Annotated in this window: 49 protein-coding genes and 3 tRNA genes (1 of these 52 cut by a window edge); 15 read left to right on the top strand and 37 right to left on the bottom strand. The window is 72.0% G+C overall.

Annotation, left to right across the window (positions count from 1 at the left end; translation table 11 throughout):
• A protein-coding gene (gene hrcA, locus ESG85_RS16040; RefSeq protein ID WP_128979835.1) for a heat-inducible transcriptional repressor HrcA crosses the window boundary here: on the bottom strand, positions 1-555 show its 5' portion. The gene continues 465 nt to the left of window position 1, outside the view; only the first 555 of its 1020 coding nucleotides appear in the window; it begins with the start codon at positions 553-555; its stop codon lies beyond the left edge, outside the window.
• A gap of 147 nt (positions 556-702) precedes the next feature.
• Between hrcA and ESG85_RS16035 the strand changes: the two genes are divergently transcribed.
• Together ESG85_RS16035 and ESG85_RS16030 are read left to right on the top strand one after the other, a co-directional pair.
• Positions 703-1428 carry an MBL fold metallo-hydrolase gene (locus ESG85_RS16035; RefSeq protein ID WP_128979833.1) on the top strand — a complete coding sequence of 242 codons (726 nt, stop codon included), beginning with the start codon at positions 703-705 and terminating at the stop codon, positions 1426-1428.
• Between the two features lie 172 nt (positions 1429-1600).
• Entirely contained in the window at positions 1601-2404 is an 804-nt protein-coding gene (locus ESG85_RS16030; protein WP_128979831.1) for a DUF3097 domain-containing protein, read from the top strand.
• A gap of 389 nt (positions 2405-2793) precedes the next feature.
• Here ESG85_RS16030 and hemW read toward each other — a convergent pair whose 3' ends face one another.
• The 3 genes from hemW to lepA form a co-directional block, all read right to left on the bottom strand.
• Positions 2794-4026: a radical SAM family heme chaperone HemW gene (gene hemW, locus ESG85_RS16025; RefSeq protein WP_128979829.1), complete on the bottom strand. Its 1233-nt coding sequence runs from the start codon at positions 4024-4026 to the stop codon at positions 2794-2796.
• A 159-nt stretch (positions 4027-4185) separates the two neighbouring features.
• Complete coding sequence (locus ESG85_RS16020) at positions 4186-6063, bottom strand: AMP-dependent synthetase/ligase (protein ID WP_128979827.1); 1878 nt, start codon at positions 6061-6063, stop codon at positions 4186-4188.
• Between the two features lie 231 nt (positions 6064-6294).
• On the bottom strand, positions 6295-8166 hold the full coding sequence (lepA, locus tag ESG85_RS16015) for a translation elongation factor 4 (RefSeq protein WP_128979825.1): 1872 nt from the start codon (positions 8164-8166) through the stop codon (positions 6295-6297).
• Between the two features lie 184 nt (positions 8167-8350).
• Here lepA and rpsT point away from each other — a divergent pair, with 184 nt between their 5' ends.
• Positions 8351-8617, top strand: coding sequence for a 30S ribosomal protein S20 (gene rpsT, locus ESG85_RS16010; protein ID WP_030211082.1), 267 nt, complete (start codon positions 8351-8353; stop codon positions 8615-8617).
• Between the two features lie 382 nt (positions 8618-8999).
• On the opposite strand, the gene holA is transcribed toward rpsT, so the two are convergent.
• Positions 9000-9989, bottom strand: coding sequence for a DNA polymerase III subunit delta (gene holA / locus ESG85_RS16005; protein ID WP_128979823.1), 990 nt, complete (start codon positions 9987-9989; stop codon positions 9000-9002).
• A gap of 55 nt (positions 9990-10044) precedes the next feature.
• On the opposite strand from holA, the gene ESG85_RS16000 reads away from it, so the two are divergent.
• On the top strand, positions 10045-10290 hold the full coding sequence (locus ESG85_RS16000; RefSeq protein WP_128979821.1) for a hypothetical protein: 246 nt from the start codon (positions 10045-10047) through the stop codon (positions 10288-10290).
• A gap of 132 nt (positions 10291-10422) precedes the next feature.
• Here ESG85_RS16000 and ESG85_RS15995 read toward each other — a convergent pair whose 3' ends face one another.
• From ESG85_RS15995 to ESG85_RS15950, 10 genes are all read right to left on the bottom strand, one after another.
• On the bottom strand, positions 10423-11313 hold the full coding sequence (locus tag ESG85_RS15995) for a YceI family protein (protein WP_128980187.1): 891 nt from the start codon (positions 11311-11313) through the stop codon (positions 10423-10425).
• A gap of 143 nt (positions 11314-11456) precedes the next feature.
• A complete protein-coding gene (locus tag ESG85_RS15990) occupies positions 11457-12716 on the bottom strand; it encodes an MFS transporter (RefSeq protein ID WP_128979819.1) in 1260 nt (419 codons plus the stop codon).
• Positions 12717-12719: 3 nt separating this feature from the next.
• On the bottom strand, positions 12720-13316 hold the full coding sequence (locus ESG85_RS15985; protein ID WP_128979817.1) for a winged helix-turn-helix domain-containing protein: 597 nt from the start codon (positions 13314-13316) through the stop codon (positions 12720-12722).
• 56 nt (positions 13317-13372) lie between these two features.
• Entirely contained in the window at positions 13373-15835 is a 2463-nt protein-coding gene (locus tag ESG85_RS15980) for a ComEC/Rec2 family competence protein (protein WP_128979815.1), read from the bottom strand.
• Entirely contained in the window at positions 15832-16584 is a 753-nt protein-coding gene (locus tag ESG85_RS36760) for a ComEA family DNA-binding protein (RefSeq protein WP_309550228.1), read from the bottom strand. The genes ESG85_RS15980 and ESG85_RS36760 overlap by 4 nt, the downstream gene beginning before the upstream one ends.
• Positions 16585-17286: 702 nt before the next feature.
• Positions 17287-18132: a DegV family protein gene (locus ESG85_RS15970; protein WP_128979811.1), complete on the bottom strand. Its 846-nt coding sequence runs from the start codon at positions 18130-18132 to the stop codon at positions 17287-17289.
• Positions 18133-18389: 257 nt separating this feature from the next.
• Complete coding sequence (locus ESG85_RS15965; protein WP_128979809.1) at positions 18390-19112, bottom strand: hypothetical protein; 723 nt, start codon at positions 19110-19112, stop codon at positions 18390-18392.
• Positions 19113-19252: 140 nt separating this feature from the next.
• A complete protein-coding gene (gene leuS, locus ESG85_RS15960) occupies positions 19253-22123 on the bottom strand; it encodes a leucine--tRNA ligase (RefSeq protein WP_128979807.1) in 2871 nt (956 codons plus the stop codon).
• A 263-nt stretch (positions 22124-22386) separates the two neighbouring features.
• Positions 22387-22459: transfer RNA gene (locus tag ESG85_RS15955), tRNA-Ala, on the bottom strand.
• 69 nt (positions 22460-22528) lie between these two features.
• Positions 22529-22601: transfer RNA gene (locus ESG85_RS15950), tRNA-Ala, on the bottom strand.
• A gap of 122 nt (positions 22602-22723) precedes the next feature.
• On the opposite strand from ESG85_RS15950, the gene ESG85_RS15945 reads away from it, so the two are divergent.
• The gene (locus tag ESG85_RS15945; protein ID WP_128979805.1) at positions 22724-24091 is read left to right on the top strand and encodes a glycosyltransferase 87 family protein; all 1368 of its coding nucleotides are present in this window, start codon (positions 22724-22726) and stop codon (positions 24089-24091) included.
• On the opposite strand, the gene ESG85_RS15940 is transcribed toward ESG85_RS15945, so the two are convergent.
• On the bottom strand, positions 24070-24303 hold the full coding sequence (locus ESG85_RS15940; RefSeq protein WP_005317760.1) for a hypothetical protein: 234 nt from the start codon (positions 24301-24303) through the stop codon (positions 24070-24072). The genes ESG85_RS15945 and ESG85_RS15940 overlap by 22 nt on opposite strands.
• Positions 24304-24478: 175 nt before the next feature.
• Positions 24479-25912 (bottom strand): MFS transporter, encoded by a 1434-nt coding sequence (locus ESG85_RS15935; RefSeq protein WP_181019044.1) that lies wholly within the window; start codon positions 25910-25912, stop codon positions 24479-24481.
• Between the two features lie 101 nt (positions 25913-26013).
• On the opposite strand from ESG85_RS15935, the gene ESG85_RS15930 reads away from it, so the two are divergent.
• Positions 26014-26943, top strand: a complete 930-nt coding sequence (locus tag ESG85_RS15930) for a helix-turn-helix transcriptional regulator (protein ID WP_128979803.1) — start codon at positions 26014-26016, stop codon at positions 26941-26943.
• Here ESG85_RS15930 and ESG85_RS15925 read toward each other — a convergent pair.
• From ESG85_RS15925 to ESG85_RS15900, 7 genes are all read right to left on the bottom strand, one after another.
• A tRNA-Ala gene (locus ESG85_RS15925) sits at positions 26925-26997 on the bottom strand. The genes ESG85_RS15930 and ESG85_RS15925 overlap by 19 nt on opposite strands.
• A gap of 146 nt (positions 26998-27143) precedes the next feature.
• A complete protein-coding gene (locus ESG85_RS15920) occupies positions 27144-27797 on the bottom strand; it encodes a histidine phosphatase family protein (protein ID WP_128979801.1) in 654 nt (217 codons plus the stop codon).
• Positions 27794-28231, bottom strand: a complete 438-nt coding sequence (gene rsfS, locus ESG85_RS15915) for a ribosome silencing factor (RefSeq protein WP_128980182.1) — start codon at positions 28229-28231, stop codon at positions 27794-27796. The genes ESG85_RS15920 and rsfS overlap by 4 nt, the downstream gene beginning before the upstream one ends.
• A gap of 80 nt (positions 28232-28311) precedes the next feature.
• Positions 28312-30102: an LCP family protein gene (locus tag ESG85_RS15910; RefSeq protein WP_128979799.1), complete on the bottom strand. Its 1791-nt coding sequence runs from the start codon at positions 30100-30102 to the stop codon at positions 28312-28314.
• Between the two features lie 19 nt (positions 30103-30121).
• Positions 30122-30742 carry a nicotinate-nucleotide adenylyltransferase gene (nadD, locus tag ESG85_RS15905; RefSeq protein ID WP_128979797.1) on the bottom strand — a complete coding sequence of 207 codons (621 nt, stop codon included), beginning with the start codon at positions 30740-30742 and terminating at the stop codon, positions 30122-30124.
• Between the two features lie 52 nt (positions 30743-30794).
• Entirely contained in the window at positions 30795-30959 is a 165-nt protein-coding gene (locus tag ESG85_RS35005; RefSeq protein ID WP_164986253.1) for a hypothetical protein, read from the bottom strand.
• Positions 30960-31042: 83 nt separating this feature from the next.
• Entirely contained in the window at positions 31043-31279 is a 237-nt protein-coding gene (locus ESG85_RS15900) for a hypothetical protein (protein WP_128979795.1), read from the bottom strand.
• A gap of 127 nt (positions 31280-31406) precedes the next feature.
• Between ESG85_RS15900 and ESG85_RS15895 the strand changes: the two genes are divergently transcribed.
• Positions 31407-32573: a M48 family metallopeptidase gene (locus ESG85_RS15895; RefSeq protein ID WP_128979793.1), complete on the top strand. Its 1167-nt coding sequence runs from the start codon at positions 31407-31409 to the stop codon at positions 32571-32573.
• Here the strand turns inward: ESG85_RS15895 and ESG85_RS15890 are convergent.
• From ESG85_RS15890 to rfbA, 8 genes are all read right to left on the bottom strand, one after another.
• Positions 32558-33637: an SCO2583 family membrane protein gene (locus tag ESG85_RS15890; RefSeq protein WP_128979791.1), complete on the bottom strand. Its 1080-nt coding sequence runs from the start codon at positions 33635-33637 to the stop codon at positions 32558-32560. The genes ESG85_RS15895 and ESG85_RS15890 overlap by 16 nt on opposite strands.
• 100 nt (positions 33638-33737) lie before the next feature.
• On the bottom strand, positions 33738-34325 hold the full coding sequence (locus ESG85_RS15885) for an SCO2584 family spore wall biosynthesis protein (protein WP_128979789.1): 588 nt from the start codon (positions 34323-34325) through the stop codon (positions 33738-33740).
• Between the two features lie 89 nt (positions 34326-34414).
• A complete protein-coding gene (locus tag ESG85_RS15880) occupies positions 34415-35698 on the bottom strand; it encodes a glutamate-5-semialdehyde dehydrogenase (protein WP_128979787.1) in 1284 nt (427 codons plus the stop codon).
• A gap of 120 nt (positions 35699-35818) precedes the next feature.
• The gene (locus tag ESG85_RS15875) at positions 35819-36307 is read right to left on the bottom strand and encodes a hypothetical protein (RefSeq protein ID WP_128979785.1); all 489 of its coding nucleotides are present in this window, start codon (positions 36305-36307) and stop codon (positions 35819-35821) included.
• Between the two features lie 358 nt (positions 36308-36665).
• Complete coding sequence (gene proB / locus ESG85_RS15870; RefSeq protein WP_181019043.1) at positions 36666-37787, bottom strand: glutamate 5-kinase; 1122 nt, start codon at positions 37785-37787, stop codon at positions 36666-36668.
• Positions 37788-37864: 77 nt separating this feature from the next.
• Entirely contained in the window at positions 37865-38887 is a 1023-nt protein-coding gene (gene galE / locus ESG85_RS15865) for a UDP-glucose 4-epimerase GalE (protein ID WP_128979783.1), read from the bottom strand.
• 101 nt (positions 38888-38988) lie between these two features.
• Positions 38989-39594, bottom strand: a complete 606-nt coding sequence (gene rfbC / locus ESG85_RS15860) for a dTDP-4-dehydrorhamnose 3,5-epimerase (RefSeq protein ID WP_128979781.1) — start codon at positions 39592-39594, stop codon at positions 38989-38991.
• Between the two features lie 27 nt (positions 39595-39621).
• A complete protein-coding gene (rfbA, locus tag ESG85_RS15855; protein ID WP_128979779.1) occupies positions 39622-40500 on the bottom strand; it encodes a glucose-1-phosphate thymidylyltransferase RfbA in 879 nt (292 codons plus the stop codon).
• A gap of 150 nt (positions 40501-40650) precedes the next feature.
• Between rfbA and rfbB the strand changes: the two genes are divergently transcribed.
• The 8 genes from rfbB to ESG85_RS15815 all read left to right on the top strand — a co-directional run bounded on the left by rfbB (position 40651) and on the right by ESG85_RS15815 (position 49956).
• A complete protein-coding gene (rfbB, locus tag ESG85_RS15850) occupies positions 40651-41637 on the top strand; it encodes a dTDP-glucose 4,6-dehydratase (protein WP_128979777.1) in 987 nt (328 codons plus the stop codon).
• Positions 41637-42557, top strand: coding sequence for a dTDP-4-dehydrorhamnose reductase (gene rfbD / locus ESG85_RS15845; RefSeq protein WP_128979775.1), 921 nt, complete (start codon positions 41637-41639; stop codon positions 42555-42557). Before rfbB ends, rfbD begins: the two co-directional genes overlap by 1 nt.
• On the top strand, positions 42554-43822 hold the full coding sequence (locus tag ESG85_RS15840) for a polysaccharide biosynthesis protein (RefSeq protein ID WP_128979773.1): 1269 nt from the start codon (positions 42554-42556) through the stop codon (positions 43820-43822). The genes rfbD and ESG85_RS15840 overlap by 4 nt, the downstream gene beginning before the upstream one ends.
• A gap of 148 nt (positions 43823-43970) precedes the next feature.
• Entirely contained in the window at positions 43971-44363 is a 393-nt protein-coding gene (locus ESG85_RS15835; RefSeq protein WP_246095067.1) for a DUF2304 domain-containing protein, read from the top strand.
• Positions 44360-45094, top strand: coding sequence for a glycosyltransferase family 2 protein (locus tag ESG85_RS15830; RefSeq protein ID WP_128979769.1), 735 nt, complete (start codon positions 44360-44362; stop codon positions 45092-45094). The genes ESG85_RS15835 and ESG85_RS15830 overlap by 4 nt, the downstream gene beginning before the upstream one ends.
• Entirely contained in the window at positions 45091-46035 is a 945-nt protein-coding gene (locus ESG85_RS15825; RefSeq protein WP_246095065.1) for a glycosyltransferase family 2 protein, read from the top strand. Before ESG85_RS15830 ends, ESG85_RS15825 begins: the two co-directional genes overlap by 4 nt.
• 47 nt (positions 46036-46082) lie before the next feature.
• Positions 46083-48353 (top strand): bifunctional glycosyltransferase/CDP-glycerol:glycerophosphate glycerophosphotransferase, encoded by a 2271-nt coding sequence (locus ESG85_RS15820; RefSeq protein ID WP_128979767.1) that lies wholly within the window; start codon positions 46083-46085, stop codon positions 48351-48353.
• Between the two features lie 40 nt (positions 48354-48393).
• Complete coding sequence (locus tag ESG85_RS15815) at positions 48394-49956, top strand: DUF6020 family protein (protein ID WP_128979765.1); 1563 nt, start codon at positions 48394-48396, stop codon at positions 49954-49956.
• A gap of 150 nt (positions 49957-50106) precedes the next feature.
• Here ESG85_RS15815 and obgE read toward each other — a convergent pair whose 3' ends face one another.
• The 5 genes from obgE to ESG85_RS15790 form a co-directional block, all read right to left on the bottom strand.
• Positions 50107-51546 (bottom strand): GTPase ObgE, encoded by a 1440-nt coding sequence (gene obgE, locus ESG85_RS15810; RefSeq protein WP_128979763.1) that lies wholly within the window; start codon positions 51544-51546, stop codon positions 50107-50109.
• Positions 51547-51659: 113 nt separating this feature from the next.
• Complete coding sequence (gene rpmA, locus ESG85_RS15805; RefSeq protein ID WP_010476314.1) at positions 51660-51914, bottom strand: 50S ribosomal protein L27; 255 nt, start codon at positions 51912-51914, stop codon at positions 51660-51662.
• A gap of 14 nt (positions 51915-51928) precedes the next feature.
• Positions 51929-52249: a 50S ribosomal protein L21 gene (gene rplU, locus ESG85_RS15800; protein WP_128979761.1), complete on the bottom strand. Its 321-nt coding sequence runs from the start codon at positions 52247-52249 to the stop codon at positions 51929-51931.
• Positions 52250-52434: 185 nt separating this feature from the next.
• Complete coding sequence (gene galU / locus ESG85_RS15795; protein ID WP_128979759.1) at positions 52435-53355, bottom strand: UTP--glucose-1-phosphate uridylyltransferase GalU; 921 nt, start codon at positions 53353-53355, stop codon at positions 52435-52437.
• Between the two features lie 90 nt (positions 53356-53445).
• Positions 53446-57082 (bottom strand): Rne/Rng family ribonuclease (locus ESG85_RS15790; protein WP_164986252.1); only part of this gene is annotated, 3637 nt, incomplete at its 5' end.

Raw genomic sequence — 57082 nt, 5'->3', positions numbered from 1 at the left:
GACGACGCGGCTGTTCAGCCGGGCCCGCAGATCGGCGAGGGAGGCCTCGCCGAAGGGCGCCGGGCAGTCGATCACCCGCTGCTCGACCCGGCCGGTGTCGGTGATCAGCACCAGCATCAGCCGGGCGGGCGCCAGCGACAGCAGTTCCACGTGCCGGACCGTCGAACGGGTCAGCGAGGGGTACTGCACGACCGCGACCTGCCGGGTCAGCTGCGCGAGCAGCCGGACCGTGCGGCCGACGACGTCGTCGAGGTCGACGGCTCCGTCGAGGAAGTTGTGGATCGCCCGCCGCTCGGGCGTCGACAGGGGCTTGACCCCGGCCAGCCGGTCCACGAACAGCCGGTAGCCCTTGTCGGTGGGGATGCGTCCGGCGCTGGTGTGGGGCTGGGCGATGTAGCCCTCCTCCTCGAGCACCGCCATGTCGTTGCGGACGGTGGCGGGCGAGACGCCCAGCTTGTGCCGCTCGGTGAGCGCCTTGGAGCCGACCGGCTCCTCCGTCCCGACGTAGTCCTGGACGATGGCGCGCAGCACCTCGAGCCTGCGTTCACTGAGCATCGCGCGCACCTCCAGCTGTCGTTCCGGTTCCGGTTGCTCCGGTTTTGGCACTCGCCCTGTTCGAGTGCCAGGAATCCCCCGGCCAGTGTACGGCGGCGTACATCGCTCCTGGCAAGGAGGCGGGCTCGGAGCGGTTAGCGTCACGTCATGGACATCGATTGGGAAGCACAGGGGTGGGAGCGGCTGGGGAACGGCGTGGGGAGGTGCCGGCTGGCGGGCTGGGACTGCACGTCGGGCCTGGTCATCGGGCGGGACGCGGTGCTCCTGTACGACACGGGGGCCACGCTCGCGCAGGGCACCGAGCTGCGGAATCAGGTGACGGCGCTCACGGGCGGGCGGAGGGTGACGCATGTCGCACTGAGTCACCCGCATTTCGACCACGTGCTGGGGACGGCGGTGTTCGCGGACGCCGAGGTCTTCGGGGCGGTGGGCATGGACACGCTGCTGCCGCGGGAGCGTGAGGAGCTGCGCCGGGACGCGGTGAAGATGGGGGTGGACGAGCGGGAGGCGGCGGAGGCCGCCGAGGTCCTGGTGGCGCCGCGGCACACGGTGACCGGTGAGTGGACCCTGGACCTGGGCGGCCGCCAGGTCCTCCTCGCGAACGTCGGCCCGGGCCATTCGGGTCACGACCTTGCCGTGCTCGTCTCCGGGGAACGGGAGGTCGTCTTCTGCGGGGACCTGGTGGAGGAGTCGGGCGAGCCCCAGGCGGGCCCCGACGCGATCCCGTCCCGCTGGCCGGCCGCCCTCGACCGCCTGCTGTCCTTGGGCGGCGAGGACGCGGTATACGTGCCGGGGCACGGCGCGGTGGTGGACGCGGACTTCGTGCGACGTCAGCGCGACGAACTCGCCCGCCGCTTCGAGGTGTCGCCGTAGGTCCTGGTCGCCACCCTCCCGTCGTCCCCCTCCCGTCGCCACCCTCCCGTCGTCGCCCGGGCGGCGGACGCTCGGGCGGCGGACGCTCGGCGCCGGAAGGGGGCGGCGGCGCGCGGGACCTGACGTCCCCTCGGCTGCGCTTCCGCCGCCCTCACCGGGCAGAATCGTGCCCATGCGCAGCTACGACCCGGATCTGACGCCTCCTTGGAAGAAGTCGGCCCCCGTGCCGGAGGTCCCGGCGGACCCCGACCTCGTCGTGGAGGAGGTCACGACGGGCTTCTGCGGGGCGGTGATCCGCTGCGAGGCGGGCACGGTGACGCTGGAGGACCGCTTCGGCAAACACCGGGTCTTCCCGATGGAACCGCGCGGCTTCCTCCTGGAGGGCCGGGCCGTCACCCTGGTCCGCCCCGTCCGGCCCGCCGCGACCCGCCCCGCCCGTACGGCCTCCGGCTCGATCGCGGTCCCGGGCGCCCGGGCGCGGGTCGCCCGCGCCGGCCGCATCTACGTGGAGGGCCGCCACGACGCCGAGCTGGTGGAGCGGGTGTGGGGCGACGACCTGCGCATCGAGGGCGTGGTCGTCGAGTACCTGGAGGGCGTCGACGACCTCCCGGCAGTCGTCGCGGACTTCGCCCCCGGCTCGGACGCCCGGCTGGGCGTCCTCGTCGACCACCTGGTGACGGGCTCGAAGGAGTCCCGCATCGCCGCGCAGGTCACATCGCCCGACGTCCTGATCGTGGGCCACCCGTACATCGACGTCTGGCAGGCGGTGAAGCCTTCGTCGGTCGGCATCCCCGCCTGGCCGTCCGTCCCCCGGGGCCAGGACTGGAAGACGGGCGTCTGCCGCGCCCTCGGCTGGCCGGAGAACACGGGCGCCGCCTGGCAGCACATCCTGTCGAGGGTCCACTCCTACAAGGACCTGGAACCGGCCCTCCTGGGCCGCGTGGAAGAACTGATCGACTTCGTCACGGCCCCGTGACCACCCGACCGACCACCCCACCCCGACACCCCGCACAAGCCCCCCACACGACGGCGCGACGCCACCGCGTTCGCACCCCCGGGTGGACCCCGCACCCTGCTGGACGGTGCGGCCGTCGCACCTCCGCGTGAGCCGGGCCCGCTCTGCGGGGCGTGCGGGTGTCGCACACCTCCGGGTGGCCCCGCACCCGGCGGGACGGTGCGGTCGTCGCACCCCGCCGTGTGGGCGATCGTCCCGCGGGGCGGGACGGGTGGGCACACGGGACGGCGCGCTCAGCGGCGCCTGAGCGCCCCGCGCCTGCCCGCGCCACCGGGACGCCGCGCCGTATCGGTGACCGTGACCGTCACGGCACAGGAACGTCCTGGGCCCGGCGAGGGGCGACGCGCCGTCTAGTCCACCAGGTCCCGCACCACCGCGTCCGCCAGCAGCCGCCCGCGCAGGGTCAGGACCGCCCGCCCCGCGGCGTACGGCTCGGAGGCCAGGAGGCCGTCGCCGAGGGCCCGCCCGGCCGCGGCGAGGCCCGCCGGCTTGAGCAGGGCCAGCTCCACGCCCTCCCGCAGCCGCAGCTCCAGCAGGACCCGCTCGACCCTCCGGTCCTCCTCCGACAGGAGCTCGCGTCCGGCCCCGGGCGACTTCCCGGCGCCGAGGGCCGCCGCGTACGCGCCCGGGTGCTTGACGTTCCACCAGCGGACCCCGCCCACGTGGCTGTGGGCGCCCGGACCGGCGCCCCACCAGTCGGCGCCGCGCCAGTACAGCTCGTTGTGGAGGCAGCGGCCGGCGTCGGAGGTGGCCCAGTTGGAGACCTCGTACCACGCGAAGCCGGCTCCGGACAGCACCTCCTCCGCGATCAGGTACCGGTCGGCGTGCACGTCGTCGTCGGTCATGGGTATCTCGCCGCGCCGGATGCGCCGCGCCAGCTGCGTGCCCTCCTCGACGATCAGCGCGTAGGCGCTGACGTGGTCGGGTCCGGCGCCGATCGCCGCGTCGAGCGAGGCCCGCCAGTCGTCGTCGGACTCGCCGGGCGTGCCGTAGATGAGGTCCAGGTTGACGTGCTCGAAGCCCGCCGCCCGCGCCTCCGCGACGCACGCCTCGGGCCGTCCCGGCGTGTGGCTGCGGTCGAGGACCTTCAGGACGTGCTGCCGGGCGCTCTGCATGCCGAAGGAGATCCGGTTGAAGCCGCCTTCCCGCAGCGTGGCGAGATAGGCGGGGTCCACGGACTCCGGATTCGCCTCCGTCGTCACCTCGGCGTCGTCCGCGAGACCGAACTCCTCCCGGATGACCGACAGCATCGACACCAGGTCGGCCGCGTCGAGCAGCGTGGGCGTGCCGCCGCCGACGAAGACGGTCCGCACCGGCCGCGGGTCGTCGCCCAGGACCTTGCGCGCGAGCCGTATCTCCTCCGCGACCTGCCCCGCGTAGTTCTCCCGGGAGGCGAGCACGCCTCCCGCACCGCGCAGCTCGCTCGCGGTGTAGGTGTTGAAGTCGCAGTAACCGCACCGGGTGGCGCAGTACGGCACGTGCAGATAGAACCCGAGCGGTCGCTCCCCGGCGCCCTGCAGGGCGCTCGCGGGCAGCGCACCGTCCTCGGGCATGGGCTCGCCATCGGGCAGTACGGAAGGCATGAGGCCATTGTCCCGTACCGCCCGACAGCACCGCCGCGCCTGTGGACAACCTCCTGTGGAAAACCCCGCGCCGGGCCCCTGCCCGGCGCGGTACCCGCAGGTCAGGACCTCCGGGGCAGAGCCTCTCGGTCGGGCCCGTCCCGGTCAGGCCCGCCCTGGTCAGGCCTCCCGCGCTCCCGCGTACATCTCGTCGATCAGGTGCTGGTAGGTCCGCTCCACCACGGGCCGCTTCATCTTCAGGCTCGGGGTGAGCTCGCCGTGCTCGACGTCGAGGTCGCGCGGCAGGAGGCGGAACTTCTTGATGGTCTGCCAGCGCTGCAGGCCCTCGTTGAGGCGGGCGACGTAACCCTCGATGAGCTTCTCGGTCTGCGGGGCGGCGACGACCTCCGCGTACGACTTGCCGGCGAGGTCGTGTTCGGCGGCCCAGCCGAGGATGGACGGCTCGTCGAGGGCGATGAGCGCGGAGCAGTAGTTCCGGTCTGCGCCGAGCACCACGATGTTCGAGACGAACGGGCAGACGGCCTTGAACTGGCCCTCGATCTCCGTCGGCGCGATGTACTTGCCGCCGGAGGTCTTGAACAGGTCCTTCTTGCGGTCGGTGATCCGCAGGTAGCCGTCGGCGGACAGCTCGCCGATGTCACCGGTGTGGAACCAGCCGTCGGACTCCAGCACCTCGGCGGTCTTCTCCGGCAGGCCGTGGTAGCCCTCCATGATGCCGGGGCTGCGCAGCAGGATCTCGCCGTCGTCGGCGATGCGGACCTCGGTGCCGGGCAGCGGCTTGCCGACGGTGCCGGTGCGGTACGCCTCGCCCGGGTTGACGAAGGAGGCGGCGGAGGACTCCGTCAGGCCGTAGCCCTCCAGGATGTGGATGCCGGCGCCGGAGAAGAAGTAGCCGATCTCGGGCGCGAGGGCGACGGAGCCGGAGACGGCGGCGCGCAGCCGCCCGCCGAAGGCCTCGCGGAGCTTCTTGTAGACGAGCGCGTCGGCGACCTTGTGCTTGGCGGTGAGGCCGAAGGGCGCGGAGGCGGTGCCGGTGCGGCGGAAGTTGTCCTGGGTGACCTTGGCGTACTCGCGGGCGACGCCGACCGCCCACTGGAAGATCTTGTACTTCGCGCCGCCGCCCTCGCGGGCCTTGGCGGCCACGCCGTTGTAGACCTTCTCGAAGATCCGCGGCACGGCGGCCATGTAGGTGGGCTGCACGATCGGCAGATTGACGATGATCTTGTCGATGCGGCCGTCGACGGCGGTGACGTGACCGACCTCGATCTGGCCGGAGGTGAGCACCTTGCCGAAGACGTGGGCGAGCGGCAGCCACAGGTACTGGACGTCGTCCTTGGTGACCAGGCCGGTGGCGGCGATGGCCTTCGCCATGTACGACCAGCTGTCGTGCCGCAGCCGCACGCCCTTGGGGCGGCCGGTGGTGCCCGAGGTGTAGATGAGGGTGGCGAGCTGGTCCGCGGTGATCGCGGCGACGCGCTCCTTGACGACCTCGGGGTGCTTCTCCAGGTACGCCTTGCCGCGCGCCTCCAGCTCGGCGAGCGTGAGCACCCACTCGTCGGAGGTGTCCGCGCCCTCGGGGTCGATGACCACGACGTGGTGGAGGTCCGGGAGGTCGGCACGGCGCTCGACGGCCTTGGCGAGCTGGTCGGCGTTCTCCGCGATCAGCACGCGCGAGGCGGAGTCGGAGAGGATGAAGGCCGACTCCTCGGCGTTGGTCTGCGGGTAGACCGTGGTGACGGCGGCGCCGGCGCACATCACGCCGAGGTCGGCGAGGATCCACTCGACCCGGGTCGCGGAGGCGAGGGCGACCCGCTCCTCGGGCTCGACGCCGAGGTCGATCAGTCCGGCGGCGATGGCGTGGACCCGCTCGGCGGCCTGTGCCCAGCTGAGCGACTTCCAGTCGTCGGGCCCCTGCCCGGAAGCGGCGGGTACCGGATAGCGATAGGCCTCGGCGTCCGGGGTCCGCTCGACGCGCTCAAGAAAGAGCGCCGCCACGGACGGCGGCCGGTTCTCGATCAGGGTCTGTGTGTCGCTCATCGACGTCCTCCGGGCGGCGGCGGTGCGGTCAGGCGGTGCGGTCAGGCGGGGCGTACGCGCAAGGCGTGGCTGACTGACGTGGCTAACTGGCGAGTAACCTTCGAGCGGCTTCAGGTTAGAGCGCCGGAGACTGGCGCGTAAGGGCTTGCATATAACGAACGGGTCTGCACGCCGGCGGCGCACAGACCCGTTCGGTGTACATGTGAATGTACGGGGCAGCTATCGGGAAGACTACTTCTTGGCCTTGCCGCCGCCCGCCTCGTCGCTCGACAGGACGGCGATGAAGGCCTCCTGCGGCACCTCCACCGAGCCGACCATCTTCATCCGCTTCTTGCCTTCCTTCTGCTTCTCCAGCAGCTTCCGCTTACGGGAGATGTCACCGCCGTAGCACTTGGCGAGGACGTCCTTGCGGATGGCGCGGATGGTCTCGCGGGCGATGACCCGGGAGCCGATGGCGGCCTGGATGGGCACCTCGAAGGCCTGCCGCGGGATGAGCTCGCGCAGCTTGGCGACCAGTCGCACACCGTAGGCGTACGCGGCGTCCTTGTGGGTGATCGCCGAGAAGGCGTCCACCTTGTCGCCGTGCAGCAGGATGTCGACCTTCACCAGGCTGGAGGACTGCTCGCCGGTGGGCTCGTAGTCCAGCGAGGCGTAGCCGCGGGTCTTGGACTTCAGCTGGTCGAAGAAGTCGAAGACGATCTCGGCCAGCGGCAGGGTGTAGCGGATCTCGACCCGGTCCTCGGAGAGGTAGTCCATGCCGAGGAGGGTGCCGCGCCGGTTCTGGCACAGCTCCATGATCGAGCCGATGAACTCGGTGGGCGCGAGGATCGTGGCGCGCACGACCGGCTCGTACACCTCGCTGATCTTGCCCTCGGGGAACTCGCTCGGGTTGGTGACCGTGTGCTCGCTGCCGTCCTCCATGACCACGCGGTAGACCACGTTGGGGGCGGTGGCGATCAGGTCGAGGCCGAACTCGCGCTCCAGGCGCTCGCGGATCACGTCCAGGTGGAGCAGGCCGAGGAAGCCGACGCGGAAGCCGAAGCCGAGGGCGGCGGACGTCTCGGGCTCGTAGACCAGCGCGGCGTCGTTGAGCTGGAGCTTGTCGAGCGCGTCGCGCAGCTCCGGGTAGTCGGAGCCGTCCAGCGGGTACAGACCGGAGAAGACCATCGGCTTCGGGTCCTTGTAGCCGCCGAGCGCCTCTTCGGCGCCCTTGGACTGCGAGGTGATCGTGTCACCGACCTTGGACTGCCGGACGTCCTTCACGCCGGTGATGAGGTAGCCCACCTCGCCGACGCCGAGGCCGTCGGCCGGCAGCATCTCGGGCGAGTTGGTGCCGATCTCCAGGAGCTCGTGGGTGGCGCCGGTCGACATCATCCGGATGCGCTCGCGCTTGTTGAGCTTGCCGTCGACGACACGGACGTACGTGACGACGCCGCGGTACGAGTCGTAGACCGAGTCGAAGATCATCGCGCGGGCCGGGGCGTCGGCGACGCCCACCGGAGCCGGGATGTCGCGGACGGCGCGGTCGAGCAGCGCCTCGACGCCCATGCCGGTCTTCGCGGAGACCTTGAGGACGTCCTCCGGCTGGCAGCCGATGAGGTTGGCCAGCTCCTCGGCGAACTTCTCGGGCTGGGCGGCCGGAAGGTCGATCTTGTTGAGCACCGGGACGATGGTGAGGTCGTTCTCCATCGCCAGGTACAGGTTGGCCAGCGTCTGCGCCTCGATGCCCTGGGCGGCGTCCACGAGCAGGATCGTGCCCTCGCACGCGGCGAGCGAGCGCGAGACCTCGTAGGTGAAGTCGACGTGCCCGGGGGTGTCGATCATGTTCAGGATGTGCGTGCGCCCCTGCTCCGGCCCCTCGGTCGGGGCCCAGGGCAGACGGACCGCCTGGGACTTGATCGTGATGCCGCGCTCACGCTCGATGTCCATCCGGTCGAGGTACTGGGCGCGCATCTGCCGCTGGTCGACCACACCGGTCAGCTGGAGCATCCGGTCGGCAAGCGTCGACTTGCCGTGGTCGATGTGCGCGATGATGCAGAAATTGCGGATCAGAGCCGGGTCGGTACGGCTCGGCTCGGGCACGTTGGTAGGAGTCGCGGGCACGCAGGGTTCTCGTCTCGGGCGATGTTCAGAACGGATACGTAGGCTCCATCGTCCCATGACCGCGGGACCTCGGTCGGTTTGGGCGGCGTGCGGGGCGGCTGATATCGTGGACGGCTGTGTCTCGTGTGCCCTCTCAGCTGCGCGACACGTCCTGAAGAAACATCGAACCTGTAAAGGCTCTTTCGTGGCGAACATCAAGTCCCAGATCAAGCGGAACAAGACCAACGAGAAGGCGCGCCTGCGCAACAAGGCCGTCAAGTCGTCGCTCAAGACCGCGATCCGCAAGGCCCGCGAGGCTGTCGCCGCCGGCGACCTCGAGAAGGCCACCGTGGCCGCTCGTGCCGCTTCGCGTCAGCTCGACAAGGCTGTCTCGAAGGGTGTCATCCACAAGAACGCCGCCGCCAACAAGAAGTCGGCGCTGGCCACCAAGGTTGCCTCCCTCCAGGGCTGAGCTCTGATGTGACACGGCCGCACGGGACCCAGCGGGCCCTCTAACCGCTCCCGCCCGGCCACCCCGGCTCCGTACGCGAGACGCGTTCGCCACGCGTGTACGAGCCACCTCCGTTGTACGACGAAGGCCCCGCCGCCCTCCTTCCCCAGGAGGCGACGGGGCCTTCGCCGTACGTACGGGCCGTGCGCGCCGGCGCCCGAGCGCCCGGGCCGTGCGCACGGCGCCCGAGCGCCCGGGCCGTGCGCACGGCGCCCGAGCGTCCGGGCCGGCCGAGCCGTGGCGTGCGCTCACCCGGCGGCACGTGCGGCTGAGCGACGGGCCCCAGGCCCGCGGGTTCAGCCGCGGCGCACGCCGGCTCGGCGGCGGGGTGCGGGCCGCGGGTTCAGCCGCGGCGCATGCGGGCGGCGCGGGCGATCGTGACGACGGCCTTCTCCAGGGCGTACTCGGGATCATCGCCGCCGCCCTTGACGCCCGCGTCGGCCTCGGCGACGGCGCGCAGGGCGGCGGAGACGCCGTCCGGGGTCCAGCCGCGCATCTGCTGCCGGACGCGGTCGATCTTCCAGGGCGGCATGCCCAGTTCGCGTGCGAGGTCGGCGGGACGGCCGCCACGGGCCGAGGAGAGCTTGCCGATCGCCCGGACGCCCTGCGCGAGCGCGCTGGTGATCAGGACGGGCGCGACGCCGGTCGACAGGGACCAGCGCAGGGCCTCCAGGGCCTCCGCGGCGCGTCCCTCGACGGCGCGGTCCGCGACCGTGAAGGACGAGGCCTCGGCGCGGCCCGTGTAGTAGCGCCCGACGACCGCCTCGTCGATGGTGCCGTCGACGTCCGCGGTGAGCTGCGCCACGGCGGAGGCCAGCTCCCGCAGGTCGCTGCCGATCGAGTCGACGAGCGCCTGACACGCCTCGGGCGTGGCCGAGCGGCCGAGCGACCGGAACTCCTGCCGCACGAACGTCAGCCGCTCCGCCGGCTTCGTCGTCTTCGGGCACGCCACCTCCCGCGCGCCCGCCTTGCGGACCGCGTCGAGGAGCCCCTTTCCCTTGGCGCCGCCCGCGTGCAGCACCACGAGGATGATCTCCTCGGCCGGTGCGTCGAGGTACGCCTTGATCTCCTTGATCGTCTCCGCCGGCAGGTCCTGGGCGTTCCGCATCACCAGGACCTTGCGCTCCGCGAAGAGCGACGGGCTGGTGAGCTCGGCGAGCGCGCCGGGCTGGAGCTGTTCGGGAGACAGGTCGCGCACGTCCGTGTCGGCGTCGGCGGCCCGCGCGGCCGCCACCACCTCGCGCACGGCGCGGTCGAGCAGCAGGTCCTCCTGGCCCACGGCGAGCGTGACGGGGGCGAGGAGATCGTCGGGGGAAGACTTCTTGGTGGCCATCGCGCTCCAGCATCCCACGCGCCACCGACAGCGGGACGTCGTCGAGAATGTGGCCGTGAGCGATGTGAGACACGTACTGGTCCTGCCCGACCGCGACGCGGCCGAGGAGGTCGTCGAGGAACTGCCCGACCGCTTCGGCGTGGCCGAGGAGCCCCAGCTGGTCCGGGACGCCCTGGCGGGCGAGGACGACGCCGAGGACGCCCAGTGGCTGGTGGTGGTCGAGGACCCGGAGGGCCGCCTGGACCCGTCGGCACTCGACGCACTGGCCGCCGAGTACGAGGGCTGGCTCGAAGCCCCGTAAGCCGGCCCAGGGGCCCACACGGGTAAGCCCCGGACCAGGAGCCGACGCGGCCGCTGGTCTCCGGCCCCTTCGGGCGCCGGATCGCCGTCGGCCGCCTCGGGCCGCCGTCTCGGGCCGCCGTCTCGGGCCGCCTCAGGCGGTCGGCGGGGCCTTCGGGATGATCTGGACGTCCAGGTCGACGGTGATGCTGGAGCCGACCGCGGCGATGCCGCGGGCGAGCAGGGTCTGCCAGGTGAGGGTGAAGTCCTCGCGGTGCAGCTCGGTGGTCGCCCGGCAGGCCCCGCGGGTCTCGCCCTGCAGCCCGTTGCCCAGGCCCAGGTACTGGGTGTCGAGCGTGACCGTACGGCTGACGCCGTGCAGGGTGAGCGCGCCGGTGACGGCCCAGCGGCTGCCGCCCTTGTGGACGAAGCGCTCGCTGGAGAACTCCATCGTCGGGTACGCGCCGACGTCGAGGAAGTCGCCGGAGCGCAGGTGGTCGTCGCGCATCCGGACGCCGGTGTCGATGGAGGCCGCGTCGATCACGACGTGCATGGCCGACTGCTCCATCCGTTCGGCGATCCGGACCGCGCCCGCGAACCTGTTGAACCGGCCGTGGATCCGCGCGAGGCCGATGTGCCGCGCGGTGAAGCCGATCTGCGAGTGCGCGGGGTCGATCTCCCAGTCGCCCGGCTCGGGCAGCGCCTGCCGCGGCGCGACCTCGAGCCGTACGTCACCCAGGCCCGCGTGCCCGCCCTCCTCGACGACGGCGCTGCCGTGGTACGGGGTGTAGCCCTCGGCGGTGACCGCGAGCCGGTACTCCCCGGCCGGCACGGTCGCGAGGACGCTGCCGTACGGATCGGTCTCCCCGCCGAGGACCTTGCGGCCGGCCGTGTCGGAGAGCGTGAACCCGGCCTGGCGGACCGGCTCGTCGACGGGATCGAGGACCCGGCAGCTCAGGACGCCCGCCGTCGCGGGCACCGCGACCCCCGCGAACGGACCGCCCCGAGAGACTCCCGCACCACGCTTGCCGAACAGACCGAACACCGCCACATACCCCCGGACACCCTCGCCCACGTCTCCGCTTCAACGAATCCACATTCGATCACTGTTGCGTTGTTCGAGGCAAACGGCGGAAGTGTTACCGGAGGTCCGAATTGAGGATTCCCGCGGCTCCCGCTCGACCTCGCCTACACGGGCGAGGCGACCGGCGTCTGTTCCGGCAGCTCCCGGAGCCGCGGGACCGGCGAGGGCAGCAGCCACAGCACGGCGAACAGCCCGCCCACGGTCGCGATCCACAACGTGGGCCGCAGCCCGAGTGCCGTGCCGAGCACGCCGCCGGCGAGCGCGCCAACCGGACGGAAGCCGTGGTTGAGCGTGCGGAAGGCACCCATCACCCGCGCCCGGACGGCGTCGGGTATCACGGCCATCTGGAGCGATCCCGCGGCGACATCGACCATCATGACGCCCGCGCAGGACAGGAACTCGGCGACGAAGAGCAGCCCGACGACCCACGGCGTCGGACCGCTCGCCGCCGGTATGAGGAGCAGCGGCACGGTGAAGCCCACGAAGCCGGCGACGACCGAAGGACCGATGCCGATCCGCCTGACGGTTGCCCCGCTGAACGCCGCCCCGATCAGTCCGCCGACGGCCCCCGCCGCCAGTAGCGCGCCCAGCACGCCCGCGCTCAGGCCGAGTTCGGTCGTCGCGTAGAGGACGAACAGCGTGTGGAACATGTAGTTGAAGAACTGCACCGTGCCCGATGCCGCGAACAGCGCACGCATCGAGGGGTCCCGCAGCACCCAGCGAAGCCCTTCGGTGAAGTGCCCCTTCTCGACCAGCGCGGGAGCCGGCTCGACCGGGCGGATCCTGGCCAGGTAACCGGCCGAGACCAGGTACGTGAGCGCGTCGGCCAGCAGCGCGAACGGCGCGGTCAGCACCTGCACCAGGACGCCGCCGATCCCCGGCCCCGCCAGCCAGGCCATCGAACGGCTGCCGTTGACCAGCGAGTTCGCCTGCACGTAGTGATCGGTGGGCACCAGCGCCACGAACAGCGTGGTGTTGCACGCCTCGAACAGCACGCTCAACGCGCCCACCGCGAACGCCACGGCGTACAGCTGGCCGAGCGTCAGCACGTCGAGGAAGTGGGCGGCGGGCAGGGTCAGCAGCAGTGCCGCCCTTCCGAGGTCGGCCACGATCATCGCGCGCCGGCGGTGGGCGTGGCGGTCGGCCCAGGCCCCCAGCGGCAGGTTGAGCAGCAGCGCGGGCAGCAGCTCGGCCGTCTTGAGCCAGCCCATCTCGGCCGCGTCGGCGCCCAGGACGAGCACAGCTGCCAGCGGCAGCGCCATGAGCGAGATCTGGTCGCCGACGAGGGAGACGGTCTGCCCGCTCCAGTACCGCCGGAACGACCGCTCACGCAGCAGCGCGGGTATGCGTGCGGCGATCGCCATGGGTCACTCCTCCTCTCCGCGACCGGGGTTCTCCCGCTCCAGGTAGGCGATCCTCAGGATGCTGACCGGACGCGCGCCCTCGGGCCGCAGGGCCGCGTCGGTGGCGCGGTCCTCGTAGGGCCGCAGCAGCTCCTCCATCCGCCGCCCGAGGTCCGCCAGCTCCTCGGGCGTGAGGTGGAGCAGCGAGTCGCCGAACACTTCGGCCTCCTGCCACTCCCTGGGCAGCGTGCGTCGCTTCTCCACGGCCCGGAGGACGCGCTGGAAGTTGAGCTCCATCGCGGCCCCGCTCAGCGCGTCCGCCGCCTCGGCGACGGCCGGGTCCTCGCTGTGGCCGGGCCATTCGGTGTACCGCGCCGTCGCCTGCCAGGGCTTCTCCCGCCCCTTGCCGCCGGGAGCCTGCTCCACCAGCCCGTACTTCGCGAGTATCCGCAGGTGGTACGAGCAACTGGCGACGGACTCGCCGGTCAGCTCGGCCGCGCGCGTGGCGGTGAACGGCCCTTCGCTCCGCAGCAGACCCACGAGGGTCATCCGCGTCGGATGGGCGTAGGCGCGAAGGGCGCGCGGGTCGGTGAGCCGGATGCTCCGAGGCTGCTCCATCATGGATGAAAACATATCTTTAGAAAGGCTCCTTTACAACGACTTCTTTAGAAGTTCCCTCAACCGGCGTCGACGGCGAAGGTGTGGGCCACGAGCCCCGATCCGGCACCGCTGACCGCGATCGCCCCGTCCCGGTCGGTGCTCAGCACCCGGGCCCCGCCCAGCCGCAGCGACCGCACCGTCATCGGCGAGGGATGGCCGTACGGGTTGTCCCGGCCCGCCGACACCAGCGCGAACCTGGGCCGCACCGCCCGTATCAGCCCCGGGTCCTGATGGGCCGAACCGTGATGGGCGACCTTGAGCACGTCCACGGGCAGCAGCGCCGGATACGCCCGCAACAGCCCCTGCTGGGCCGGAGGTTCGAGATCCCCGAGCAGCAGCAGGCTCACCCCGCCGGCCGCCCGCACGAACAACGTCACGCTCGCGTCATTGGCCCCGGACTCACCCGCCGACCCGGGCCCGCCCGACCGACCCCCCTCCCCCGACCGCGGCCACAGCACCGACCACTCCAGCGGGCCCACCCTGCGACGCTCGCCCGCCACGGCCCGCACCACCGGAACGCCGGCCGCCCGTGCCGTCCGCCGCACGAACGCGGCCTGCCCCCGCGGCTCTTCGAGCCCCGTCGTCTGGATCGCGCCGACCGACCGCCCCCGCAGGACACCCGGCAGCCCGACGACGTGGTCCGCGTGGAAGTGGGTGAGCACCAGGAGCGGGATCCGCCGCACCCCGAGGTCCCGCAGACACCGGTCCACCGCCACCGGATCGGGCCCGGCGTCCACCACGACGGCCGCGTCACCGCCCGCCGCGAGCACCGTCGCGTCTCCCTGGCCGACCTGGCACATCGCGAACACCCACCCCGGCGGCGGCCATCCGGAGACCAACCGGACCAGCGGCGGCGGCCGCACCACCGCCAGAAGCAGCACGGCCGCGCAGGCCACCCCGATCCACCGCCGCCACGGCAACCCACGGACGGCCAGGACCGCGAGCCCGGTCAGCAGCGCGAGCAGCAGCCCGCCCCACCAGCCGTCCGGCCAGGACGTCTCCGCGCCGGGCAGCTCCGCCCCGGTGCGGGCCACGCCCGCGATCCACCCGGCGGGCAGCCCGGCGAGCCAGGCCACCGCCTGTGCCGCTCCGGGCCATACGGCCGCCAGTGCCAGCGTGAGGAACCCGAGCACCGTGGCCGGGGCCACCGCCGGCTCCGCGAGCAGATTGGCCGGGACCGCGACCAGGCTCACCCGCGCCGCGAAGACCGCCACCACGGGCGCGCACACCGCCTGCGCCGCAAGCGTCGCGGCCAGCGCCTCCGCGATCCTCCCCGGCACCCTCCGCCGCTGCAGCGCCTCGCTCCAGCGCGGGGCGACCGTGAGCAGCGCCCCGGTGGCCAGGACCGACAGCAGGAAGCCGTAACTCCGTGCCAGCCAGGGGTCGTAAAGCACCAGGACCAGCACCACGGCGGCGAGCGCGGGAATGAGCGACCGCCGCCGGCCCGTCGCGACGGCGAGCAGGGTGACGAGCCCGCAGGCCGCCGCACGCAGCACGCTCGGATCGGGCCGGCACACCACCACGAACGCCAGCGTCAGCCCTCCTCCGGCGAACGCCGTCGCCCGCAGCGGAATGCCGAGGCGAGGAGCGAGCCCGCCGCGCTCGGCCAGCTGCGCGGTGCCCGGTCTTCCGATGAGCAGCAACAGGACGATCGTGAGGTTCGAGCCCGAGACGGCCAGGAGGTGAGTCAGATCGGTGGCCTCGAACGCCGCCTTCAGGTCGGCCTCGATCCTGGAGGTGTCGCCGACCACCAGTCCCGGCAGCAACGCCCGGGCGTCCGGCGCGAGGTCCGCCGTGGCCTGCCGGAGTCCGGCGCGCAGCCCGCCCGCCGTGCGCTGGAGCGTGCTCGGCGGCCCGATGATCCGGGGCTCCCCCGCGCTGTCGGCCCGCAGCACCGCGGCGAACGGGTCTCCTGCCCGCGCCGGGACGGCGAGCCGGCCCGACACCCACAGCCGGGTCGACGGCAGCAGCCGCAGCCAGGCCTCGCGCTCCTCCCCCACCGGCACGACGAGCAGGACCGGAGCCCTGGTCCGGTGCGCCGCGCCGTCCCGCTCCTCGACCCGTGTCGCCTTGCCCTCCACGACCACGGACACCGGCGCCGCCCGGCTCCCGCGCACCCTGGGTGAGGTGAGCCTCGGGTCGGAGGTGACCTCCACCTCCGCCACCACCCGGTCGCCGTCGCGGGCCAGGGCGGGCAGCGGTCCCCGGTGCAGGTCCGCCGCGTGCAGCCCGGCGGACGCCGCCCCGGCCGCCGCACACAGCAGCACGCCTGCGACGGCGGTCGCCCGTAGTCCGCGCCGGGCGGCCGGGATCAGAAGCAGCACCGCACCGGCCAGACAGAGCAGCACGCCCGCGACCGTCCACCAGCCGGCCACGCCCAGCGCGAGCGCCGCCCCCGCCCAGGCGGCGAGGGCCGGCGGCACGAGCCGCAGATCGGCCGGACCCTCGTCCCAGGGCGCCGCACGGAAGTCCCCGCTCATGGCCGGACCAGAGGCTCGAGCTCCGCGAACCGGCGTGCGCCGATGCCGTTGACGTCCCGAAGCTCGGCCACCGAGCGGAAACCCCCGTGCTCGGCGCGGTGTTCCACGATGTGCCGGGCAAGGACGGGACCGACACCGGGCAGCGCGTCGAGCTGCTCGACGGTCGCCGCGTTGAGACTCAGCGGATTGGCCGCACTCGGCACCCCCGGCGCGGCACCCGGAGCACCCGCGGCTCCCCCGACGACACTTCCGGCCGCACCGGCGGCCGCGGCGGGAAGCCCGACCACGACCTGCTCGCCGTCCAGGAGGACGCGCGCCCGGTTCAGGCCCGTCAGATCGGTACCCGGTCGAATACCGCCTGCCGCGCGTAAGGCGTCGGTGACCCGTGACCCGGCGGGCAGGGTGAACACTCCTGGACGGCGGACCTTCCCGCCGACGTCGACCACGACGACCGCGTCCGCGCCCGGGCTCGGTCCTGCGGCCGGGGCAGGGCGCGGGCCTGAGCCCGCCGCCGTCGGTGACGTCCCCTCCGGTTCCGGGAACGACGCCGCCGTCCCGGGCAGCGGCCGGGCGGCCGCGACCACCTCGGGGGCCCTGACCTGCTCCGGCCGCCCCGTCCAGTAGTAGGCCCCCGCGCCTCCCGCGGCCACGGCCAGGACCACGGCGAGCGCGGCCAGCGACCGCCGTTCGATCCCGCACCGCGACTGGACCCACAGGGGCAGCCTGTCGCGCACCGCGAGGCGGGTCATCTCCACGCGCCCCACGGGCGGTTCGGGCCCCGCCCGCCTCCGCTCACCCGCCGCGACCCCCACCGGCGGCCCTAGCGGCGGCGAGCACGGCGACGGCGACGTCTGTGCCGACGACGGCAACCCCGGTGCCGGTCCCGCGACCGATCCCGGGGCCTGCGCAGGGGCCGGTGCAGGGCCTGGCGCCAGTCCCGGTGGCCGTGCCGGGGCCGGCCCCGGCGCCGGTCCCGACGTCCCCGGCGGCTCCTGTTCCGGTCCCTGCACAGGCCCAGATGACGACGCCGTGGACGGGAACAGGGCCTCGCCCCGCCGCCGTGCCACCGTCGGTCCTGCGGGCGCCCCAGGCGCCCGCCTCCGGCGGGTCCGGGCGGCCGCCGGCCGCGACCGGGCTCGTCCGTCCGAACCGGGCGGCCTGCCCGGCCCGCTTGTCGGCCCGCTGCGATGTGTTGCGATGTGTGTGCGAAGAGTCATGACTTGACGGTAGGCCGACCTCGCGCCGATCCCCCGAGATCACCTGATTCCCGTGGATAACCGCCCAGTTGTGGAAAACCCCGTCACCCTCAAGAGGGACGACCGGGACAAGGGACAGCCGAAACGACAGACGGCCGAAACGACAGACAGCCGAACGACAGACGGCCGAGACGACGAACGGCCGGGACGAGGACTGCCACGCCCCCGCCGACGCCACAGGCCGTGGCATCCGGGTCAGCGAGGGGACACGACCACCGCGAGCAGCCCCGGGCCGGTGTGGGCACCGATGACCGCGCCCACCTCGGTGACCTGGAGGTCCTCGACGGTCGGCAGGCGTTCGCGCAGCCGCTCGGCGAGAGCGGCGGCTCGGTCGGGTGCGGACAGGTGGTGCACGGCGACGTCGACGGCGCCGTTACCGGCCCTCTCCACCGCGATCTCCTCCAGCCGTGCGATCGCCTTGGACGCCGTCCGTACCTTCTCGCGCAGCTCGATCCGGCCGCCCTCGAGTTCGAGCAGCGGCTTCACGGCCAGCGCGGATCCGAGAAGCGCCTGAGCGGCGCCGATGCGGCCCCCACGGCGCAGGTAGTCGAGCGTGTCGACATAGAAGAAGGCGGACGTGCCCGCGGCGCGCTTCTCGGCGGCCGCGACGGCCTCGTCGAGAGAGCCGCCCGCGTCCACCACCTCGGCCGCCACCTGCGCGCAGAAGCCGAGGGCCATGCCCACCATCCGCGTGTCGACGACCCGTACGGGCACCGGGGCGTCCTTGGCGGCGAGTACGGCGGCGTCGTAGGTACCGGAGATCTCGCCGGACAGATGCAGCGAGACGATGCCGGCGGCGCCCGCCTCCGCGGCGGCGCGGTAGGTCGCCGCGAAGACCTCGGGCGAGGGTCGGCTGGTGGTCACCAGGCGCCGCTTCTGCAGGGCTTCCGCGAGCGAGCGGGCCGAGATCTCCGTCCCTTCCTCCCACGCGCGGTCGCCGATGACGACGGTGAGCGGAACGGCCGTGATGGCGTGCCGCTCCATCGTCTGGGGTGGCAGGTAGGCCGTGGAATCGGTGACGATCGCGACATGCCGGGACATGAGCGGGAGGTTACCCGCCGAGGCCGCCGCACGGCAGCCCGGGCCCCCGCCACTCCCCAGGCAGCCCCGGACGCCTCAACCGGAACCCGCCCCAGGGCGCACCGGCACGTCGCAGATCCCGGCCCGGCGCCCCGCCGCAGCACATGCCCCGGCGTGGCCCCGCCGCGCCTGCAACCCGCACCCCGCAACCCGTAACCCGCGACCCTCAACCCGCAACCCAGCAAATCCGCGGCGCAGCCCGGGCCACCGGCCGGCCCTCAGGTGGTCGTCTCCGGCCGGGTCGTCTTCTCCCACGGATACGCCGTCGCACGCGGGTCCGGTGCGTTGATCGCCTGCGGTCGGGCGGACTGTCCGGAGCCGGCGGGCCCGGCGGCGCCGCCCGCGCGGTGGTCTTCGTGGCCCTCGTGACCCCCGTGACCGTCGTCGAGACCGTCGGCGCGCGTCCAGTGCCGCAGCGCGCCCGCCTCCATGTCGATCTGGGCGCTCAGCGAGGACAGGTCGTCGTCGGCGAATCTGCGGGCCCGGTCGCGCGCCGCGAAGCGCAGCGCGTCGGCGGAGTGGGTGATCTGCTCGGTGCGCTGCCGCAGCTCCGGCAGCTTGGCCGCGACATGGGACCGGTCGGGCTCACGCTCCAGCCGCTTGAGGTCTTCGTCGAGTTCCCGCCCGTGCGCGCTCAGCCGGTGGAAGAGGTCCAGGGACTCCCTCAGCGAGGCGTCCTCGGCCACGCCCGCGTGGAGCGCCTCCTGGGTGGCGCGCATGGACGTGCGCAGCGAGAGCCTCATCTGGGCCAGGTCGCCGGCCACGCCGGTCTGGCCGAAGCTCTTGGCCCGCAGCGTGGTGTCCTCGACCGTGCGGCGCGCATGATCGATGGTGCGGTCGACCCCGCGCTTGGCCGCCTTGGCCACCTTCACCGTGGCATAGACCCCGAGCGCCACGAGGGCGACGAAGAGCAGCGCCAAGATCGTGATCAAGGCTTCCATGTGGCTCGCCCCTCCGGCCGCGGTTGTGGTTCTTCCACCGTAAACGGAAGGGGCAGGCGGACGGTTCCCTTCGAACCCTCAACCTGCCCCGACCCCGTCCCCTAGGGGACGGGTCCGTCCGACGTCAGTCCCGGCCGTCCTCAGCCGGCGACGATGTTGACCAGCTTCGGCGCGCGGACGATCACCTTGCGGATCTCCGCGCCGCCCAGTGCGGCCACCACGTTCGCGTCGCCCAGCGCCAGCGCCTCCAGGTCCGCGTCACTGATCGACGGGGAGACCTCCAGGCGCGCCTTGACCTTGCCCTTGATCTGCACGACGCAGGTCACGGTCTCGTCGACGACGTAGGCCGGGTCGGCGACCGGGAAGTCCTGGTGGACGACCGAGTCGGTGTGGCCCAGGCGGTGCCACAGTTCCTCGGCGATGTGCGGGGCCAGCGGGGCGACCAGCAGCACCAGCTGCTCGGCGACCGGGCGGGACACCGCGCCACCGCTCTTGGTCAGGTGGTTGTTCAGCTCGGTGATCTTGGCGATGGCGGTGTTGAAGCGCATCGCGACCATGTCCTGGGCGACACCGTCGATGGCCTTGTTCAGGGCGCGCAGGGTGTCGTCGTCGGCCGGTTCGTCGACGACCGTGACCTCGCCGGTCGCCTCGTCGACGATGTTGCGCCACAGCCGCTGCAGCAGCCGGTACTGGCCGACGACGGCGCGGGTGTCCCACGGACGGGAGACGTCCAGCGGGCCCATGGCCATCTCGTACAGGCGCAGGGTGTCGGCGCCGTACTCGGTGCAGATCTCGTCCGGCGTGACGGCGTTCTTCAGGGACTTGCCCATCTTGCCCAGGACGCGGCTGACCTTCTCGCCCTGGTAGTAGTAGCCGCCGTCGCGCTCCTCGACCTCGGCGGCCGGCACGGCGATGCCGCGGGCGTCCCGGTAGACGAAGGCCTGGATCATGCCCTGGTTGTACAGCTTGTGGAACGGCTCGGCGGAGGAGACGTGTCCCAGGTCGAACAGGATCTTCGACCAGAACCGGGCGTACAGCAGGTGCAGCACGGCGTGCTCGGCGCCGCCGACGTACAGGTCGACGCCGCCGGTGGGCATGCCCTCGCGCGGGCCCATCCAGTACTGCTCGATGGCCGGGTCGACCAGCTTCTGGTCGTTGTGCGGGTCCAGGTAGCGCAGCTCGTACCAGCAGGAACCGGCCCAGTTGGGCATGGTGTTGGTCTCGCGGCGGTACTTCTTCGGGCCGTCGCCCAGGTCCAGGGTGACGTTGACCCAGTCCTCGTTGCGGGACAGCGGGGTCTCCGGCTGGGTGTCCGCGTCGTCCGGATCGAAGGTGCGCGGCGAGTAGTCGTCGACCTCCGGCAGCTCCAGCGGCAGCATGGACTCGGGCAGCGGGTGGGCGACGCCGTCCTCGTCGTAGACGATCGGGAAGGGCTCGCCCCAGTAACGCTGGCGGCTGAACAGCCAGTCGCGCAGGCGGAAGTTGACGGTGCCCTCGCCGATGCCGCGGTCGGCCAGCCAGGCGGTGATCTTCGCCTTGGCCTCGACGACGCCCAGGCCGTCCAGGGAGATCGCGTCGTTGGCGGAGTTGATCAGCTTGGCCTCGTACGAGGCGAAGGCGTCGTCCCAGGTCGACGGGTCGGTGCCGCGGTCGTCGCTGGGCTCGACGACGCAGCGCATCGGCAGCTCGAAGGCGCGCGCGAAGGCGAAGTCGCGGGTGTCGTGCGCCGGGACGGCCATGATGGCGCCGGTGCCGTAGCCCATCAGGACGTAGTCGGCGATGAAGACCGGGACCTGCTCGCCGCTGACCGGGTTGGTCGCGTACGCGCCGGTGAACACGCCGGTCTTGTCCTTGGCCTCGGCCTGGCGCTCGACGTCGGACTTGGCGGCGGCCTGCTTGCGGTAGGCGTCGACGGCCTCGGCGGGGGTGGCGTGCCCGCCGGTCCACACGTCGTGGGTGCCCTCGGGCCAGGCGGCGGGGACGATCTTCTCGACCAGGTCGTGCTCGGGCGCCAGCACCATGTAGGTGGCGCCGAACAGGGTGTCCTGGCGGGTGGTGAAGACGGTGATGGCGCCGGTTTCGCCGACCTGGAAGTCGACGCGGGCGCCCTCGGAGCGGCCGATCCAGTTGCGCTGCTGCAGCTTGATGGCCTCGGGCCAGTCCAGACCGTCCAGGTCGTCCAGCAGGCGGTCCGCGTAGGCGGTGATGCGCATGTTCCACTGGCGCAGCTTGGCCTTGAAGACGGGGAAGTTGCCGCGCTCGGAGCGACCGTCGGCGGTGACCTCCTCGTTGGCCAGGACGGTGCCCAGGCCGGGGCACCAGTTGACCGGGGCGTCGGAGGCGTACGCCAGGCGGTACTCGCCCAGGACGTCGGCGCGCTCCACGGCGCTCAGCTCGCTCCACGCGCGCGTGGAGCCGGGGATCTCACGGGTGCCGTTCTCGAACTGCTCGACCAGCTCGGCGATCGGGCGGGCCTTCTGCGTCTCGGTGTCGTACCAGGAGTTGAAGATCTGCAGGAAGATCCACTGGGTCCACTTGTAGTAGTCCGGGTCGATCGTGGCGAACGACCGGCGCTTGTCGTGGCCCAGGCCCAGCCGGCGCAGCTGGACCTTCATGTTCTCCATGTTGGCCTCGGTGGACACGCGCGGGTGCGTCCCGGTCTGCACCGCGTACTGCTCGGCGGGCAGGCCGAAGGCGTCGAAGCCCAGGGTGTGCAGCACGTTGTGGCCGGTCATGCGCGCGTGGCGGGCGAAGACGTCGGTGGCGATGTAGCCGAGCGGGTGTCCGACGTGCAGGCCCGCGCCCGAGGGGTACGGGAACATGTCCATGATGAACTTCTTGGGGCGGGCCGCCACGGCCGCGTCCCCGGCCAGGTCACCGCCGGGGTTCGGGGCCTCGTAGGTGCCCTCGGCGTCCCAGGCGTCCTGCCAGCGTGCCTCGATGTCGGCGGCCAGGGCCGCCGTGTAGCGATGCGGGGCGGCCGTCTCGGCAGCCGTGTTGATCTCGGTCATGGTCCTTGAAGCTCCATCGATCGTCTCTGCCCACTGCCGGCACTGCCACGAAATGAAAAATCCCCTCGCACAGGAGGGGACGCCGCGCCGATGCCGACCGGATCTTCATCCGTCGGGACTGATCAGCGCGGCTCGCTAAGCAGAAGGCGTACGGCACGCATGGCGTCAGGGTACCGCAGGGCCCGAGCGGGCCGCACCGGCGTTCCGGGGAGTGGCACACGACGAAGCGGGCCATCCGATCCGGATGACCCGCTTCTCATCTGTGGAGCTAAGGAGAATTGAACTCCTGACCTCTTGCATGCCATGCAAGCGCTCTACCAACTGAGCTATAGCCCCGTGCGAGGGATTCAGAGTACCGCAGAAGCGGTGCGAGCCGATCCTTCCGGATGACCCGCTTCCCTTCTGTGGAGCTAAGGAGAATTGAACTCCTGACCTCTTGCATGCCATGCAAGCGCTCTACCAACTGAGCTATAGCCCCTTGCTGCTCGTCCCCGCTCCGGCGTGCGTCGCGGCGACGGACAGAACAGTAACCGGCCCTCCGACGGTTCTCCAAATCCGTTTCTCCGGAGCCGTCCGGAGCGTTGGGTAGGGTCGCCGACTGTGTCCGTCTCCGCGCCCCCTCCGACCCGCGCCCGCCGCCGGCCCCTGGCCGTCGCCGCGGCCGTCTGCCTGCTCTCGTTCACGGCCTTCTGGGTGGCGCAACGCCTCGCCCACGTGAACATGCTCGACGTGATGGTCTACCGGGCCGAGGCCGAGACGCTGCGCGCCGGTGAGGACCTCTACGCGATGCGTGCCACCTCGGCGAACCTCGCGATGACGTATCCGCCGTTCGCCGCCGTGCTGTTCCTGCCGCTGACCCTGGTGGGCGTGCCGCTGATGCGGACGCTGACCACCGCGGGGAACCTGCTCCTGGTGGTGGCGCTGGTCCGGCTCTCGCTCCAGCTGGTCCGCCCCGCGCTCGCCCGCCCGGCGGCCCGCGCCGAGCTGTGGCGCCTGACCCTGCTGGTCGCCGCGGTCGTCGTCTGGTCCGAGCCGGTGTGGACGACGCTGCGCTACGGGCAGATCAACCTGCTGATAGCGGCGGCGGTGCTCTGGGACCTGACGCGCCGGGAAGGAAGCCGCTGGGCCGGACTGGGCATCGGGCTCGCCACCGCCGTGAAGCTCACCCCGGGTCTCTTCGTGGTCCTGCTGCTCGTCGCCGGCCTGCTGCTGTGGCGCCGGGACCGGGCGATGAACCAGTGGCTGCGGACGGCACTGACGGCCACCGGCACCTTCCTGGGGACGACGCTGGTGATGGCGGTGGCCCTGCCGGCGGACTCGCGGAGGTTCTGGACCGGGACGCTGTTCGAGACCGGGCGGGTCGGCCACGCCGAGGAGACCGCCAACCAGTCCATCAGCGGTGTCCTCGCCCGGCTGATGCACACCGACGCGCCGGGCCTGTGGTGGGCGGCCGTCGCGGCCCTCCTGGGCGGCGCGGCGATGATCCTCGCGGTCCGGGCGGCGCTCCGCGGCGACAAGGCGGTGGCGGTGACCGTCACCGCGTTCACCGCGCTGATGATCAGCCCGATCTCCTGGTCCCACCACTGGGTGTGGTGCGTGCCCCTGTTGATCCTGCTGTACGACCGCTGCACGCGCGCGTGGACGGTGACGGGAGCCGTGGCGCTGGCCTTCGCCTCCTTCGCTCTGTGGTGGGTGCCGCACGACCCGGGCCGCCCCGAACTCGACCAGAACGCCGGGCAGATGCTGCTCTCGGCGGTCTATCCGCTGACGGCGCTCGCGGTGTTCGCGGCGTACGCGCTGACGCGGTGGCGGGCGCGGGAATCGCGTCCCGGCGGGCGCGGGGCCGCGGAGCCGGACGGGCACGAGGACCTGGAGCGGGGCGCGGAAGGGCGCCGGGACGGGTCCCGGGCAGGCGTCGTGGGGCCCCGGGTGCCCGTGGGCGGGCGTCAGGCCGTCGCGAAGGAGTAGAAGCGCTTCAGGGTGCAGTGCTCGTCGAGGAGCCGGCCGTAGATCGGCTCCCCTTCGAGCTCACGGTAGGTCTCGATGGGGTCGCCTTTTATGATCAGCGCCCGCGCGCATTCCTCGCACCAGTACTGGAACTCGGGGTTGACCGGGTCCATGTCCCGGACGATGGGCGTGCCGCTGCCGCACCAGTCGCACTTCCGCCTGTGTGCACCCATCACTCAGCTCCCGCTGTGAGTGCGGGACGTGCGGCGGGTAGGTGACCCGGGAGCGGATTCCGCGACGGCATCGGCATCGATCTCCTCGGCACCGTCCACGGCCATGCGCGCTCCCTCCCGCCCGGACCCGGGTTCCCCTCCGGCGGTCCGATTCTGCCATGGCACCGCAAGGGGGTCAGCGCCGTCGCCGAACCAGGCTCGTCGAGGCACCCGTCACGGCTGTCGCCGCCAGCACGATCACACACGTCCAGAGCGCCTCCGCCGACGCCTGGGGCCCCGGTCCGGCGATCCCGCCGAGGAAGAGCGTGCCGAAGGCCGCGACGCCGGCCAGCTGGCCGAGCTGGGTGACGGTGGCGAGCAGTCCGCTGGCGTCGGCGGCGTACTCGGGTCGTACGGTCGCGAGCGCGCCGGTGAGGGCGGGGCTGAAGGCCAGGGCGAGACCGGCGCCCAGGGCGGAGAGCAGCGGGTGGAGCACCCAGCCGCCCGTATCGCCGTCGCGGAGGGCCGCACCGGCCCCGAGCAGGGCGGCGGCGCTCAGGAGGAAGCCGCCGGGCACCAGGGAACGCTGCCACCGGGCGGGCCAGCGCCGCCAGGTGAGGCCGACGAGACCGAAGACGGCGGCGGTGGGCGCGAAGGAGAGTCCGGCGCGCAGCGCGCTGTGCCCGAGGGCGCCCTGGAAGTGCAGCGTGAGGGTGAACAGGAAGCCGGCGTTGACGGCCATCACGGCGGCGATCCGGAAGACGGCGCGGCCGAAGCCGGGGACCCGCAGCACCCCGGGCGCGACGAGCGGGGCGCCGCCTCTCCGGGCCAGGCGGGTCTGATGGGCGCCGAAGCCGGCGAAGAGCAGCAGGGAGCCGGCGAGCGACAGCCAGGTCCACGGCGGCCAGCCCTCCTCCTGGCCGAGGACGAGCGGGACGGTCAGGAGCGAGACGGAGGCGCCGAGCAGGAGCAGTCCGGGCAGGTCGAGGGGGCGGGCCCGTCCGGCGTCGGTACGGTCGTCGCGGGGCAGCAGCCGGGCGCCGAGGGCGAGGAGCGCCACCCCGATGGGCACGTTGACCAGGAAGACCGGGCGCCAGCCGGTGCCGAACAGGTCGGCGCTCACGAGGACGCCGCCGAGGACCTGGCCCGCCGCGGCCCCGGTGGCGAGGACGGCGGAGTAGGCGCTGAGCGCCCGGACCCGGGCCTCTCCCGCGAAGTTCCGCTGGATGAGGCTGAGGACCTGCGGGATCATCAGGGCCGAGCCCGCGCCCTGGGCGATCCGGAAGGCGATCAACTGGCCCGTTCCGGCCGCCAGTCCGCAGGCGAGCGAGGCGGCGGTGAACAGGGCGAGTCCCCCGAGGTACACGCGCCGGTGGCCGAGGAGGTCGCCGAGCCGGGCTCCGGTGATCAGCAACACCGCGTAGGCGATGGTGTATCCGGCGACGACGAGCTGGATCCCGGCGCCGGTGGCACCGAGTTCGGTGCGGATGGCGGGGGCGGCGACGTTGACGATGAAGACGTCGAGCAGGGCCATGAACTGGGCGGCCAGCACGACGCCGAGCAGCGGGCCGGGCCGGTTGTCGGTGCCACGGTCTTTACTGAGTACGGGACGTGTGGTGGTCGTCGTCATACGAGGAGCGTGACGCCGACCCGATACGGGTAACGAGAGCCCGCCGATGCTGGTATCGACAGCACCTGGCAACGGCGGCACGGAGAGTCGACCATGGGGGTGTGACGACTGTGGCAGTACCGACCCGACCGCGTCGCAGGCCGGAGCTGGCGGCCTTTCTGCGCAGCCGCCGGGCCCGGGTGACGCCCGAGGACGTGGGCATGCCGCCGGGCCTGAGACGGCGCACACCGGGGCTGCGCCGCGAGGAGGTGGCCCAGCTCTCCGGCGTCGGGGTGACCTGGTACACGTGGCTGGAGCAGGGGCGGCCGATCAACGCCTCGGCCCAGGTGCTCGACGCGGTGGCCCGCACGCTGCGGCTGGACCGGCCGGAGCGCGAGCACCTGTACCACCTCGCGGAGGTGGCGTACGAGCCCGAGGCGGTCCCCGAGCACGTGGCCGGGGTCAGCCCGGAGATCCAGGGCATCCTGGACGCTCTGGCGCCGCTCCCGGCCGTGGTCTACAACGCGCGGTACGACGTCCTGGCGACCAACGGGACGTACGACCTGCTGTTCGACCGGCGCGACGGGAAGACCTGGACGGGTCCGCTCGGGGTGCCCAACGTGCTGTGGTCGCTGTTCACGACGCCGGACGTGAAGTGCCCGGTGGTCGGCAGGCGGGTGGAGCTGCCGTTGATGGTGGCGCAGCTGCGGGGCGCGTACGGCCGCCACGTCGGGGAGCCCGCGTGGGAGTCGTTCGTCCGGCTGCTGTCCGAGGCCAGCCCGTACTTCGCGGAACTGTGGCGGAGCGGCGACGTGGTGCCGCCGGGCACCCGGGTGAAGACCTTCCGCCACGAGCTGGTCGGCGAGGTACGGATGACCTCGGTGTCGCTGTCGATCAACGGGATGCCGGAGTGCCGGATCGTCACGTACACGCCGTGCGACGAGCAGAGCCGCCGGGCCGTGGACGTGCTGCAGGCCGAAGAGCGACGGAACGACGAATCCCGCCCCCTGCTGGGGACGGGATCCGGTGACTGTGGAGCTAAGGAGAATTGAACTCCTGACCTCCTGCATGCCATGCAGGCGCTCTACCAACTGAGCTATAGCCCCTCGCGTTCCCGCGCTGCGCGCCGTGAACAAGAAGAACTTTAGCCTGTGACCTGCCGGAAAGTGAAATCCGGCTTCGGCGGGCCTGCCGCCGGTCCTCGGGAGCCGGTGGCAGCCGCCCCGGGTCCGGGCAAGGGCGGCCGCGGGTCTCAGTCGTCGTCGCCGAGAACGGGCTCGGGCAGCGTTCCCGCGTTGTGCTCCAGGAGGCGCCAGCCACGCGCTCCCTCGCCGAGGACGGACCAGCAGCAGTTCGAGAGGCCACCCAGGCTCTCCCAGTGGCGGGCCTCCAGGCCCAGCAGCCGGCCGATGGTGGTGCGGATGGTGCCGCCGTGGCTGACCACGACGAGCGTGCCGTCCTCGGGCAGCTTCTCGGCGTGCGCCAGGACCACCGGGGCGGCCCGGTCGGCCACCTCGGTCTCCAGCTCCCCGCCACCGCGGCGCACGGGCTCGCCGCGCTTCCAGGCGGCGTACTGCTCGCCGTATCGCGCGGTGATCTCGTCGTGGGTCAGGCCCTGCCACTCCCCCGCGTACGTCTCGCGCAGCGCGGAGTCGTGGGCGACGGCGTGACCGGTGAGCGCGGAGAGCTCGGCGGCCGTGCCCGCCGCCCGCTTGAGGTCGGAGGCGACGATCGCGTCCGGCTTCAGGGCGGCGAGCAGGCGGGCGGCCCGGCGGGCCTGGAGGACACCGGTCTCGGTGAGCTCGATGTCCGTGCTGCCCTGGAAGCGGCGCTCGAGGTTCCAGGAGGTCTGGCCGTGGCGCCACAGCACGATGCGGCGGCCGGCGCCGCCCTTCCCGCTGGTCAGCTCAGCTCACCGTCCGTCCCGTCGGTGCCCATGAGCCGGGCGTGCTCCTCGGCCTTGCCGCGGGTCTTGAGGGCGTCCTCGGGCAGCGGCAGCTCGGGGCAGTCCTTCCACAGCCGTTCCAGGGCGTAGAAGACCCGCTCCTCGCTGTGCTGGACGTGGATCACGATGTCGACGTAGTCGAGGAGGATCCAGCGGGCGTCGCGGTCGCCCTCGCGGCGCACCGGCTTGGCGCCGAGCTCCTTGAGGAGTCGCTCCTCGATCTCGTCGACGATCGACTTGACCTGGCGGTCGTTGGGCGCGGAGGCGAGCAGGAAGGCGTCGGTGATCGACAGCACGTCGCTGACGTCGTACGCGATGATGTCGTGCGCGAGCCGGTCGGCCGCCGCCTGGGCGGCGGCGTTGACGAGCTCGATGGAGCGGTCCGTGGCGGTCACAAGCAGGCTTTCGTCGGCGGTCAGAGACACCTCAAGGGTCTCATGTACCGCCGACGGCCTTGAAAAGGTTTACGGGAGGGTCACCGTTTGGCGCCGGGGATCTTGTAGTCCTCGCCCAGGATCACCGTGACCTCGGCGTTTCCGCCTGCCTTGCCCTTGGTGACGGATCCGGCGGGCAGCCCGAGGGTCTTGGCGACCTCCGCGGCGGTCGTCTTCTGGGCGTCGTCCGCGTAGACCACCTGTGACTTCTCCTGGGTGTCGGCCTTGGTGCCGCCGACCACGGCGTAGCCGCCGTTGATCAGGACCACGCGGGCGGCCTCGGTGGCGTCCTCGCCGGTGGCGTCGCGGATGGCGACCCGGGTCGCGGCGCCCTGTTCGGGGGCGCTGACCTTTCCGCCGAGGATGTCCTTGACGACGCTGTCGCTGGTGGCGCCGCTGAGGGAGCCGTCGGGTTCGACGGGCAGCAGCGCGGTCTTGTGGTCGCCGATCTTGGCGTGCTCGGCGAGCTTGGCGAGGGAGGCGCCGAGGTCCTTCTCGGGCAGCGACGGGTCGAGGATCTGGGCCAGGGTCTCGATGGTGACGGTGGCGGCCTTGGGGTCGTCGGAGATCTTCCGCAGCACGCCGTACATGACCGCGCCGAAGCGCTGGAGCTGCTTGGCCTCGGCCTCGCCGGGCGCCCGGTAGGTGGCGTAGGCGACGGCGGCGCGGCCGTTGAGGGTCTGGTTCTCGCCCTTCTTCACCAGCGGCTCGGCGCCGGGCTTGTCGCCGGGGACGTCGGTGTCGGTGGTGATGTCGATGTTGCTGACGAGTTCGACGAGGTTCTCCAGGTAGGGCGTGTCGAGCCGCCAGGTGCCGGTGATCTTCGCGCCGAGAAGGTTGCCGAGCGCCTCCCGGGTGCCGCTGGAGCCGTCGTCCTCGACGGACTTGGCGAGCGTGGTGGTGGCGCCTTCGTCGTCGGCGACGGCGAGCGAGTTGGGGAGCAGGACGGTGGTGCCCTGCTTGGTGGTGGCGTTGTCGACGAGGAGGGCGGTGGAGGTGCCGCCGTTCTTGGTGTCGTGCAGGTGGACGACGATGGTGTCGCGCTGCTGCGGGCCCGTGGCGGTGTTCTGCCGGGGGTCGTCGCCGCCCATGCCGGGGAGTTTGCCGGCCGACCAGAGGTAGCCGACCCCGCTGACGGCGGCGAGCACGAGGACCACGACGAGGGCGACGACGCGGTTGCGGCCGCGGCGGCGGGCCTCCTCGCGCCGCTCGGACCGGCTCTCGGTGAACTTGAGCCAGTCGATGACGTCCTCGGAGTCCTCGTCGGGCTCCTCGATGAACGAGAACTGCTCGGTGCGGTAGTCGCGGCTGTCGCTGTCGGGCGCGGGACGCTGCCCGGGCACGGCCGCGGGCGGCGCGGGCTGTGCGGCCGGATCGGGAGTCCGGGCGGGCGGCACGGGCGCGGGTTCCGTGCGGACCGCCCACTGGGTGCCCGTGTCGTACTGCTGCGCCGTGTCGTACTGCGGTTGGCCCGTTTCGTACTGCTGACCGACGCCGTACTGCTGTCCCTGTCCCGTGTCGTAGGACCGCTGGTCGTACGACGGCTGCCCGCCGTACGGGTCGTACGGCGGCTGCTGGGGAGCGTGGGGCGCCTGCGGCGGCTGGTGGGTCTGGTGCGGCTGGTACGGCTCGCCGGACTGCCGGCCGTACGGGTCGTAGCCGTAGCCCTGCTGCTCGTGCTGCGGCTGCTGGGTCTGCTGCGGCTGCTGCGCGTACGGGTCGTAGTGCTGCTGCGGCACCTGCTGCTGGTACACCGGCTGCCCGTACGCGTCGTAGCCGATGATCTGCGGCTGCGGATAGTACGGGTCGTACGGGTTCTGCTGATCGTTCACCGGTGCCCCTCCCCGAGGCTCACTCGCCGCGGTACAACTGGCGCTTGTCGATGTAGCGCACCACACCGTCCGGGACCAGATACCAGACCGGGTCGCCTTGTGCGACCCGCGCCCGGCAGTCCGTGGAGGAGATGGCGAGCGCGGGGACCTCGACCAGCGACACGCCGCCCTTGGGCAGGCCGTCGTCGGTGAGGTCGTGACCCGGGCGGGTGACACCGATGAAGTGGGCGAGGGCGAAGAGCTCCTCGGCGTCGCGCCAGGTGAGGATCTGCGACAGCGCGTCGGCGCCGGTGATGAAGAAGAGATCCGAGTCGCTGTTGAGGGAGCGCAGGTCCCGCAGGGTGTCGATGGTGTACGTCGCGCCGCCGCGGTCGATGTCGATGCGGCTGACGGAGAACTGCGGGTTGGACGCGGTGGCGATGACCGTCATCAGATAGCGGTCCTCGGCCGGCGAGACGGCCTTGTGGCTCTTCTGCCAGGGCTGCCCGGTCGGCACGAACACCACCTCGTCGAGGTGGAACAGGGCGGCCACCTCGCTGGCGGCCACCAGGTGTCCGTGGTGGATCGGGTCAAACGTTCCGCCCATCACGCCGAGTCGGCGCTTGCCGCGACCGCCAGTAGGCACTTCCTGCTCTCCCATGCGTGCAGAGCCTACTGGCACGGCGGCGAACGCCGGATCAGCGGCCTCGGGCTCAGCGGTCCCGGTTGAAGCGGGTGGTGATCCACAGGAGCAGAAGGAGCGCGAGCAGGGTGCCGCCACCCGTCACGTACGGGTTGAGGCTTTCGTGGTTGCCGCCGTGCTCGGCACCCTCGTTCGCGAGCGTGACCAGGTTGGCGGCGGTGGCGTGGAGGCTCATCTTCGGCAGGACCTTCGATCGGGGATGGGAGCGGAGACTTCGCGCACATCGTATGCGGCGCGTCGCGGAGCGCTCACGCCGACTCAGGCGTTGGCGTCACCGGGGTCGTTTTCGGTGCGCGCGGCGGCGGTCCGCCGGTCCTTCGCGGCCGCCGCGGGGTCCTCGCCACCGTTGGCGTAGCCCCGGAGCAGGAACCAGGCGAGGAGGGCACCGCCGAGGATCGAGACGACCAGGACGATCCGCAGCGGGCCGCCGAGGCCCTGCGGCTCGGCGGCCGCGGCGAGCAGGGGCGTGGCGACGGTGGTCGCGATGTCCGGCATGGCGGTCGTGCTCCTCGGTTGTCCACAGTGCCCGAGTTATCCACAGGCTCCGGCACACGGTAGCCCCCTCGCCTAGTCTGGGTTGCGTCAGGGGGACGAGCACGACTCGTACGAACAGGGGGCATCCATGACCGACAACCATCAGGGCCATCTGCCCGGGCGGCAGCGCAAGCGCTTCCCCGGGATCTCCTCACGGGCCTACGAGCACCCGGCCGACCGCTCGGCGCTGGTCGCGCTGCGCAAGCTGAGCGGCTTCGACACGGTCTTCAAGGCACTGAGCGGGCTGCTGCCCGAGCGGAGCCTGCGGCTGCTGTTCCTCTCCGACTCCGTGCGAGTGAGCGACGCCCAGTTCTCCCACCTCAACGACATGCTGCGGGACGCCTGTTACATCCTGGACCTGGAGAAGGTCCCGCCGATGTACGTCACGCAGGACCCGAAGCCGAACGCGATGTGCATCGGTCTCGACGAGCCGATCATCGTGGTCACGACCGGCCTGGTGGAGCTGCTCGACGAGGAGGAGATGCGGGCCGTCGTCGGACACGAGGTAGGGCACGCGCTGTCGGGCCACTCGGTCTACCGGACGATCCTCCTCTTCCTCACCAGCCTGGCGCTCAAGGTCGCCTGGATCCCGCTGGGGAACGTGGCGATCATGGCGATCGTCACGGCGCTGCGCGAGTGGTTCCGCAAGTCGGAGCTGTCGGCCGACCGGGCGGGGCTGCTCGTCGGCCAGGACCTGCAGGCCTCGATGCGCGGTCTGATGAAGATCGCCGGCGGCAACCACCTCCACGAGATGAACGTGGACGCGTTCCTCGCCCAGGCCGACGAGTACGAGAAGGGTGGCGACCTGCGCGACTCCGTCCTGAAGATCCTCAACGTGCTGCCGCGCACCCATCCCTTCACGACCGTGCGGGCGGCCGAGCTGAAGAAGTGGTCCGAGACGCGTGACTACCAGCGGCTCATGGACGGCCACTATCCGCGGCGCTCCGAGGACAAGGACACCTCGGTGACCGACACCTTCCGGGAGTCCGGGCGGCACTACGCGGACCACGTGCGCAGCAGCAAGGATCCGCTGATGAAGCTGGTCAGCGACATAGCCGGCGGGGCCGGAGACCTCGCGGGCGACCTCGGCGGGAAGCTCTTCGGCCGGTTCGGCGGCGCCTCGGGCGGCCAGGGCGGCGCGGGCGGCCAGGGCGGCGCGAAGGGATCGCAAGGGCCGGAGGGATCTCAGGGATCTCAGGGATCCCAGGGCCCGCGGGGTGCGGACGGCGCGGAGCCCGGTCAGAACGAGGGCTGAGCGCTCGGGGCCAGCGCGCCGCAGAGCGAGGAGGTGGTGGGCCGGCCCGTGGCGTACGGGTCGGTGACCGCCTGGCGGCTCGGGTCGGCGGCCCGCTCGCCCGCGAGGAGCGGTCGCAGCGCGCCGGTGGTGTCGGCGTCGCAGGACTGCGGGCCGGCCTCGACGGTGCTGGTCAGCAGTTCGGCCCGGTGCATCCGCAGGTCCTCGCGGTCGAAGCGGAAGTGGACCATGCGGTGGACGGTGAACAGGGAGGCCTGCGGTGCCGGGCCGCTGCCCGAGGTGGCGGGCCGGACGGCGTAGGTGAAGGTGTGGTCCGCGGTGACGTCGAGGACGTCGGTGTCGACCTCCGCGAACCGCAGGGTTCCCTGGACGCGGACGGCCGGGTCGGCGAGGGCGACCTCGTGCGGGTCGAAGCGGATCAGCCAGCCGGAGACGGCGTGACCGCCGTCGTCCTGGGGCGCCTCGACGCTGCGGTCGAACTGCTCCAGCTGGTCGGGGTCGAGGAGGAGCCGGGGCGGGCGGACGGTGCGTCCGGTCAGGACGTCGGGTTCGAGGGAGGAGGCGACCAGGTAGTCCTTGGCGATGCCGAGGGCGGCGACCACCTGGCTCTCGGAGAAGTGCGTGGTGCGCGCGGCGAGGGGGAGGTTGATGCCGGCGGCGCCGGAGGGGTATCCGGCGACGGGACTGTGGGCGAAGAGGCCGGCGGGGGTGCCGCCGGGGACCGGTCCCTGCGGGGCGAGCGGGACCATCGTGATGCGGAGCGGTTCGGCACGCTGGTCGGCAGGCGGCTGGTAGGGGTTGCGGACGCCCAGGTAGACGGCGGTACCGAAGGCCAGCACGATCAGCAGGACGAGCAGCAGGGCCTGCCGGGAGCCGCCGCGGCCCTCATGGGCGGGGCGGGAGCGGACCGCCTGGGAGTGCTCTCCCATCCGCTCCTCGGCGGAGAACTCCTGGAGCCGGGCAGCGCGGACGAACGCCTCGTCGAAGACGAGGTATCGGTACTCGTCCTCACCGCCGGGGAGTCCTTCGGGAGTCCCCTCAGGCGGGTCGCCACGCCCTGCCATACCTTCAGGGTAGGTCGGCGGGCGCTTCGGTAAACGCCCAGGTACACGACAACTTCGGAAGAATCTCCGATGCTGCTGCGGCGAATGGGCGAAGGGCTCCTCAGGGAGCGCTCGGAGCTGCGGGAACCGGCGCTGTGGGGACGGGAGGCGCGGAGGACACCGTGGCGGCGGAGGGGACGGCCCGGGGCTTGTCGACACCGGTGGTGGCCGGCGGGGGCATGCGGTCCTGGCGGTTGGCGGAGGCGCCTCGGTAGACCGCGCTGAAGGCGAGGGCGACCATGCCGACGCCCATGACGAGGGCGAGCACCCAGGCGACGGGCCGGTGCCAGCGGGCGGTGCCGCGATAGGGGCGCAGGGCGCCGCCGTGGGGGCCGTAGGGGCCGAAGTCGTCGTCGGCGGTGTCCGGGTCGTAGCCGTCGGGGTGGCGGGAGAGGTCGTAGCCGTCCTCGTAGGGGTCCTCGTCGGCGAGGCCGGCGACGGCGCGGGCCCGGGCGGCCTCGGCCTCGGCGCGGGCCTGGGCGGCGGCGAGCAGCCGTTCGACGGCGGTGGGCTCGTGGAACTCGGCGGCCCGCACGAAGTCCTCGTCGAAGACCACGGTGGCGAAATCCTCGTCGGCGCCGCCGCGGTCGACAGAGTCATCGGGGTCCCCGCCGTCCTGGAACGGCATGCCCCCCACGTCGTCCGGCACGGGTTCAGAGTAGACCGGGGAGGGGGATTTGGGCAGGGAGAGCGCAAACTGTCCCCACCCCGGTCGGGCGTCCGGCGGGCCGGGGTCGGTTACCGTACGTGACCGTCGCCGGTCACGATGTACTTCGTGGAGGTGAGTTCCGGAAGGCCCATGGGGCCCCTGGCGTGCAGCTTCTGGGTGGAGATGCCGATCTCGGCGCCGAAGCCGAACTGTCCGCCGTCCGTGAAGCGGGTGGAGGCGTTCACGGCGACGGTGGTGGAGTCCACCAGCTGGGTGAAACGGCGGGCCGCGGCCTGCGAGGTGGTGACGATGGCCTCGGTGTGGCCGGAGGACCACAGGCGGATGTGCTCGACGGCCCGGTCGAGGGAGTCGACCACGGCGGCGGCGATGTCGTAGGAGAGGTACTCGGTCTCCCAGTCCTCGGGCGTGGCCGGGACGACGGTGGCCTTGGTGCCCTCGGCGCGGGCGAGGACCCGCTCGTCGGCGTGGACGGTGACGCCGGCCTCGGCCAGGGCGTCCAGGGCGCGCGGCAGGAAGGCGTCCGCGATGTCGCGGTGGACCAGCAGGGTCTCGGCGGCGTTGCAGACGCTGACCCGGTGGGCCTTGGAGTTGATCAGGATGTCGACGGCCGTGTCGAGGTCGGCCTCGGCGTCGACATAGACGTGGCAGTTGCCGGTGCCGGTCTCGATGACCGGGACCGTGGACTCCTCGACGACGGTCTTGATCAGCGAGGCGCCGCCGCGCGGGATGAGGACGTCGACGAGGCCGCGGGCGCGCATCAGCTCGCGGACGGAGTCGCGGGACTCTCCGGGCACGAGCTGGACGGCGTCGGCGGGCAGCCCGGCGCCGCCGACGGCGTCGCGCAGCACCGTCACCAGGGCGGAGTTGGAGGAGTACGCGGAGGAGGAGCCGCGCAGCAGGACGGCGTTGCCGGACTTGAGGCAGAGGGCGGCGGCGTCGACGGTGACGTTGGGCCGGGCCTCGTAGATGATGCCGACGACGCCGAGCGGGACGCGGACCTGGCGCAGGTCGATGCCGTTGGGCAGGGTCGAGCCGCGGACGACCTCGCCGACCGGGTCGGGCAGTGCGGCGACGTGCCGGACGTCGGCGGCGATGGCCCGGACCCGCTCCGGCGTGAGGGTGAGCCGGTCGATGATGGCCTCGCTGGTGCCGGCCTCGCGGGCGCGGGCGATGTCCTCGGCGTTGGCCTCGACGATCTCGGCCGTGCGGACCTCCAGGGCGTCCGCCATGGCCAGCAGGGCGTCGTCCTTGGTCGCGCGCGGGAGTGGCGCGATCTGTGCGGCCGCTGCGCGGGCCCGGTAGGCGGCCTGGGCGACCGGGGACATGTTGTCGAAGGGCATGAGCGAGGTCATGCCCGCAGGGTACTGGCACCACTGCGGACATCCCTCACGTATCCCGCTTCCATCCCGTACTGCGAGACGTCCGCCGACCGGATGGCGAAAGGCCGGTTCTCGTCGGTGCCGGGGGCCGCGTCAGTACGGGTGGACGCCGACCGGGGCGGCCGGGGGCGGGCCGTAGCCCTCGGCGATCCGCTGGTGGTAAGTCTCCCGGTCGATGACCTCCAGGCCGACGATCTCCCACGGCGGCAGCTTGGCGCTCTGCCGGTGCTCGCCCCACAGGCGCAGGGCGACGGCGGCGGCGTCGTGGAGGTCGCGGGCCTCCTCCCAGTAGCGGATCTCCGCGTGGTCGGTCGCATAGCGGCTGGTCAGCAGGAAGGGGTGGTCGTGGGCCAGCTGTTCGAGGGCCCGGCGCACCTCCTGCAGCGGGGCGGCCGCACCGGAGACGCTGAGGGTGATGTGCCAGAGTTTGGACACCTCCCGCTCCGGTGTCCTCGTGTCCGCCCCGGTGTTCTCGGGGGTCTTGTCGAAGGATTCCTCGTCGAAGTCGGCTCCGGCCTCGACGCTCGTCAGGGCGCGTTCGGCCGTCCCGCGGGGCGATGCCCCAGGGCGCGCTCGTCTCACCGGCGGCCTCCTGTGTGATGCCTGTGCTGCGTGCTGCGATCTGCTGCGCGTGCTGGTGGTCCCCACCCTCCGTTGCCCCCGAGACAAAGTTGACCAGCCCGGGGCGGCGCATGGGGCGGTTTTGGTGAAGGTCCCTGCGGGATGACCAGAGTTTCAGCCGTTTCGGTTCACACGGCGGCGCGGGTGACGACCCGCGCCGCGGCCCGAGCGGCGACCCACACGGCCGCCCTCACGACGACCCACGTGTCGCTCGCGAGGCTGCTCCCGCGGCTGCTCCCGCGCCGGCTCGCACGGCCGCTCGCATGGCGGCTCCCCCGGTCGCTCCCATAGCGGCTCCCCCGGTCGCTCCCATGGCGGCTCACATGACGACGAGGTCGTCCCGGTGCACGATCTCGCGCTCGTACTCCGGTCCGAGCTCGCGGGCCAGATCGTGGGTGGAGCGGCCGAGCATCCGGGGGATCTCCTTGGCGTCGAAGTTGACGAGGCCGCGGGCGACGGCGTGGCCCGTGGTGTCCCGCAGCTCCACCGGATCGCCGGCGGTGAACTCGCCGGCGACGGCCGCGACACCCGCCGCGAGCAGCGACTTCTTTCCCTCGACCACGGCCCGTACGGCGCCGTCGTCGAGGGTGAGGTGGCCCTGCGGGGTGGACGCGTGGGCGAGCCACAGCAGCCGGTCGGCGGAGCGGCGGCCGGTGCGGTGGAAGTAGGTGCCGGTGTCGCGGCCGGCGAGGGCGTCGGCGGCGCGGACGGCGGAGGTGAGCACCACCGGGATGCCGGCGGCGGCGGCGATCCTGGCGGCCTCGACCTTGGTGACCATGCCTCCGGTGCCGACGCCCGCCTTGCCGGCCGAGCCGATCTCGACGTGGGCGATGTCGGCCGGACCGCTCACCTCCTGGATGCGCGAGGTGCCGGGCCTGGACGGGTCGCCGTCGTAGAGGCCGTCGACGTCGGAGAGGAGGACGAGCAGGTCGGCGCGGACGAGGTGGGCGACGAGCGCGGCGAGCCGGTCGTTGTCGCCGAAGCGGATCTCGTCCGTGGCCACGGTGTCGTTTTCGTTGACGACGGGCAGGGCGCCCATGGCCAGGAGCTGGTCGAGGGTGCGGTAGGCGTTGCGGTAGTGGGCGCGGCGGCTGGTGTCGTCGGTGGTGAGCAGGACCTGGCCGACGCGTACCCCGTACCGGGCGAAGGAGGCCGTGTAGCGGGCGACGAGCAGGCCCTGGCCGACGCTGGCGGCGGCCTGCTGGCGGGCCAGGTCCTTGGGGCGGCGGGTGAGGCCGAGCGGGGCGAGTCCCGCGGCGATGGCGCCGGAGGAGACCAGGACGATCTCCTTCTCGCCGCCGCTGCGGACCTTGGCGAGGACGTCCACGAGGGCGTCGACGCGGTCGGCGTCGAGGCCGCCGGACGCCGTGGTCAGCGAGGACGAGCCGACCTTCACGACGATCCTGCGGGCTTCCGTCACGTACTGCCTTGCCTCTGTCACCTGCGTGGTCCTCGCCGTCGTGCTCGTGCTCTCGCCTCGACAGGCAATCTACGCGAGCCGGTTCGGGCCCCGCCCGCCTATTCCGCCGGCTGGACAGCGGCCGGAGCGGCGCCGCGGACGGCGCCGTCGGTGCCCCGGGCGCGGGCTTCCCAGGCGGAGGCGATCATGGAACGGACGTCGTGGCGGGCGGTCCAGCCCAGTTCGGCGGAGATCCGCTCGGCGGAGGCGACCACCTTCGCCGGGTCGCCGGGTCGCCGCGCGACGACCTCGGGCTCGACGTCGCGGCCGGTGACCTCGCGGACCAGGCCGATCATCTCCCGTACGGAGACGCCTTCGCCGCGGCCGATGTTGAGCGTGAGGTCGTCGTACGCGCCCTTCGCGGCCCGCTCGGCGAGTCGGCGGGCGGCGGCCAGGTGGGCGTCGGCGAGGTCGGCGACGTGGATGTAGTCGCGGACGCAGGTGCCGTCGGGTGTCGGGTAGTCGTCGCCGAAGATCAGCGGCGGCCGTGCGGCGTCGAGCCGTTCGAAGACCATCGGCACGAGGTTGTTGACGCCGGTGTCGGCAAGTTCGGGGGCGGCGGTGCCGGCCACGTTGAAGTAGCGCAGACAGGCCGTGGCCATGCCGTGGGCGCGGCCCGCCGAGCGCACCATCCACTCGCCCGTGACCTTCGTCTCGCCGTAGGGGCTGAGCGGGGCGCACGGGGTGTCCTCGGTCACCAGGTCAGTGTCGGGCATGCCGTACACGGAGGCGGAGGAGGAGAAGAGGAAGGACCGGACGCCGGCCCCGGCCGCGGCCTCGAGGAGGACCTGGAGGCCGGTGACGTTCTCGCGGTAGTAGAGGAGCGGGAGTTCGACGGACTCGCCGACGGCCTTCTTCGCGGCGAGGTGGACGATCCCGGTGACGGCGTGCTCGCGCAGCACCCGGTCGACGGCCGTGCGGTCGAGGACGCTGCCGCGCTCCAGCGGTACGCCCGCCGGGACGCGGGCCGGGTCGCCGGTGGAGAGGTCGTCGAGGACGGCCACCCGCTCACCGGCCTCCGTCATGGACTTGACCACATGGGAGCCGATGTAGCCGGCGCCGCCGGTGATGAGCCACGTCATTCGGGCAGCCTAACGCGAACGGGGACGAAGCAGGGCGGCCCGGCCGCTCCCCGGAGGGAGACCGCCGGGCCGCCGCCGCACGACTGGGATCCGACGGGGCGTCAGCCGCGCTCCGCCAGCGACGCGCGGAACGCCACGCACTCCTCGTACACCGGCAGGATGCCCGCCTCGCGCGCCTGCGCGAGGGTCGGGCCCTCGGCGTCCTTGGCGGACAGCTCGGGCACGCCGTCGACCGGCCACTCGATGCCGATCTCCGGGTCCAGCGGGTAGACGGTGCGCTCGCGCTCCGGCGCGTAGCCCTCGGAGCAGAGGTACGTCACGGTGGCGTCGTCCGTCAGCGCGCAGAAACCGTGGCCGAGGCCCTCGGAGAGGTAGACGGCCTTGCGGTCCTGGTCGTCGAGGCGCACGGCCTCCCAGCGGCCGAAGGTCGGCGAGCCGACCCGGACGTCCACGATGATGTCGAGGACCGCGCCGCGCACGCACGTCACGTACTTGGCCTGGCCGGGCGGCACGTCGGCGAAGTGGATGCCGCGGACGACACCGGCGGCGGACACCGAGAGGTTGCCCTGCTTCAGGTTCAGCGGGTGGCCGACCGCCTCGGCCATGCGCTCCGCCTTGTACCACTCCAGGAAGAGACCGCGGGCGTCGCCGTGCTGCTGCGGGACGAACTCCCAGGCGCCCTCGATACCAAGGGGGTTGACCTTCATGGAAAGAGCCGTTTCCTCTCTCGGGTCTCAGGCCTGCTCGGCTTCGTGCGCCAGCAGGTCGAGCAGGTAGTCGCCGTATCCGCTCTTCGTCAGCGGCTCGGCGAGGGTGCGCAGGTGGGCGTCGTCGATGAAGCCGGCGCGCCAGGCGGCCTCCTCGAGGCAGCCGATCTTCATGCCCTGGCGCTCCTCGACCACGCGGACGTACTCGGAGGCCTGGACCAGGGACTGGAAGGTGCCGGTGTCCAGCCAGACGGTGCCGCGGTCCAGGACGGAGACCTGGAGCTCGCCGCGGTCGAGGTAGTACTTGTTGACGTCGGTGATCTCCAGCTCGCCGCGGGCGCTCGGCTCGAGGTTCCTGGCGATCTCGACGACCCGGCTGTCGTAGAAGTAGAGGCCCGGCACCGCGTAGCGGGACTTCGGGTTCTTCGGCTTCTCCTCGATGGAACGGGCGACGCCGTTCTCGTCGAAGTCGACGACACCGTAGGCGGTGGGGTCGGAGACGGCGTGGGCGAAGACCACGCCGCCCTCGGGCTGCCCGTACTTCGCGAGCTGCCGGCCGAGGCCGACGCCGTGGAAGATGTTGTCGCCGAGGATCAGGGCGACCGGGTCGTCACCGATGAATTCCTCACCGATGACGAAGGCCTCGGCAATTCCGTTCGGCTTCTCCTGGGTCGCGAACTGGATGTCCAGTCCGAAATCGGACCCGTCGCCCAGAAGCCGCTCGAACTGCGGACGCTCCTCGGGGCCGGTGATGATCAGAATCTCCCTGATGCCCGCCATCACGAGGGTCGACAGGGGGTAATAGATCATCGGCTTGTCGAAGACCGGCATCAGCTGCTTCGACACGGCTCGGGTGATCGGCCACAGTCGGGAGCCGGTACCACCGGCAAGCAAAATTCCACGCATGGGCACGCAGCCTACGGCAGCACCGACGGGCCCACCGCCACCCCCGCCCCCGCCCCGCGTGAGAAGGGCCACTGGCCCTCCGCGTGAGAACGGCCACGGAACACCGGGCGAACTGGTGCCGGCACCCGAGCCCATAGAATGGTGGCCCTTATGAGGATTCTGGTCACCGGCGGCGCCGGGTTCATCGGTTCACAGTTCGTGCGGGCACTGCTCTCCGGAGAGCTGCCCACCAGCGAGGGCGCCCAGGTCACCGTCCTGGACAACCTCACCTATTCGGGTAACGAGGCCAATCTCGCCCCCGTGGCGGACAAGCCCGGATACACCTTCGTCCAGGGCGACATCCGCGACTACGCCACCGTCGACGACGTCATGCGCGGCCAGGACGCGGTGGTGCACTTCGCCGCCGAGTCCCACGTGGACCGTTCGATCCTGGACTCCTCGCCGTTCGTCACCACGAACGTGCTGGGCACCCAGGTGCTCCTCGACGCGGCCAAGCGGCACGGCGTCGGCCGGTTCGTGCACGTCTCCACGGACGAGGTGTACGGCTCGATCGCCGAGGGTTCCTGGACCGAGGACTGGCCGCTCGCGCCGAACTCCCCGTACTCGGCCTCCAAGGCCGGCTCGGACCTGCTGGCGCTGTCGTACCACCGCACGCACGGCATGGACGTCGTGGTGACCCGCTGCTCCAACAACTACGGGCAGTACCACTTCCCCGAGAAGATGATCCCGCTGTTCACCACGAACCTGCTGGACGGGAAGAAGGTCCCGCTGTACGGCGAGGGCCTGAACATCCGCGACTGGCTGCACGTCTCGGACCACTGCCGTGGCATCGAGATGGTGCTCCGCGGCGGACGCGCCGGTGAGGTCTACCACATCGGCGGCGGCACCGAGGTCACCAACAAGGAGCTCACCGGTCTGCTGCTGGACGCCTGCGGCGCCGGCTGGGACATGGTCGAGCACGTCGAGGACCGCAAGGGCCACGACCTGCGCTACTCCCTGTCGATCGCCAAGATCCAGGAGGAGCTCGGCTACCAGCCGCTCGTCACCTTCGAGCAGGGCCTCGCCGACACCGTCCAGTGGTACCGCGACAACCGCGCCTGGTGGGAGCCGCTGAAGGCCAAGGCGGCGCTGGCCTGATGAGTGCCGACGCCCCCACCCGCTGGCTGATCACCGGCGCGGCCGGCATGCTCGGCCGCGACCTCGCCGAGGTCCTGGCCGAGGCCGGCGCCGACGTGACCGCGCTGACCCGCGCCGAGCTCGACATCACCGACGCCGACGCGGTCCGCGCGGCGGTCGACGGCCACGACGTGGTCGTCAACGCCGCCGCCTGGACCGACGTCGACGGCGCCGAGACCGAGGAGGCCGCGGCCACCCGGATCAACGGCGACGGCCCGCGCGCCCTCGCCGCGGCCTGCGCCGTGACCGGCGCGGTGCTGATCCAGGTCTCGACCGACTACGTCTTCCCGGGCGACGCGACCGAGCCGTACCCCCACGACGCCCCGACCTCTCCGGTGAACGCCTACGGCCGCAGCAAGCTCGCGGGCGAGGAGGCGGTCCTGGAGCTGCTGCCCGAGCGCGGCTACGTGGTGCGCACCGCCTGGCTGTACGGCGCCCACGGCCGGAACTTCGTGGCGACGATGCTGAGCCTGGCGGCCCAGCGCGAGACCCTCGACGTGGTCGACGACCAGCGCGGCCAGCCGACCTGGACCCGGGCGCTCGCGTGCCAGCTGCGGGACCTGGGCGCGGCGGCCGTGCGGGGCGAGGCCCCGGCGGGCGTCTACCACGGCACCGCGTCGGAGACGGCGACCTGGTGTGACCTGGCGCGGGCGACGTTCGAGCTGACCGGCCTGGACCCGGAGCGGGTGCGGCCGACCACCTCGGAGAAGTTCGTCCGGCCGGCCCGCCGTCCCTCCTTCAGCGTCCTGGCGCACGAGCGCTGGGCCGAGGCGGGCGTGGCGGTGCAGCCGCACTGGCGCGAGCAGCTCACCGAGGCGCTGAAGGTCATGGCCCCGGGCGCGGGCCCGGCCCCGGTCGAGGGCGGACGGTCGGGCGCGTGACCGTGCTCGACCGCATCACCACCGCTCTGCCGCGCGGTACCGCCTTCGTGGGTATCGGCACCGCGCTGCTCGGCGGGGCGAACTACGTCCATCTCGCGGCGGCGGGCCATTCGCTCTCCGTCGACGACATGGCGAGCTTCTCGGTCCTGTGGACCGTGGTGGCCTCCATAGGTCTGGGTCTGTTCTTCCCGGTCGAGCAGGAGGTCACCCGTGTGGTGGCCGCCCGGGTGGTGGCCGGCGACGGTGCGCTGCCCGTGCTGCGGCGGGGCGCCGTCCTCTCTTCCGCGCTGCTGGCGGCGGTGCTGCTGCCGCTGGCGGTGTGGGCGGGTCCGATCGCGGACCTCCTCTTCCACGGCGACAAGGCTCTGGTGGCCGCGCTCGGCGGCGCCTTCGCGGCGCTGGCCTGCGCGCACGTGACCCGCGGTGTGCTCGCGGGGCTCGGCCGCTTCGAGTCGTACGGGCTGCAGCTGGGGCTCGACGGGCTGCTGAGGATCGTGTTCTCGGTGGCCCTGGCGCTGGCCGGCGTCACGTCCGTGGTGGCGTTCGCCGCGGTGATGACGGTCGCGCCGCTGATCTCGGTGCTGGTGACGCTGCCGCCGGTGCTGCGCGGGGCGCGGCCGGGTTCGACCGCGCACTGGCCCGAGCTGATCGAGCACCTCGGGCTGCTGGTCGGTTCGACGCTGCTCGCCCAGGTGCTCGTGAACATCGCGGTGATCAGCACCAAGCTGATCTCCACGGACGACAGCGCCCTGGTCGCGGCGCTGCTGTCGGCACTGGTCCTGGCCCGCGTGCCGCTCTTCGCGTTCGGCGCCTTCCAGGCCTCGCTGCTGGCGGGTCTGTCCACGGCGCAGGCCGAGGGCGACGCGCAGGGCTACCGGCGGCTGCTGCTGCGGGCCTGCGCGCTCACCGGCGGCATGGGCGTGGTGTTCGGGGTCGTCGCGGTGGCGCTGGGACCGTTCCTGCTGCCGGTGCTGTTCGGCTCTCCGGACGTGCTGGGGCCCGTGGACTTCCTGTGGCTGTCGGTCGGCACGACGCTCTACATGATGGCGATGGTGCTGGGTCAGGCGCTGCTCACGAGTGGCGGCGCACGGCAGCAGCTGGTGTCCTGGATCATCGGTACGGCGGTGCTCCTGGCGGTCACGCTGAGTCCCCTGGAGCTGCGGACCAGGGTCGAGATCGCCTACGCCGTGGGGTCGCTGGCCGTGGTGGCCTGCATGACGATCCTTCTTCGCCCTCGTGTACGCTACCGTTCGGTGCACTCATAGGAATGATCACCATTCCCTCACTCTCCGTGACCAACGCGACGGACAGTGTGCTGCGGTATCGCGGCGTCCTTCGCCCCTCCCCCGGAAAAAGTAGACAGGCCGTTTCCATGAGTCGTCCGATAGACCGGAGCCCCGCGTGAAGTTGTGGATGCTGACTTCGGTCACCGGAGTCTTTCTCGTCGCGTGCATCGTCGAGCTGCTGCGCCGCCGCAAGCTCAAGGAGAAGTACGCCTTCCTCTGGGTGCTCACCGGACTGGTGATCATCCCGCTGGGCTTCTTCCCGAGCGGCCTCGACTCGGTGGCCCGCGCGGTGGGCGTCCGCTCCGGCGTCAGCCTGCTGCTCTTCCTCAGCGTCGCGTTCCTCTTCATCGTCTGCCTCCAGCTGAGCTGGGAGGTGGGTCACCTCGAGGAGGAGGGCCGCACCCTTTCGGAGGAGGTGGCACTGCTCCGCATCGACGTACAGGAACTGCAGAAGCAGGTCGCGGAGCACACCACGTCCGCGGACGCGGCCGGCCGGGCCGGGCAGGGGGGCCTCAAGTGATCGACGGCAAGCGCGTACTGATCATCATGCCCGCGTGGAACGAGGCCGAGGGCGTCGCCGACGTCGTCAAGGAGGTCTACGCGACGCTTCCCGGGGTCGACGTCCTCGTCGTCGACGACGGCTCGGCCGACGACACCAGCCGGGTGGCCCGCTCCGCCGGGGCGACCGTGATGACGCTCCCCTACAACCTCGGCGTGGGCGGCGCGATGCGCGCCGGCTACCGCTACGCGTACGACCGCGGCTACGACGTCGCCATCCAGGTCGACGCCGACGGCCAGCACGACCCGCGCAACGTGCCGGAGCTGCTCGCCCGCCTGGACCAGGGCGCCGACCTCTGCATGGGCGCGCGCTTCGCCGGCACGGGCGACTACGAGACCCGCGGCCCGCGCAAGTGGGCCATGGTCGTGCTCGCCTTCTGGCTGTCGAAGATGGCCAGGACCAAGCTGACCGACGTCACCTCCGGCTTCCGCGCCTCCAACCGCGACCTGATCGACGTCTTCGCGCACTGGTACCCGGTGGAGTACCTGGGCGACACGGTCGAGTCGACCATCGCCGTCGTCCGGGCCGGCTACCGCGTCGAGCAGGTGCCCGTCGCCATGCGCCCGCGCGCCACCGGCACGCCCAGCCAGTCGCCCTGGAAGGCCACGCTCTACCTGGGCCGCATCGGCATGATCCTGCTGCTCGCGCTCAGCCGCCGCTCGGCCCTCGGCCCCAAGGGGAAGACCAAGTGACCGCGGTGCAGAATCCCCGGGGCGCCGACGGCACGACGGCCGGCGAGCCGCTCGACATCATGCTGCCGCACTACGGCGACACCGGTCTGATGCAGGCCGCCGTGCGCAGCGTGCTGGAGCAGAGCGACCCGAACTGGCGCCTGACCGTCGTCGACGACGGCAAGGAGCCCGGCGTGCCCGAGTGGTTCGCCTCCCTCGGCGACAGCCGGGTCCGCTACCTGCGCAACGAGCAGAACCTGGGCATCACCCGGAACTTCCGCAAGTGCGTCGACCTCGTCGAGTCCCGCCACTTCAGCATGCTCGGCAGCGACGATTTGCTGCTGCCGGACTACGTCGCGACCATGCGCGCCGCCGTCGCGGCGTTCCCCCACGCGACGATCTACCAGCCGGGCGTCGAGGTCATCGACGAGCACGGCAAGCCCTCGACGACCCTCGGCGACGAGGTGAAGAAGCGCCTGTACGCGCCGAAGACCACCGGGCGGCGCCTGGTGCTGTCCGGCGAGTCGCTGGCCGCCAACCTCCTCGGCGGCAACTGGCTCTACTTCCCGTCCATCGTCTGGCGTGCCGACGCCGTCAAGGAGATCAGCTTCCGGGAGGACCTCTCGGTCATCCAGGATCTCGCGCTGATCATCGAGCTGATCCGGCGCGGCGGAAAGCTGGTCGTCGACCCGACGACCGTGTTCCGCTACCGCCGGCACTCCGGCAGCCTCTCCTCGGCGGAAGCCGTGTCCGGCGCCCGCTTCGGCGAGGCCGTGCGCTTCTTCCACGAAGTGGCCGACGACCTCGACGCCCACGGCTGGCCGAAGGCCGCGCGCGCCGCGCGTCGCCACCTGTCCATGCGACTGCACGCGCTGACAATGGTTCCGGGGGCGGTGCGGCACGGGCAGTCGAAGACCATACGCACGCTCCTCGGCTACGCCCTGTCCACGAGCCAGCGCTGACCCGGCGGTCACGGCCTGTCTCCCCCGTCAGATTCCACGGTATTGAGATGACACAGACGCACTCCTCCTCCGGTTCCGAAGTCCCCCTGTTCAGCATCATCGTTCCGACGTACAAGGTGCAGGCGTTCCTGCGGGACTGTCTGGACTCGGTGCTCGAGCAGTCGTTCCGGGACTACGAGCTCCTGGTCGTGAACGACTGCTCGCCGGACGGCTGCGGCGCCATCATCGACGACTACGCCAAGGCCGACCCGCGCGTCGTGGCGATGCACCTGGAGCAGAACGTCGGTCTCGGCCGGGCGCGCAACGCGGGCATGGCCCGCGCCAAGGGCAGGTACCTGCTCTTCCTCGACAGCGACGACACGATGCTGCCCGGCTCGCTCCAGGCCATCGCCCGCCGCATCGAGGAGGCCGAGAACCCCGACCTGGTGGTCTTCGACTACTCGCGCACCCACTGGGACGGCCGGATCACGCCGAACGCCCGTGCCGACGTGCTGGCCAAGGCCGCCAAGCAGGGCGTCTTCGCGCTGAAGGACCAGCCGGAGCTGCTCAACCTGCTCCAGGTCGCGTGGAACAAGGCGTACCGCCGGGACTTCATCGAGCAGTGGGGCTTCCAGTACCCCTCGGGCTACTACGAGGACACCCCCTGGACCTACCCGGTCATGATCGCGGCGGAGACCATCGCCGTGCTCGACCGCGTCTGCGTCTACTACCGCCAGCGGCGCCAGGGCAGCATCCTGCACAGCACGAGCCGCAAGCACTTCGACGTGTTCGACCAGTACGACCTGGTCTTCGCGTTCCTCGACGAGAACCCGCGGTTCGACGAGTACCGCGGCGCCCTGTACGAGCGGATGGTCAACCACTTCCGCGTGGTCGACGTCTCGCCCGGCCGCCTGCCCGACGACGCGCGCGCCGAGTTCCGCGAGCGCTGGGCCGAGGCGGAGGGACGTCTCCGTCCCGAGGGCCACCCGGCCGCCCCGCGCGGCAAGGGCCAGATGATCCCGGCCAAGCACCGCGAGAAGGCCCGCAAGACGGTCCGTTCGCTCAAGCAGAAGAAGTCCGTGCCGGCGAAGCTGAAGAAGAAGCTGCGCAAGCGCGTCCTCCAGGCCTACTACCGGGCCCAGCGCCTGCTCCCGGTCCAGCAGGACGTCGCCGTCTTCGCGGCGTACTGGAACGGCTCGTACTCCTGCAACCCGGCGGCGATCCACGAGAAGATGAAGGAACTCGCGCCCGGCATGAAGGCGGTGTGGATCCTCAAGAACGACGCCACCAGCCGTCCGCCGAAGGGCGTGCCGACCGTCCACCCGGGCTCGCTCGGGTTCTGGAAGGCCATGGCGCGCGGCAAGTACTTCGTCAACAACGTCAACTTCCCGCCGTCCGTGGTCAAGCGCCCCGGTCAGGTCCACCTCCAGACCCACCACGGCACCCCGCTCAAGCGCATGGGCGTCGACCTGGCGGACTACCCGGTCGGCCGTCGCGGGATGAACCTGGTCCGGCTGATGGACCGGGTGGACCGCTGGGACTACAGCCTCACCTCCAACAGCTTCTCCACCGCCGCCTGGGACCGCGCCTACCCCTCGTACTACGAGGCGCTGGAGTACGGCTACCCGCGCAACGACCAGCTCGTGAACGCGTCGGCGGCGGACGTGGCCGCGGCCCGCAAGAAGCTCGGCATCGCCGAGGGCACCAAGGTGATCCTCTACACGCCGACGCACCGCGACTACCACGACGCCCCGAAGCAGATGCTGGACCTGGAGAAGTTCGCGGAGACGGTCGGCTCCGAGTTCACGCTCCTGGTGCGCGCGCACTACTTCTACGACCAGAGCCTGCTGGCCTCCGGTTCGGCCGGCGGCGCGCGTCTGGTCGACGTGAGCTCCTACCCGTCGGTCGAGGAGCTGTACCTCGCCGCGGACTGCCTGCTCACGGACTACTCGTCGGTGATGTTCGACTACGCGAACCTCGACCGGCCGATCGTCATCTACGCGAACGACTGGGAGGTGTACCGCACCACGCGCGGCACCTACTTCGACATCACCGTCGACACTCCCGGTGTGACCGTGCAGACCGAGGAGGAGCTGCTGGAGGTCTTCACCTCGGGCCGCTGGAACGGGCCCGAGTCGGACGCGGCCCGTGCCGAGTTCCGCAGGACCTTCTGCGAGTTCGACGACGGCCGGGCGGCCGAGCGGGTGGTGCGCAAGGTGTTCCTCGGCCAGAACGAGGTTCCGCCGGTGCTGCCGATCGGTGAGCGTCCGGTGCCGCCGCGGCCGGGACAGCAGCCGCTGGCCGAGGTGACCCGGCCCCGTGACCGAGAGACCGTCTGAACCGGCTAACCTGTTCGACTGTCCCGACCGTCCGTCCACTATGCCCAGCGGAGCCGAGTTGAAACTCCCGCGCAACGCCTTCCTCAGCAAGCAGTGGGAGAGAATCCCGGAGAAGCGCCGACTGCCTTTCGCGGTCTTCGCGACGACGCAGGTTCTCTTCCTGCTCTGGTGGGCGGCGTTCTTCCCCGGCGCCCTGAGCTACGACTCGATCACCTACGTCTGGCACGTCACCACCGACAACTGGATGTCGAACCACTCCGTGGTCTACGACTCCCTGGTGTGGCTGTCGCTGAACACCACCGGTGATCTGTGGATCCTGACGCTGGCCCAGACGGTCGCCATGTCGGCGACGCTCGCCTACTGCGCCGGCACCCTGCGGAAGTGGGGTGTCCGGCAGCGGTGGGCGGCCGTCGCCGCGTGCGTGCCGGCGCTGCTGCCGCCGACCGCCGTCTTCGTCATCTTCGTGTGGAAGGACGTGCCGTTCGTCATCGGCTCGATCCTCGCCTTCGGCGCGGCGGGCCGGCTGGCGGCACGGCGGGCCCGCGGCCGCCAGACCGTCCGGGACAAGGACTTCTACCGCACCGTCGCCCTGCTCTTCCTGGGCTTCCTGGCCGTGGCGCTGTTCCGCAACAACGGCATGCTGGTCGCCGTCGTCGCCGCGCCGATCCTGCTGATCGCCCTGCCGTCGATGCGGCGCTGGGTGCTCGCGGCGACCGCCGTGCCGGTGCTGATCTTCGGTCTGCTGACCGCCGTGATCTACCCGGCGGCCGGGGTGAAGACCCCGCCGAAGGACGCCGTGTACGCCTTCTTCTACGCGGACATCGCCGTCGCCTACGGGCAGCGCCCCGGGTTCTTCACCAAGGAGGACAAGGCGCTGATGTCCAGCATCGCGCCGCTGTCCCACTGGAAGGGCCGCGCGGCCAACTGCTACAACGCCGACTGGGCGATGGAGTCCCCGCCGATGAACCGGCCCCTCGCGGCCGAGCGCAACGACGAGCTGATGGCCCTGTGGGAGCGGGTCATGAAGCGGACGCCGGACCTGGTCATCGGCGCGCGGGTGTGCCGGGCGCACATCGCGTGGGCGATCTTCCCCGGCCCGAAGGAGCTGCGGGCGAACACGCTGCTGAGCGACCCGCAGACCTCGAAGACGCTGTTCAGCTACCTCAAGTGGAACGAGGAGATCAAGCGCAGCGAGTACCGGCCGAAGCTGAAGATCCGCCCGCTGTCGGAGCCGCTGCACAAGGTCGCGGACTTCTCCTGGCGCACGTTCAAGGTGCCGCAGCTGCAGTGGCTGCTGTTCCGCGGGGCGATCTGGTGCTACGCGACGTACGCGATCGTGCTGCTGTTCCGCCGCCGCACCAAGCTGAAGGGCACGACGGCGCTGTTCGCGGTCACGCTGGGCCTCCAGCTGACCGTCCTCGCCGCGAACCCGGCGCCGCTGTGGCGCTACATGATCGGCCCGATCTTCATCGGCATCCTGATCCTGCCGCTGCTCCGGGCGAAGCCCGGCTTCGGCCCGCGCCCGGACCGGACGTCCACGGGACCGACGGAGTCGAAGCAGCAGGACTCCGACCCGGAACCGGAACCGGCCCCGGTCGCCTGACGAGTCCGTGAAAGGGGCCCGGCCTCCTCTGACGAGGAGACCGGGCCCCTTTCGCATGCCTGCGGTACGGCGTTTCGTATGCCTGCGGTACGGCGTTTCGGTATGCCTGCGGTACGGCAAGGGGCCGCGGCCGGCGGCCCCCTGCACGCCCTAGAACGGGTCGAACTCGTCGAACTCGCGCTGGGCGTCGTCGCGCTCGGCCTGGCGGTCGCGGCGGCGCTGGGCGGCCGGGCGGGGCGCCTCCATGCGGTGGTCCTCGCCGCGGCGGCCGAGCATCTCGGCGCCCGCGACCATCGAGGGCTCCCAGTCGAAGACGACCGCGTTCTCCTCGGAGCCGATCGCGACGCCGTCGCCGGCGCGGGCGCCGGCCTTCATCAGCTCGTCCTCGACGCCCAGGCGGTTGAGGCGGTCGGCGAGGTAGCCGACGGCCTCGTCGTTGTTGAAGTCGGTCTGGCGGACCCAGCGCTCGGGCTTCTCGCCGCGCACCCGGTACACGTCCTCGTGCTCGTCGTAGGTGACGGTGAAGCCGGCGTCGTCGACCGCCTTCGGGCGGATGACGATGCGGGTCGCCTCCTCCTTCGGCTTGGCCGCGCGGGCCTTCGCGACGATGTCGGCCAGCGCGAAGGAGAGTTCCTTCAGGCCCGTGCGGGCGATCGCGGAGACCTCGAAGACGCGGTAGCCGCGCTCCTCCAGGTCCGGGCGGATCATGTCCGCGAGGTCCTGGCCGTCCGGGATGTCGATCTTGTTGAGGACGACGATGCGCGGGCGGTCGTCGAGGCCGCCGTACTGCTTCAGCTCCTCCTCGATGACGTCGAGGTCGGTGACCGGATCGCGGTCGGACTCCAGCGTCGCCGTGTCGAGGACGTGCACCAGCACCGAGCAGCGCTCGACGTGGCGCAGGAACTCCAGGCCGAGGCCGCGGCCCTGGCTGGCGCCCGGGATCAGGCCGGGGACGTCGGCGATGGTGTAGACGGTCGAGCCGGCCGTGACCACGCCGAGGTTCGGCACGAGGGTCGTGAAGGGGTAGTCCGCGATCTTCGGCTTCGCGGCCGAGAGGACCGAGATCAGCGAGGACTTGCCGGCGCTCGGGTAGCCGACGAGCGCCACGTCGGCGACCGTCTTGAGCTCCAGGACGATGTCCTGGAGGTCGCCGGGCTCGCCGAGCAGCGCGAAGCCGGGCGCCTTACGCCGGGCGGAGGCCAGCGCCGCGTTGCCGAGGCCGCCACGGCCGCCCTGGGCAGCGACGTAGGTGGTGCCCTCGCCGACCAGGTCGGCGAGCACGTTGCCCTTCTTGTCGAGGACGACGGTGCCGTCGGGCACGGTCAGGACCAGGTCCTGGCCGTCCTTGCCGGAGCGGTTGCCGCCCTCACCGGGCTTGCCGTTGGTCGCCTTGCGGTGCGGCGAGTGGTGGTACTCGAGGAGCGTCGTGACGGACTGGTCGACGACCAGGATCACGTCGCCGCCACGGCCGCCGTTGCCGCCGTCCGGGCCGCCGAGCGGCTTGAACTTCTCCCGGTGGACGGAGGCGCAGCCGTGGCCTCCGTTACCCGCGGCGACGTGCAGCTCGACGCGGTCCACGAAGGTGGTCATGGTTGGGCCTCCAGAGAGCTAAAGCTATGGGTGGGAATGTCTATCTAGTAACACGCGAAAGGCGGACCCGCTTCCCTTCCGGGAAGTGAGGTCCGCCTCCGCACAGTGTCCGATCAGGCGACCGGAACGATGTTCACGACCTTGCGGCCACGGAAGGTGCCGAACTGCACCGAACCGGCCTGCAGGGCGAACAGCGTGTCGTCGCCGCCACGGCCGACGCCCGCGCCCGGGTGGAAGTGGGTGCCGCGCTGGCGGACCAGGATCTCACCCGCGTTGACGACCTGACCGCCGAAGCGCTTCACGCCGAGCCGCTGGGCGTTGGAATCGCGACCGTTCCGGGTGGACGATGCGCCCTTCTTGTGTGCCATTGCTCAGTCCCTCTTTACTTCGCGGCCGTCGGGATGGACGTGACCTTGATCGCCGTGTACTGCTGACGGTGACCCTGGCGACGGCGGTAGCCGGTCTTGTTCTTGTAGCGCAGGATGTCGATCTTGGCGCCCTTGGTGTGGTCCACGACCTCGGCCTGGACCTTGATGCCCGCCAGGACCCACGGGTCGCTGGTCACGGCGTCGCCGTCGACGACGAGCAGGGTCGAGAGCTCGACCGTGTCGCCGATCTTGGCGGTGGAAATCTTGTCAACCTCAACGATGTCGCCGACAGCAACCTTGTGCTGGCGACCACCGCTGCGCACGATGGCGTACACGCGGACTCTCTCTCACTCGGAAACGGGACCTCTGACGCCAGCCGCCCACGCGCGGGCCTGGGGCCTGCGGTGGTCCGGGATCGGACGAGCGGCCTCTCCCGGAGAACCGGGAGGGAGGTGCTCAGAGGTGCGGCGTATCAGTCGACACGCCGACGGTCTAGGTTACGGGCGGCTCCCGTGGGGGGTCAAATCCCGGGGGTTTCGGCACTCTCGGCGACGAAGGCCTTGAGCCAGGCGCGGAAGTCCGGGCCGAGGTCCTCGCGCTCGCACGCAAGGCGCACGATGGCCCGCAGGTAGTCGCCGCGGTCGCCGGTGTCGTAACGGCGGCCCTTGAAGACCACGCCGTGCACGGGCCCGCCGAGACTCTCGTCGGCCGCCATCTTCTGCAGCGCGTCGGTCAGCTGGATCTCGCCGCCGCGGCCCGGCTCGGTTCCGCTCAGCACGTCGAAGACGGCCGGGTCGAGGACGTAACGGCCGATGATCGCGTAGTTGCTGGGCGCCTCGGACGGGTCCGGCTTCTCGACGAGCCCGGTGATCCGTACGACGTCGGCGTCGGCGGCCGGCTCGACGGCGGCGCAGCCGTACAGGTGGATCTGCGCCGGGTCGACCTCCATGAGGGCGACGACGCTGCCGCCCTGCTCGGCGAGGACCTCCAGCATGCGGGCCAGCAGGGGGTCGCGCGGGTCGATCAGGTCGTCGCCGAGGAGCACGGCGAACGGCTCGTCGCCGACGTGCGGCTGCGCGCACAGCACCGCGTGGCCCAGGCCGCGGGGGTCGCCCTGGCGCACGTAGTGCATGGTGGCCAGCTCGCTGGACTCCTGGACGCGCGCCAGGCGCTCCTCGTCGCCCTTGCGGACCAGCGCCTCCTCCAGCTCGTAGTTCCGGTCGAAGTGGTCCTCGAGCGGGCGCTTGTTGCGGCCCGTGATCATCAGGACGTCCGACAGCCCGGCGGAAACCGCCTCCTCCACGACGTACTGGATCGCCGGCTTGTCGACGACCGGCAGCATCTCCTTCGGCGTCGCCTTGGTGGCCGGCAGGAAGCGCGTGCCGAGGCCGGCGGCGGGGATCACGGCCTTGCGCACGCGGGGGGCGGGGGTGTTGTTCATCGGGCTGGTTCCTGGTTCCGATTCCGGTTGAATGCCGTGTGGACCGTCCTCGGCGGGAGGACGGTCCACACGGGTCGCGTCGGTGACTGGTCAGTCCTGCGCGGGGGCGGCGGTCTTCTTGGCGGCCGCCTTCTTGGCGGTCGTCTTCTTCGCCGCCGTCTTCTTGGCCGCCGTCTTCTTGGTGGCGGCCTTCTTCGCGGTGGCCTTCTTGGCGGCGGTCTTGCGGGCCGTCTTCTTGGCCGGAGCGGCGGCCTCGGCGGCCTCCTCCGCGGACGGGGCGGACCCTGCGCCGGGCTCCGTGGTCCCGGAGTCCGCCGTCTCGGCGGCCGGGGCGGCGGACGCCACCACGACCACGGCGGCCTCCTCGGCACCGGCCGACGCACCCGCCGGGGCGGTCGCCTTGCGGACCACCCGGCGGCGCGCCCGCGGCGGGGCGGCCACGGGGGCCTCCTCGACGACGGCCGGCTCCACGACGGGGGCCTCGGCGACGGCCGGGGTCTCCTCGACGGCGACCGTCTCGACCGCCGTCTCGGCGACCGGCTCGGCGGCCGGCTCCGCGGTGGCGGTCACCGGCGCCGTGGCCTTGCGGGTGGCACGGCGGCGGGTACGCGGCGCGGGCGTCTCCTCCGCGGCCGGCTCGGCCACGGGGGCCTCGGCGGCCGGGGCCGGAGCGGCCGGGGTCTCGGCGACCGGGGCCGGGGCCTCAACCTTCGCCTTCTCCTCCGCCTTCGGCTGCTGCTCGGCCCTGGCCTTCCTGCCCTTCGGCTCCGGTACGACGACCTCGTAGGTCTCCGTCTCGGTCACCGCCGGCGAGGCGACGGGAGCCGACACCCGGCGGGTCGCCCGGCGACGGCCACGGCCGCGGGCGGCGGCCGCCTCGGCCTCGGCGATGCTGCCGTACAGCTCCTCGTCCGCGCCGATCAGCTCGGGCACGGCCACCGGGGCCGCGAGCTCCGCCGCGACCTCGGCCGGCGTCTCGACCTGCTCGGCCGGCGCCTCGTGGGTCTCGGCCGGGGTCGCGACGGCCTCGTGGGCGTGCTCGTGACCGTGCTCGTGAGCGTCGCCGCCGCGGCCGCGCTTCTTCGAGCGCTTGCCGCCGCCACCGCCGCCGTGCGAGGACGGCTGCTCCATGTGGACGATGACACCGCGGCCGTTGCAGTGGACGCAGGTCTCCGAGAAGGACTCCAGGAGGCCCTGGCCGACCCGCTTGCGGGTCATCTGGACCAGGCCCAGCGAGGTGACCTCGGCCACCTGGTGCTTGGTCCGGTCGCGGCCCAGGCACTCCAGGAGGCGGCGCAGCACCAGGTCGCGGTTGGACTCCAGGACCATGTCGATGAAGTCGATGACGACGATGCCGCCGAGGTCGCGCAGGCGCAGCTGGCGGACGATCTCCTCGGCCGCCTCCAGGTTGTTCCGGGTGACGGTCTCCTCGAGGTTGCCGCCCTGGCCCGTGAACTTGCCGGTGTTGACGTCGACGACGACCATCGCCTCGGTCTTGTCGATCACCAGCGAGCCGCCGGACGGCAGCCAGACCTTGCGGTCGAGCGCCTTCATCAGCTGCTCGTCGATCCGGTACGTCGCGAAGACGTCGACCTCGCTGGTCCACTTGGACAGGCGGTCGGTGAGGTCCGGGGCGACGTGGCCGACGTAGCCGTGGATGGTCTCCCACGCCTCGTCACCGCTGACGATGACCTTGGAGAAGTCCTCGTTGAAGATGTCGCGGACGACCCGGACGGTCATGTCCGGCTCGCCGTACAGCAGGGTCGGCGCGTTGCCGCTCTTCGCCTTCTTCTGGATGTCCTCCCACTGCGCCTGCAGCCGCTCGACGTCACGGCGCAGCTCGTCCTCGCTCGCGCCCTCAGCGGCGGTGCGCACGATGACGCCCGCGTCCTCGGGGACGATCTTCTTGAGGATGGTCTTCAGACGGGCGCGCTCGGTGTCCGGGAGCTTGCGGCTGATGCCGGTCATGGAGCCCTCGGGCACGTACACGAGGTAGCGGCCCGGGAGGGAGACCTGGCTGGTCAGACGGGCGCCCTTGTGGCCGATCGGGTCCTTCGTGACCTGCACGAGGACCGACTGGCCGGACTTGAGGGCGGACTCGATGCGGCGCGGCCCGTTGGCCATGCCGAGCGCCTCGAAGTTCACCTCGCCGGCGTACAGGACGGCGTTGCGGCCCTTGCCGATGTCGACGAAGGCGGCCTCCATGGACGGCAGCACGTTCTGGACCTTGCCCAGGTAGACGTTGCCGACGTACGAGGTGGCCTGCTCCTTGTTGACGTAGTGCTCGACGAGCACGTTGTCCTCGAGGACGCCGATCTGGGTGCGCTCGCCGTTCTGGCGGACGACCATGACGCGCTCGACGGCCTCGCGGCGGGCGAGGAACTCGGCCTCCGTGATGATCGGGACGCGGCGGCGGCCCTGCTCGCGGCCCTCGCGGCGGCGCTGCTTCTTGGCCTCCAGGCGGGTGGAGCCCTTGATGGACTGCACCTCGTCGGACGGCTCGGCCTTCTCGCGGGCCGGGCGCGGCTCGCGGACCTTGACGACCGTGCGGACGCCGTCCTCGTCGGTCGTCTCGGCCTCGCCGGCGGCGTCGCCGCTGCGCCGGCGGCGACGGCGGCGACGGCGGGAGCTGCTGGAGCCGCCGGCCTCGGTCTCCTCGCCCTCCTCCGGCTCCTCCTCGGCGTCGGACTCGGTCTCCTCGGCGTCGGTCTCCTCGCCCTCCTCCTCGGTCTCCTCGACCTCGGAGAGCTCGCCGCGGCGACGGCGACGGCCGCCACGGCGACGGCGACGGGACGGACGGTCCTCGTACTCGTCGCCCTCCTCGGCCTCGGCCTCGGCCTCCGCCTCGGGGGTGGACTCGACCTCGGGCTCGTCGGCGACGGTGGCCGGGACGGGCTCGACGGCGACCGGCTCGCCACGGCGGCGGCGACGGCGGCGGGAGCGCGGCGACTCCTCGGCCTCGACGGCCTCGACCGTCTCGACGGCCTCGGGAGTCTCGGCGGTCTCCTCCTCCGGCTCCTCCTCGACGACCTCGGCGGCGGCCATGGCCGCGGCGGTCTCCGGAGTCTGGAACATGGGCTCGGTGAAGACCGGGGCCTGGAAGACGGCGACGGCCGGACGGGTGGCGCGGCGGGAGCGCGGCGCCTCCTCGGTCTCGGACGGCGCGGCGAACTGCGGCGAGGTGGCGCGGCGGCGGGAGCGGCCACGGGTGGCGGCCTGCTCGGCGGCGGCGACCTCGACGGCGTGCGAGGCGATCTCCTCGACGGTGTCGGCGGGCAGCTCCTCGCCGGAGGTCTCGGCGGAGAGCTCGGCGGCCACGTCCGGGGTCACCTCGGGCGTCCCGGTCCTGCGGGTGGCACGGCGGCGGGTACGGGGCGCGGGGGCGGCCTCCGCGGCGACCGGAGCGGCGGTCTCGGCGGCCGGGGCCCCGGCGGCGGGCTCCTCGGCCGGGGTCTCGGCCACGGTCTCGGCAGCGGTCTCGGTCTCGACCGGCTCAGGGGACGTCACGGCGCGGGTCGCGCGGCGACGGGTACGGCGGGCCGGAGCGGCCTCCTCGACGGGCGCGGCCTCAGCGGCGGGCGCCACGGCCTCGGCCGGGGCCTCGGCAGCGGGCTCGGTCTCGGCAGCGGTCTCGACCGGCTCCGGGGACGTCACGGCGCGGGTCGCGCGGCGACGGGTACGGCGGGCCGGAGCGGCCTCCTCGACGGGCGCGGCCTCAGCGGCGGGC

The organism is Streptomyces roseicoloratus (genome assembly GCF_004117935.1).
Lineage (GTDB): Bacteria > Actinomycetota > Actinomycetes > Streptomycetales > Streptomycetaceae > Streptomyces > Streptomyces roseicoloratus.
The sequence above is the reverse complement of the archived record's forward strand: the minus strand, read 5'-3'. Positions and strand labels throughout refer to the sequence as shown.

What these genes read in the sequence shown, in the direction of transcription:
- ESG85_RS16035 (WP_128979833.1), top strand. Translation starts at nt 703, where the DNA reads ATGGACATCGATTGGGAAGCACAGGGGTGGGAGCGGCTGGGGAACGGC.
- ESG85_RS16030 (WP_128979831.1), top strand. Translation starts at nt 1,601, where the DNA reads ATGCGCAGCTACGACCCGGATCTGACGCCTCCTTGGAAGAAGTCGGCC.
- hemW (WP_128979829.1), bottom strand. Translation starts at nt 4,026, where the DNA reads ATGCCTTCCGTACTGCCCGATGGCGAGCCCATGCCCGAGGACGGTGCG.
- ESG85_RS16020 (WP_128979827.1), bottom strand. Translation starts at nt 6,063, where the DNA reads ATGAGCGACACACAGACCCTGATCGAGAACCGGCCGCCGTCCGTGGCG.
- holA (WP_128979823.1), bottom strand. Translation starts at nt 9,989, where the DNA reads ATGGCCACCAAGAAGTCTTCCCCCGACGATCTCCTCGCCCCCGTCACG.
- ESG85_RS15990 (WP_128979819.1), bottom strand. Translation starts at nt 12,716, where the DNA reads ATGGCGATCGCCGCACGCATACCCGCGCTGCTGCGTGAGCGGTCGTTC.
- ESG85_RS15985 (WP_128979817.1), bottom strand. Translation starts at nt 13,316, where the DNA reads ATGATGGAGCAGCCTCGGAGCATCCGGCTCACCGACCCGCGCGCCCTT.
- ESG85_RS15980 (WP_128979815.1), bottom strand. Translation starts at nt 15,835, where the DNA reads ATGAGCGGGGACTTCCGTGCGGCGCCCTGGGACGAGGGTCCGGCCGAT.
- ESG85_RS36760 (WP_309550228.1), bottom strand. Translation starts at nt 16,584, where the DNA reads ATGACCCGCCTCGCGGTGCGCGACAGGCTGCCCCTGTGGGTCCAGTCG.
- ESG85_RS15970 (WP_128979811.1), bottom strand. Translation starts at nt 18,132, where the DNA reads ATGTCCCGGCATGTCGCGATCGTCACCGATTCCACGGCCTACCTGCCA.
- ESG85_RS15965 (WP_128979809.1), bottom strand. Translation starts at nt 19,112, where the DNA reads ATGGAAGCCTTGATCACGATCTTGGCGCTGCTCTTCGTCGCCCTCGTG.
- leuS (WP_128979807.1), bottom strand. Translation starts at nt 22,123, where the DNA reads ATGACCGAGATCAACACGGCTGCCGAGACGGCCGCCCCGCATCGCTAC.
- ESG85_RS15940 (WP_005317760.1), bottom strand. Translation starts at nt 24,303, where the DNA reads ATGGGTGCACACAGGCGGAAGTGCGACTGGTGCGGCAGCGGCACGCCC.
- ESG85_RS15935 (WP_181019044.1), bottom strand. Translation starts at nt 25,912, where the DNA reads ATGACGACGACCACCACACGTCCCGTACTCAGTAAAGACCGTGGCACC.
- nadD (WP_128979797.1), bottom strand. Translation starts at nt 30,742, where the DNA reads ATGGGAGAGCAGGAAGTGCCTACTGGCGGTCGCGGCAAGCGCCGACTC.
- ESG85_RS35005 (WP_164986253.1), bottom strand. Translation starts at nt 30,959, where the DNA reads ATGAGCCTCCACGCCACCGCCGCCAACCTGGTCACGCTCGCGAACGAG.
- ESG85_RS15900 (WP_128979795.1), bottom strand. Translation starts at nt 31,279, where the DNA reads ATGCCGGACATCGCGACCACCGTCGCCACGCCCCTGCTCGCCGCGGCC.
- ESG85_RS15895 (WP_128979793.1), top strand. Translation starts at nt 31,407, where the DNA reads ATGACCGACAACCATCAGGGCCATCTGCCCGGGCGGCAGCGCAAGCGC.
- ESG85_RS15890 (WP_128979791.1), bottom strand. Translation starts at nt 33,637, where the DNA reads ATGGCAGGGCGTGGCGACCCGCCTGAGGGGACTCCCGAAGGACTCCCC.
- ESG85_RS15880 (WP_128979787.1), bottom strand. Translation starts at nt 35,698, where the DNA reads ATGACCTCGCTCATGCCCTTCGACAACATGTCCCCGGTCGCCCAGGCC.
- galE (WP_128979783.1), bottom strand. Translation starts at nt 38,887, where the DNA reads ATGACGTGGCTCATCACCGGCGGCGCCGGCTACATCGGCTCCCATGTG.
- rfbC (WP_128979781.1), bottom strand. Translation starts at nt 39,594, where the DNA reads ATGAAGGTCAACCCCCTTGGTATCGAGGGCGCCTGGGAGTTCGTCCCG.
- rfbA (WP_128979779.1), bottom strand. Translation starts at nt 40,500, where the DNA reads ATGCGTGGAATTTTGCTTGCCGGTGGTACCGGCTCCCGACTGTGGCCG.
- rfbB (WP_128979777.1), top strand. Translation starts at nt 40,651, where the DNA reads ATGAGGATTCTGGTCACCGGCGGCGCCGGGTTCATCGGTTCACAGTTC.
- rfbD (WP_128979775.1), top strand. Translation starts at nt 41,637, where the DNA reads ATGAGTGCCGACGCCCCCACCCGCTGGCTGATCACCGGCGCGGCCGGC.
- ESG85_RS15835 (WP_246095067.1), top strand. Translation starts at nt 43,971, where the DNA reads ATGCTGACTTCGGTCACCGGAGTCTTTCTCGTCGCGTGCATCGTCGAG.
- ESG85_RS15820 (WP_128979767.1), top strand. Translation starts at nt 46,083, where the DNA reads ATGACACAGACGCACTCCTCCTCCGGTTCCGAAGTCCCCCTGTTCAGC.
- ESG85_RS15815 (WP_128979765.1), top strand. Translation starts at nt 48,394, where the DNA reads ATGCCCAGCGGAGCCGAGTTGAAACTCCCGCGCAACGCCTTCCTCAGC.
- obgE (WP_128979763.1), bottom strand. Translation starts at nt 51,546, where the DNA reads ATGACCACCTTCGTGGACCGCGTCGAGCTGCACGTCGCCGCGGGTAAC.
- rpmA (WP_010476314.1), bottom strand. Translation starts at nt 51,914, where the DNA reads ATGGCACACAAGAAGGGCGCATCGTCCACCCGGAACGGTCGCGATTCC.
- galU (WP_128979759.1), bottom strand. Translation starts at nt 53,355, where the DNA reads ATGAACAACACCCCCGCCCCCCGCGTGCGCAAGGCCGTGATCCCCGCC.